The sequence below is a fragment of the Bifidobacterium miconisargentati genome, assembly GCF_019331675.1.
Lineage (GTDB): Bacteria > Actinomycetota > Actinomycetes > Actinomycetales > Bifidobacteriaceae > Bifidobacterium > Bifidobacterium miconisargentati.
Map to the genome: position 1 here is coordinate 1 of NZ_JAHBBJ010000009.1, position 57,671 is coordinate 57,671.

A 57,671-nucleotide genomic window follows, 5' to 3' on the forward strand; every position below is an offset into this window, starting at 1 on the left:
CACACCCCAATTCAACCCCTCCCAGGGAACCCAACCAAAACAAGGCCGGGCTTGAGGCATACTGGCAATCATTGACTATAAAGAAGTAGTACAAACACGCTCTTGAGTTCTCAAACCACCACCACACCAACAGGCGACCAACCAACCAAAGGAAGGAAACCCGCCGTGCCGAGCGGCAACAGGTGAATAACTTACACGCCACAAACCAAACACGCAAATCGAGGCATGACGAAACGAGGGAAAACCGCATCATAGCAAGGCTCCCTCGGCGTGTCGCAAACAGTCTACAACGCTGTTCTACAGACAGAATAAACCTCCTGACCCCGGCCTCGATGCATCAACATTCATTGTTCATCGGCGTGTCGGAAGAATTCGGCCCGTCCTCAACAGGCATTCACCCGTCGGACACCTGCCTCTTCGTCCCATCAAAAAAGCGTGAGGCACGAACGCCGTTGTTCGCGCCTCACGCCATGGGGGGACCCATCGCAAGGAAATCGGCAAGTCCGATCAGGCGGTCAAATCGTGCGCCATCTCCTCGAATGCGGCGAGGTAGGTATCGCAGGCCTTGTCGTCATGTGCCACGGACAGCGTCCACTCCTCCTCGCGGCCCGGAGCCATGTAGATGCCGCGGTTCGCCTCGTAGAGCCAGGCGAGCTGGTTGAGCGCCGCGTTCTGGCCCTTGCGGAAGCTCACATAGTCGGTGATCTTGTGCGGGGAGAACGTCACGCAACCCTTGGCGCCGAAGCCCTGGGCGTAACCGGGGAAGTCGTACTTCTTGATGATCGCGCGGCATCCGTCCATCAGACGCTGGTTCATGTGGTCGAGATGCTCATAGGCCTCGGGCGTGAGCACCTTCTCGAGGCTGGCGCGGGCAGCCGCCATGGACAGCGGGTTGCCGGAGAACGTACCGACCTGATAGACCTCGCCGTCCTCGACCACGTGCATGACCTCATCAGTGCCGCCGATCGCGCCGGAGGGCAGGCCGCCGGCCAGGGACTTGGCGATGGTGACCATGTCCGGGGTCACGCCGAACAGCTTGGTGGCACCGCCGGGGCCCACGGTCAGGCCGGTCTTGACTTCGTCGAAGATGAGCACGATGCCGTGCTTCCTGGTCAGCTCGCGCACGCCTTCCAGATATCCGGGCTCGGGCGGCACGATGGACATGTTCATCAGGCAGGCTTCCATGATGAGGCAGGCGGGCGGGTTGCCTTCCTCCTCCATTTCCTTGACGCGGTGTTCGAGGGCGTCGAGGTCGTTGAACGGCACCGGCACGGTCAGTTCCACGGTGGCCTTCGGGATGCCCGCGCCGTACGGCAGGGACTTCAGATGGTAACGGTCGCCGATGTTGTTGTAATCCTCGGAGATGGAGATCATCACGGCGTCATGGTGGCCGTGGTAGGAGCCGAAGATCTTCATGATGTGATCGCGGTGCGTGTAGGCGCGGGCGATGCGGATGGCGTCCATCGTGGACTCGGAACCGGAGTTGTTGAAGCGCCACTTCGGCAGGCCGAAACGCTCGGCGAGCTCTTCGGCCACCACCACGTCGTCCCAGTCGGGCATGGCGAAGTGCGAGCCCTTGGAGAAGCGGTCGTTGACGGCCTCGGCGATGATCGGATTGGCGTGGCCCTGAAGCATGGCGCCGAAGCCGTTGTTGAAGTCGTAGTATTCGTTGCCGTCCACGTCCCACATCTTGGCGCCCTGGCCGCGGTCCACGTAGATCGGCCACGGATCGCGCAGCTGGTAGGAGGATGCGACGCCGTTGCACAGGTGCTTGCAGGCGCGCTCGTACATTTCGCGGGACTTGCCGAGCTTGGCGTTGAGCTTGTCGCCTTCCTTCGCGGTCAGTTCCTTGATTCTGGTTTCATCGATGGTAGCCGCCATGGTGTCGCTCCTTGGGTTCTTCAATGATTGGTTGGTTTCGATTCAGGATTTCGCATGAACCGTATGTTCAACCTGCGTTTTTCTCGACATCTTTAGGTAATCACCTATTTATTTCGTAGCCATTAACTGAATATGGCACGATTTACAAAGTGGTGTTGCGTGAATGTTGCGAAAACCGTTGGATTGCACGAAAACAGGCATGGGAAAGGCTCCTCTCGGGGGAGAGGAGCCGGGAATGAGGAGAGAGGGATGAAACGAGGACAGCATTCCGCAGACGCCGCTCCCCTCAGGCGGCTTTGCCGCCAGCTCCCCGCAAAGAGGGAAGCCGATGTTTGCGCTAGTTGCGGAAGTCCTCGAACATCATCGTGTAGTTGTCATTGAGTTTGTTCGAGCAACGCTTTTCCAGGATGGCGTGCTTCTCCTCCTCGGCGGAGGGCACCACCACGTTGAATTTGCGCATCGCGGCGGGCAGCAGCTCGTCGCCGCCCTTCAGCACGCTGCCGGCGCCGGCGTTCTGTTCCACCGCGGTCTTGTTGGATGGGTCAAGCATCCAGTTGATGAATGTCTTGGCCTGATCAACGTTCTTGGCGCCGCGCGATATGGCCACGTTGTCCACGAACTTGTTCGCCCCGTCCGAGGGGAACACGAATTTCAGGTCGGGGTTGCTCGCCATGGCCTGATAGGCGTCGTAGCTCCATGCCATGCCGACCTTCTGTTCGCCGGAGGCGAGCCGGTCCGCCACACCTTCCGAGCTCATGACGCCCAGCTTTGACTTGTACTGCTCGAGCAGGTTGGCGGCGTCCTGGTAATCCTGCGGGTCAGTGGCGCATTGGTCGGACCCCACGGCGCGCAGGGCGGCGTTCACCACTTCGATCTGGTCGCCGAGCAGCTGGGTCTTGCCCCACGATGTCTTGGGATGGAAGAAGTCGTTCCAGGATGTGGGCGCGTCCGCCGCGGGGATCGCCTTGGCATCGTAGACGATGCCTGTGTAGCTGACGATGTAGGGTGCCGAATACTCCATCTTTGCGTCGTAATAGGGATCACGGAACTCGCTTTTGATGTTCTTGGCGTTCGGCAGTGTGCTGACGTCGAATTTCATGAGCAGTTTTTCATGGATGAGTTGTTCGACCATGTAGTCGCTGGGCATCACGATGTCGTATCCCTCGCCGCCGGTGGATTGCAGTTTGGCTTCCAGCGCCTCGTTGCTGTCGAAGGTGTCCACGGTCAGGGAGATGCCGGTGTCCTTTTCGAAGGCCTTGATCACGCTGTCCGGCATGTAGCCGGCCCATGTGTAGACGTGCAGTTCGCCGCCGGTGGCCGCGCGGTAGGGGCCGACCGCGCTGACCACCGGGCCGGAGGCCACGTCGCTCACGCCGCCCGAGCAGGCGGCGAGCCCGCACACCATGGCCCCGGCCAGAGCGCAGGCGCAGCCGCGCCGCATCAGAATCCGCATCGCATCATACTGTGGATGTTTCGTATTCGTCATCATGCGCCTCACTTCGATTTGCGGTTCGTCAGCAGCGTGGAGGTGACCGTGACCACGACGGCCAGCAACAGCAGCAGCGAGGCCACCACGTTCACGCTGGGGTTCACGCCCTTGCGAATCAGGGAGAAGATATAGATCGGCAGCGTGGTGGTGCCGGCCGTGGTCAGGAAGTTCGAGATCATGAAGTCGTCCATGGAGACCACGAACGCCATCAGCGCGCCGGATACGATGCCGGGCACCAGCAGCGGCAGCGTCACGCGGAACACGGTGACGGGTCCGGAGGCGCCCAGGTCCTCGGCGGCCTCGAAGCATGCGTGGTCGATGGTCGCCAGTCGCGCGCGGATCGGCATCACCACGAACGGGATGCAGAACGTGGTGTGCGCGAGCACCAGCGGCACGAATCCGGGAGCGAGTCCTATGAGCCTGATGAACGCCATGGTGGCCACGCCGAGCACGATCTCGGGGATGAGCATGGAGGCGTTGATGAGCATGGAGGCGAGCGCCGATCCGGCCCGGGACATGTGGTCCACGGCCAGTACGTAGAGCACGCCCAACGCCGTGGAGAGCACGGTGGCTATCACGGCCACGAGCAGCGAGGTTTCAGTGGCGTTGATGATGGCGCCGTTGGTGAACACCTCGCCATACCAGCGCAGCGAGAACCCCTGCCACAGGAGTGCCTGCTTGCCGCCGTTGAAGGAGAAGAACACCACGATCACCATCGGCACGTAGAGGAACGCGAGCACGGCCACGCTCACGAATCCGACCATCGGGAATCGTTTGAGGGTGTTGCCTTGTTTGCCGGAACGTCGCGTGCTCCACATGCGGTCGGGCTGCTTGCGCTCCAGATCGGCGGGCATGCGCACGCCGGACACGTCCTGCGCTCCCCCGCGTTCCCGCTGGGTCCGGGCCACCAGGGCGCCGAACTCGCCGGCGTTGCCGTAACGGACCTTGTTCGGGTCGGTGTCGTCATGCATCACGGTCATCGTCATTCACCTGCCTTTCGGGAGGCGCGGCCGCCGAGTACGGAGGCGACCAGTGCGCCGAGTAGCGTCACCGCCAGGATCACCGTGGACAGCGCGGCGCCGAACGGCCAGTTGCGGGCCTCCGCGAATTGGGAGGCGATGAGGTTGCCGACCATGAGCACGCGGCCGCCGCCGAGGAGCACCGGCTGCACGTATGATCCGAATGCGGGGATGAAGCACAGAGCGATGCCGCTCATCACGCCGGGCATGGCGGCGCGGAAGATCACGCGGCGCATGACGGTAAGCTTGTGCGCGCCGAGGTCGTAGGCCGCCTCGACCAGCCGGAAGTCGAATCCGGACAGGGCCGAGTACATGGGCAGGATGGCGAACGGCAGGAACGTGTAGATCAGGCCGATCACGGAGGCGAACGAGGTGTACAGCATCTGCTGCGAGCCGATGCCGAGCAGGCGCAGCGCCCAGTTGATGGGGCCGTTCTCGTTGAGGATGAGCATCCATGCGTAGGTGCGCACCAGCAGGTTCGTCCAGAACGGGATGGTGACCAGCAGTACGAGGATCTGCTGGATCTTGGCGCTTTTCATGGACATCCACAGGGCGATCGGGAAGGCGAGCGCCACGCAGATCACGGTGGTGAGCAACGCTTGCCACAGCGACGTGCCGAATACCTGCAGGTAGCGGGCGTCGAAGGAGCGGTTGCCGAAGAAGTCGTGGCGGAACAGCAGCTTTTCGTAGGCGTCGGTGGAGAATCTGAAGACCACGCCGCCGCCCATGTCCGGCCGGCTCATGAAGGAGAACGCGATGATGACGCCGATCGGGCCCAGGGTGAACAGCAGTCCGATGATGATGGACGGCAGGGAGTAAAGGCGGTTCAGCATGCCGGGTTTGACGGCATGGGAGGAACCGAACCAGCGGCTCCATGCGGAGGTCTTTGCGGCGGGGACGTCCGCCGGTTCCCGGCGCGTCCCCGTCTTGCGGTCGGCGGCGCTCATCGTTCCACCACCCTCATGTGCTCGGCCTCGACCTCCACGGACACCGTGGCGCCTTCGTGCAGCACGGCCGTGTCGTACGGGGGCGAGAGCCGGACGAGGAGTTTGGTGCCGTCCGTGAGCCGGACCTCGCAGCGCACGTCGGCGCCCATGAACATGAGCGTTTCGACCGTGCCGGTGAGCGCGGATTCGCGCGGGGCGGTCAGAGCGATGCGTTCGGGACGGATGGCGGCGCTCACTTCGGCGCCCACCGGCAGGCCGGAGATGTCCTGCTTCACGCGGAAGGGCACGCCTTCCACGGTGATTTCACCGTCCGCGCTCTTGACCGCGTCCACGAAGTTGATGTCGCCGATGAAGTCGGCCACGAAGCGGTTGGCGGGTTCGTTGTAGATCTCCTCCGGCGTGCCCACTTGTTCGGGGCGCCCCTTGGAGAAGACGGCGATGTGGTCGCCCATGGAGAGGGCTTCCTCCTGGTCGTGGGTCACGAACACGAAGGTGATGCCGGTTTCACGTTGGATGCGCTTCAGTTCCACCTGCATCTGGCGGCGGAGTTTGAAGTCGAGTGCGGAGAGGGATTCGTCGAGCAGCAGCACCTTGGGGCGTTTGGCGAGCGACCGGGCGAGGGCCACGCGCTGCTGCTGGCCGCCGGAGAGCTGATGGGGCTTGCGGCCGCCGAATTCGCCGAGATGGACGAGGTCGAGCATCTCCTGCACGGTTCTGGCGATCTCGGCCTTCGGCTTCTTCTCCATTTCGAGGCCGAACGCCACGTTCTGCGCCACCGTCAGATGCGGGAACAGGGCGTAGCTTTGGAAGACGGTGTTGACCGGACGGTCGTACGGCGGCAGCTGGTCGATGCGCTGGTCGCCGAGGTAGATCTCGCCGGCGTCGAGGCTTTCGAGGCCGGCGATGGAACGCAATAGCGTGGTCTTGCCGCAGCCGGACGGGCCGAGCAGGATGAAGAACTCGCCTTGCCGGATGGCCAGGCTCACGTCGTTGATGGCCTTGACTTCCTTGCCTTCGGCGGATTGGAACACTTTGAACGCACGGTTGATCGTCAGTCCGGATTCCCTTGATTCGACTTCAGGGTCGCGTGCCACCAATGGTTGGGTCTCGCTCATCGCGTCTCCTTACTCTTCGGCTCGTACCATCACAACTGTCAGTGAAGAAGACCGCGATTTCCATAAAGTAAACAGAACATTGCGATTCTTTTCGCAATGAAAACAGAAGATTATGCGAATAGCGCGTTTAGTACGTTTCTATATAACGAAAATCGCATATTTATGCTGATTTGCCGGCTTTCACCTGAAGGAAGCCATACGACACATCTTCCGTCGAAAATATGTCACATAGTGAACCCCGGTTAATGCGAAAATCGCAGATGCGAGACACGCGAATTAACGATTTCGAATCATTCCGACATCACTGGCAGGCATAATGGGACACACAAGACTGGAATGCATACCGATCAGGACAAGGACGGCGATCATGGCGGCGGCAAAAAGCGGCAAGGACGGCACGGAGGGCACGGCATCGGACACCGCCGCGCAGTCGATGGACGAGACGAACAAGAAGATCGTGACGCTGCTGCAGGAGGATGGCCGCCGGTCGTATGTGTCGATCGGCAAGCAGATCGGCCTGTCCGAGGCGGCGGTGCGGCTGCGCGTGCAGAAGATGCTGGACGACGGCATCATGCAGATCGTGGCCGTGACCAATCCGATGGACATGGGTTTCAAACGTCAGGCGATGGTGGGCATCACCGTCAATGGCGACATCGAATACGTGGCGCGCGAACTCAAGGAGATCCATCAGATCGACTACGTGATCATCACGGCCGGTCGCTTCGACATCCTCGCGGAGATCTTCGCCGAGGACGATGAGAGCATGCTGGAGCTGGTGAACCGTCACATCCGCAAGATCGACGGCATCGACCGCACGGAACTGTTCACCTACATGCGTCTCGAATCCCAGCGCTACGACTGGGGAGTGCGGTAGGAGCCGGATGATTCCGGCGCGCTTGGGCTCCCCTCTTCCGAGGGGAGCTGGCGTCGAAGACGACTGAGGGGAGTCGCAACGGGTTGAACCGCGACTCCCCTCAGTCTCGCTTTGCTCGACAGCTCCCCTCGGAAGAGGGGAGCCCAGGCGTGCCGCTTGCCAGCTTGGATCAAACGGCACGCCTCACGAAATCAGATCACGTGGTACTCCTTGAGCAGCGTGGCGATGTCGGTGCCGTCGAGCTTCTTCAAGACCTTGCCGAGCACGGCCTTCTCCACGAAGTTGAGCTTCATATCGGTGACAGGCGACCCATCGCGTAGTTTGACGGTGGCGTTGAGCAGGTTGCGTACGTCGTACACGCTGCCCCACACCTCAGGCACGCCGCGGTCCACGTCGAGCAGGGTGTACACCGCTTCCATGCCGGTGCGCATCGAATACTCGGTGGTGAAGATCGTGTCGCGCGGGGTTTCGGCGAACTGGCCGAGGAACGCGAAGTTCACGGCGCCGTCCGGCACCACGTCCGGGCGGTCGCCGGCGGCGCGAGGCATGAAGAACGCGGTGATGTACGGCATCATGACCGGCACGGTGTTGGCGTGGTTCTTGGCGAGCGCCTCGATCTTGTCGGTCGGGACTCCCATGTGGTAGAGCCACTCCTCGCAGATCTCCTCGCCGGTGCATTCGGTCATCGGCTTCTTGACGTAGTTGCCGGGCTTGTCCGGGAACAGGCCGTAGACCCACACGCACAGCTGGTCCTTGGGCTGGTCGCGGAACTGCTGCTGGCGGTTGAGGGTCCAGCTCATGAGCCAGTTGGAGTCGGTGACGGTGACGATGCCGCCGGTGACGACGTGGCCGGTGAACGGTTCGCGCTTGCAGATGCGCTGGATGTACGGCGGAATCTCCTTGTCCAGAGTGGTCACGGTGGCGCTCATCCACTTGGTGGCCTGCGGGTCCGAGCAGAACTTGTCCGGGTGACCGAAGCTCGGGTCCTGCTTGGCGATGTTGCGCCACATGTCCCAGCCGCCGCCGGGCTTCAGGTCCGGGTTCCACGGGGCGGGCGCGTGCTGCGAGCCCATGGTGGAGTTCTCCACGCAGCCGCCGTTGGTGATGAACACGAGGTCGTTTTCGGTCAGGTCGATGGAGGACTTCTCGCCTTCGTGATCGATGTCGAGGCGCACGGCGAGCTTCTTGGTGGGGCTGGAGTACGGGTTGCGCTTGAAGACGCCGGAGGTGGCCTGGATCTTGAGAATGGTGTCCTGGCCCACGCCGGTATGCTCACGCTTGGGTCCGTCTCCCCCGCCGATGGCGAATTCGACGTTCTCAACCTTGGTGTTGTAGTGGAACTGGACGCCGAGGCCCTCGAGGTACTTGACCATTGGCAGGATCATGGATTCGTACTGGTTGTAGCGGGTGAAGCGCAGGGCGGAGAAGTCCGGCAGACCACCGATGTGGTGGATGTAGCGCTTGATGTACAGCTTCATCTCGAGTGCGGAGTGCCAGTTCTCGAAGGCGAACATGGTGCGCCAGTACATCCAGAAGTTGGAATTCAGGACCTCGTCGTCGAAGAAGTCGGTGATGGGCTTGTCGTACAGCTCCTCGTCCGGGGTGAAGAAGAGCTTCATGATCTCCTGGGAGGCCTTGTCGGACAGGCCGAACTTGCCGTTGGTGCCGGCGTCCTTGCCGAGATCCTTGGTGGCGCGGCACAGCGAGTAGTTCGGGTCCTCCTTGTTGAGCCAGTAGTACTCGTCCAGCACGGAGACGCCTTCGGTCTCGATGGAGGGGATGGAGCGGAACAGGTCCCACATCACCTCGAAGTGGTTGTCCATTTCGCGTCCGCCACGCATCACGTAGCCGAGGCCGGGGATTTCGGCGCCATCGCAGGCACCGCCCGGCACCGGGTCCTTCTCGAGGATATAGATGTGGTCGACGGGCATCTGACCGTCGCGCACCAGATAGCAGGCCGCGGACAGGGCAGCGAGTCCGGTGCCGATGATGTAGGCCGATTTGCCATCGACGCCGGCCGGCTTCTTCGGACGGGCGAATGCCTCGTAGTTTCCGTTGGAATAGTACATGACACTCCTCCTTTGGAGAATGTGTTGACATTGCGTCAACCTTTTGACAGACATCTTGTCGCATTATGTGTCGGCGCGCCATGGGCAATCGTCGGCGTTGTGTGGGATTTATGAGGGATACGGCGGACTCGCGGCCGCGGTGATGGCGGGGCGGCTCCTCTTCGCATGGGGAGCCGCCCCTCCCAGGGCATCAGATGTTGCCGCGGACGTGCTGGTCGGCCCAGGACTGGGAATGGGTGAACGTGGCCGGATCGGCGCTCACGTTGGCGTGCGGGTCGTCGAGCGCGTCGATGGCGGCGAGTTCGGCGGCCGTCAGGTCGAAGGTCGCGCTGGCGAGGTTCGCCTTCATGCGTTCGACATGCTTGGACTTCGGGATGATGATGCGGCCCTCCTGCGTATGCCAGCGCAGCACGACCTGCGCCGGCGTGACGCCATGGGCTTCGGCGGCCTTGACGACCGGATCGGATTCGATGTCCTTGCCGTGGCCGAGCGGGCTGTAGGCTTCCGCCACGATGCCGCGCGCCTTGCAGAAGGCGAGGTTGCCGGGCTGGTTGTAGCGCGGGTGGACCTCGATCTGGTTGACCGCGGGGGTCTCGCCGGAGTCCTCGATGATGCCGCGCAGGTGCTCGGGCAGGAAGTTGCTGACGCCGGGCACGCGGATGGCGCCTTCGTCGCGCAGCTTGAGCAGCGCCCGCCAGGTCTCCTTGTAGAAGCCGGCGGCGGGGAACGGCCAGTGGATGAGGTACATGTCGACGACATCCACCTTGAGCTTCCTGCGGGACTCCTCGAAGGCCACCATGGCGGAGTCGTAGCCCTGATCGCAGTTGCGCAGCTTGGTGGTCACCCACACCTTGCCGGCCATGCCGGTGGCCTTGAGCGCGTCGCCCACCTGTTCCTCGTTGTAGTAGGCGGCCGCGGTGTCGATGTGGCGGTAGCCGATTTCGAGGGCCTCCTCGACGGCTCGCTGCGTGTCCTCCGGGGGAATCTGGAAGGTGCCGAATCCGATTTGCGGGATGACGGAATGCGCCTTGTCGTTCAACGTCAGTTCGGGGGAAACCAGTTGCTGCTCGCTCATGACGATCCTTTCGTTCATGGAAAACGAATGTTCGCCTTCATGCTACTCCCGGAATACTGGGAGGTCACTGGTTTCAAGAGGGATATCAGCTCTTCACGAACCAACGCGCGGGATGGTTGACAAGGTCCCGTTCGATCCAGGCCATCACGAGGTCCGCAAGACGGTTCACCTCATCATCGGTCAGCTCACGGCCTTTGGGGATGTGATGCCATTTTTCGATGCAGCCACGGCAGCAGGTGGCGGTGGCATGCTGGGCGGTGAAGACCGGATGTCCGCGCCACGGGGTCTGCCGTCCGTCGTTCTTCGGCTCGGCGGCGCCGACCCTGTCGCGCAGCATCTCCCTCGCGTGCCGGTCGATGGTCGCCTTGCCCTTGGCGCGGGCGTATACGCGGTCCTTGTCCGCAAGCTGGAATTTGTCGCGGAATTGCGAATGCGAGAGCCGTTCCAGCGTCTCGGATATCCAACGTTGCTCGTCTTCTACTGAGGTGGTCACGGTTCGACATGGTAGTACCGGAACGGCTCCCCGGTTAGACTCCTCTCGACTGGACTCCCCTCAGTCAGCTTCGCTGACAGCTCCCCTCAGCGAGGGGAGCCGGGACCATCAACAATCTCCGGAAGAAGACGCACGGCTCACTCAGGCGGCGGGCAGGCAGCTGGGGCCGAAGAGGATCTTGATTTCGGCGAACAGGGAGGTGTCGCGCTTGACGCGGAACCGGTCGCCGAAGGTGAGCACCTGGGCGTTGCCCTTCTCGTCCATCACCGCGAGATGCACCTCGCAGTAGCCGGGGTGGTTGGAAAGCACCTGGCCGAGTTCCATCATGCGGCGGCGATCGAGCGCCACCGGCGGCAGCGTGATGACCAACGGCCGCTCGTCCTCGGCCTCCAGCGTGGGCACCTGCATCTCCGTGGCCCTGAGGGAGACGGTCTCGTCGCGCAGCTCCACCTGACCGCGGATCTGCACCACGGAATCAAGTGCGAGTTCGGCGGCCGCGGCCTCGTACACCTTGCCGAAGAACATGCATTGGATGCTGCTTTCCATGTCCTCGATGGTGACGATGGCCCACGGGTTGCCCTTCTTGGAGACGCGCCGGTCCACGCCGGTCACGAGGCCGGCGAGCGTGACCTGCTGGCCTTCGGGCATGGTCTTGGCACGGTCGATCAGATGCGCGATGGACATCTCCCGCAGCGACGCGAGCACGGACTGCATGCCGGAGAGCGGATGGTCGGACACATACAGGCCCAGCATCTCGCGTTCGAAGTTGAGCTTGGTCTTCTTGTCCCATTCCTCGATGTCCGGCACGCTCACGGAGGCGTCGCCCATGGCCTCGGCTCCCCCGTCCTCGTCGTCGGAGAACAGGTCGAACTGGCCTTCGGCCTGCTTGCGCTTGAGGCTCACGACCGAGTCGATGGCGGCCTCGTGCACGGTGAACAGGGCACGCCGGTTCGGGTCGATGGAGTCGAACGCGCCTGCCTTGATCAGGGATTCGACCAGTCGCTTGTTCAAGGCGGTCAAGGGCACGCGGCGGATGAAGTCCATGAAGTTCACGAACTTGCCGCGCGGGCCCTCGCGTTCGGCGATGATGTCGGCCACGGCCTTGGCGCCCACGTTGCGGATCGCGCCCAGGCCGAAGCGCACCACGTCGCCGACGGCGGAGTACTCGTACACCGACTCGTTGACGTCCGGGGAAAGCACCTGAATGCCCATGCGCCGCGCCTCGCCCAGGTAAAGCGCGGTCTTGTCCTTGTTGGTGGCCGCGCCCTGCAGAAGGGCGGCCATGAACTCGACCGGGTAATGGGTCTTGAGGTACGCGGTCCAGTAGGAGATCAGGCCGTAGGCGGCGGAGTGCGCCTTGTTGAAGGCGTAGCCGGAGAACGGGACCAGGATGTCCCACACGGCGGTGGCGGCCTCCTCGGAGTAGCCGTGCTCCTTCATGCCGGCGAAGAACGGCACCTTCTCCTTGGCCAGCACCTCGGGCTTCTTCTTGCCCATGGCACGCCGGAGCACGTCTGCCTTGCCCAGGGAGTAGCCGGCCAGGATACGGGCGGCGGACTGCACCTGCTCCTGGTAGATGATCAGGCCGTAGGTCTCGTCGAGCACCTGCTTCAACGGTTCCTCGAGCTCGGGGTGGATCGGCGTGATCTTCTGCAGGCCGTTCTTGCGCTTGGCGTAGTTGGTGTGCGAGTCCATCGACATCGGGCCCGGACGGTACAGGGCGATCAGTGCGGAGATGTCGTTGAAGTTATCGGGCTTCAACGTCTTGAGCAGCGCGCGCATGCCGTCGGAATCGAGCTGGAACACGCCCAGGGTGTCGCCGCGGGAGAGCAACTCGTACGTGGGCTTGTCGTCCAGGGGGATCTTGGTGTAGTCGATGGCGGGCTTGCCGTTGGCCTCGATGTTCCTGAGCGTGTCGTGGATGGTCGTGAGGTTGGACAGGCCCAGGAAGTCCATCTTCACCAGACCCAACGTTTCGCACGTATGGTACTCGAACGTGGTGGTGATCGTGCCGTCCGTACGTTCCAGCAACGGGGACGTGTCCGTGATGGGGGCGCTACCCATGATGGTGGCGCAGGCGTGCACACCGGTCTGGCGGATCAGGCCCTCGATGCCCTTGGCCTCGTCGGTGATGCGGCGCGCGTCCGGATCGGACTCGTACATCTCACGGAACTCGCGGGCCTCGGCGTAGCGTTTCGCCTGCGGGTCGAAGATGTCGTGCAGGCTGATGTCCTTGCCGCCCGTGGCCGCCGGGGGCAGGGCCTTGGTGACCTTCTCGCCCACGGAGAATTCGTAGCCCATGATGCGTGCGGAGTCCTTCAACGCCTGCTTGGTCTTGATCGTGCCGTAGATCACGCACTGCGCGACCTTGTCCGTGCCGTACTTCTCGCCGCAGTACTCGATCACACGGCCACGGCCCTCCGGATCGAAATCCACATCGATATCCGGCAGACTCACGCGCTCCGGGTTCAGGAAACGTTCGAAGATCAGACCGTGCTTCAACGGGTCCAGTTCCGTGATGCCCATCGCGTAGGCGACCATCGCGCCTGCCGCCGAGCCACGGCCAGGACCCACCATGATCCCATGGTCCTTGGCCCACTGGATGTAGTCGGCGACCACCAGGAAGTAACCGCAGAACTGCATCTGGCAGATCACGCCGCACTCGTAATCCGCCTGCTTCAACACCTCCAACGGCGGGTTGCCCTCGTAGCGCTTCTCCAGGCCCTCCTCGACCTTCTTCAGGAACAGGCTCGTCTCGTCCCAGCCCTCCGGGCAGGGGAACTTCGGCATGAACGCCCCGTCCTCGTGATCGTCGAACATCACATTGCAACGCTCCGCGATCCGCAGCGTATTGTCACAGGCTTCGGGCAGCTCACGGAACAGGTCACGCATCTCATCGGCGGTCTTGATGAAATACCCGGTGCCGTCGAACTTGAACCGGTCCGGATCATCCAAACGGGAGCCCGAGTTGATGCACAGCATCGCGTCCTGCGCGCCCGCGTCCTCCGCATGCACGTAATGCGAATCATTCGTCGCCAACAAGGGCGCGTTGAGCTTTTTCGCGATGTCCAGGAGATCACGGGTCACCTGGGTCTCGATCTTGAGGCCATGGTCCATGAGCTCGATGAAGAAATTATCCCGGCCGAAGATGTCCTGGAACTCGCCAGCAGCACGCAACGCCTCATCGAACTGCCCCAAACGCAAGCGCGTCTGGATGATGCCCGACGGACAACCCGACGACGCGATCACACCCTTCGAATACGTCGACAGGACCTCCTTATCCATACGCGGGTAACGCATGACACGGCCTTCAAGATTGGCCACGGAGGACGCCTTGATGAGATTGACCAGACCCTCGTCGTTCTCGGCCCACATGGTCATGTGGGTGATGAGGCCGCCGCCGGACACGTCGTCGCGGCGCTGTGCCTCGGTGCCCCAGTGCACGCGGGACTTGTCCTGTCGCGCGGTTTCCGGGGTCACGTAGGCCTCGATGCCGATGATGGGCTTGACGCCGTTGGACACGCAGTTGGTGTACATCTCGTACGCGCCGTGCATGTTGCCATGGTCGGTGATGCCGATGGCCGGCATGCCGAGCTCCGCCGCGCGCTTGGCCAGCGCCGGAATCTTCGACGCGCCGTCCAGCAGCGAGTAATGCGTATGGTTGTGCAGATGTACGAAGTTCCCGGTTTCAGCCATGCGTTCCACCATACCTTGTGGCCTTGGCAGCGCTTAGTCGACCAGAATCGTTTCGTCCAAGGCTGAGGCGGATGCGTCGGGCTCGGCAGTGGTGATATCGGTCTCGACATGGCGGGCCCGCATGACGGCAAGCGCCTGGGCGAGGTCGGCCGGGTAATGGGATTCCACGGTGGTCCACACGCGGGTACGGGGATGACGGAATTCGAGTTTCATGGCGTGCAGCCACTGACGGTCGAGGCCGAGTGCCTCGGAGAGCACCGGGTTGGCGCCGTACATCGGGTCGCCGCACAGGGGATGCCCGATGGATGAGAAATGCACGCGGATCTGATGCGTGCGACCGGTCTCCAGGTTCACGGAGACGAGCGTGGCCTCATGGCCGAACCGCTCCAGAACATCCCAATGGGTCACGGCGGGTTTGCCGGCCGGGGTCACGCAGAATCGGAAATCGGAGACCTTGGCGCGGCCGATGGGTGCCTCGATGGTGGCCTTGTCCTGCTTCAACGAGCCCTGCACGAGCGCATGGTAGGTCTTCCTGACCTCGTGTTCGGCGAACTGACGGCGCATCTCGGTGTATGCCAGATCGGATTTGCACACGAGCATGAGACCGGACGTGCCCACGTCCAAACGGGAGACGATGCCCTCGCGGCCGGCAGCGCCGTAGGAGGTGATGTGTACGCCGCGGTCACGCAGCGAGCCCAGGACGGTGGGGCCGGTCCAGCCGACGGATGCGTGGGCGGCCACACCGACCGGCTTGTCCACGACGACGATGTCGTCGTCCTCGTAGACCACGGCCATGTCGTTGGCGATGGGTTCGGGTTCGGCGTGTTCCTCGACAAGATCGAATTCGACGGTCTCCCCCGCCCCCAGGGTGCTGGATCGGGCGACATCGCGGCCCAATACGCGCGCCTGACCGGAATCAATGAGGTCGGCGGCCTTGGACCGGGAAATGCCGAGCATCTTGGCCACGGCAACATCGAAACGTTTGCCTACGAGGGCGTCGGGAGCGGGAACCATGCGACTCATTGCTTGGCGTCCGCCTCCGGGGTGGCATCGGTCGTTTCCAGATCCTTGGCGCTGAACGGCTCGCCCTTCAGGATGAGCAACACCAGCACCACGCCGGCGACCACGAGGTAGATATCCGCCACGTTGCCCACGGACCAGCCGTAGTTGAGGAAGTCCACCACCTTGCCGTTGAGGAATCCGTCCGCGTACATCACGCGGTCGATGAGGTTGCCGAACGCCCCGGCGAACGCGAAGGACAGCGTGACCGTCCATTTCATGGATACGGTACGCACACCGAACACCACCAGCGCCACGCATGCCACGACGGCCAGCAGACTGATCACCCATGTGGCGCCGGAACCCATGCCGAGCGAGGCACCGGGATTGCGCACGAGCGTGAGCGACAGCAGTCCGGGGATGATACGGATGGTCTGGCCGGCGGACAGCGCCGCCATGGCCCAGGCCTTGGTGAGCTGGTCGATGATCAGCGCGACCGCGGCCACACATGCAAAGACGGCCGCGCGGGTGCGCAGCCGTCCCTGTTGGTTCGTCATACGACTTGACCCTGCCTATGCCTTAGTTGTTCGAGGTCTGGTCTTCGTAGTTGTTGGACTCGGAGACCTGCGAAACCAGCTGGCCGAGGAACTCGGTGAGGCGGGCGCGGTACTCGGTCTCGAACTGCTTGAGGCTCTGGATGTTGCCCTCGATGACCTTGGACTGGGCCTGCAGGTTGTCGCGCACCTGCTCGGCGTAGGTGTCCGCGGCGGAACGGGTCTTCTTGTCGTACTCGGCGGCGCGGCGCTGGACTTCGGCCTCGTAGTTGTCGGCGTCGGTGTGCTGCGTCTTGGAGTAGTTGTCCGCATCCTGACGGGTCTTGACGGAGTAGGCGTCGGCCTCGGAGTGCACGTTCTTGGCGTAGTTCTCGGCGTCCGCGTGCGTCTTGTCGCGGTAGGCGTCGGCCTCGGAGTGCGTGCGGTCGGAGTAGGTGTCCGCCTCGGAACGGGTGCGGGCGGAGTAGTCGTCGGCCTCGGCGCGGGTGCGATCGGAGTAGTTGTTGGCCTTGGTGACCAGGTCCTCGTACTTGTTCTGGGCGGCCTCGCCGATCTCGCGGGCCTTGTTCTTGCCCTTCTCGACGTACTGGTCGTGCAGCTGCATGGCCAGGGTGAGCATGGCGGTGGCGCGCTCGGGCTCGGTGCCCGGCATGGAGGCGGCGCCTGCGATCTTCTGCAGGGAACCGGTCTCGGTGCTCGGCTCGACCTTGGAGACCTGGCTGCGCAGCTGGTTCTCACGCTGCTTGGCCTCTTCGAGCTGACGGGAGAGATCCTGGATCTGGGCGGCCTGCTGCTGGGCCACGGCACCCTGCTGCTGGGCGGCGGCGAGCTTGCGGGACAGCTCCTCGGCGGAGGCGCGGAACTTGTCGCGCTCCTGCTGGATGGCGGCGATCTGCTGGCCGACGGCTTCCTGGTTGCCGGAGGCCTGGGCGGCCTGGGCGGTCAGCTGGTCGATCTGGGCGTTGAGCTGGTCGACCTGACCCTTGAGCTGTTCGTTCTGGGAGGCCAGCGCACGGTTGGATTCCTCGGCCTCGCTGAGCTTGGTGGCGGCCACCTGGGCGGCCTGATCGCCGCGGGATTCGGCAGCCTGCTGGACCTCGGCGGCGGACTTCTTCAGGTTCTCGTTCTCGGCCTGAAGCTGCTGCACCTGACCGGACAGCTCGGAAATCTTGTTGTTGAGGCTGGTCACGTCCGGACCCAGAGCCTGGGTGGACTGGCCGCCGGCTACCGCCTGACGTCCCAGAGCTTCGACCGTTTCCGTGACCTGATCGAGGAAGTCGTCAACCTCATCGACGTCATAGCCTTCCTTGAATCGAACGGTCTGGAAGGTATGCTCCCTAATATCCTTCGGCGTCAACAGAGCCATAAATCTTGCACCTCGCTTTGGGGCAGTGCCCTCGCTTACGTTGGTATCATCACGATGCTATCACGACCCCATCGTTTCATGGCAAGTAACGCGGTTTTATGGCGGATAAAGTTCGCGAAAACCGTGTTGCCGCGCCGGCGGCCGCAAGGTCAGAAGATGATCATGATCACCGATTCGAGGGCGACGAGCAGGAAGTACAGGACGATGAAGCTGATGTCCAGGTACATGCCGCCGAGCGGCAGCGGGCGGATGTACTGGCGCAGCCACCTGAGCGGCGGTTCGGTGACGGTATAGACGGCGTTGATGAGCTGGGCCACCACGCCGCGCGGATACCAGTTGCGGGCGAGCAGGGAGACCCAGTCGAGGATCATGCGGATGAAGAGGACGGTGATGTAGGCGTTGATCAGCCATGCAAGGATGCGGCCGATCATGGCGAAAGTCAGGGATAACATGCTGCCAGCCTAACAAGCGGCGGTGAAATGTTCGCTGGTGGCCGGATATGCGAAAGCCGACTCCTTGCTGGGAGTCGGCTGGAAAGACGATGGGAGACGATCGTCCGATTATCGGCAAACACTGTTCGGATACGCTCCCCTCAGTCAGCTGCGCTGACAGCTCCCCTCAGGGAGGGGAGCCAAGGATGGGACTAGTCCGCGAAGAGGTCGTGGGCGGATGCGGGGGCGGTGGGCTCCTCGACCTTGATGTTCACCTGGGCGGGGCTCAGGAGGAACACACGCGGGGTGACGCGCTCGAGGGAGCCGCGCACGCCGAACACCACGCCTGCGGAGAAGTCCACGATGCGGTATGCCACGGCCTCGGACACGCCGGTCAGGTTGAGCACCACCGGCACGCCGTCGCGCAGGGCGCGGCCCACGAGCTGGGCGTCCTCATAGGACTTCGGGTGGATGGTGGTGATGCGGTTGACGCGACCGACCGGGAACTGCTTGGTCGAGGACGGCGTGCTGGTGGTGGCCGCCGGCATCGGGGTCACCGTGTGGTCGGAGTCGAACGTGGGCTTGGGGGCCGGCTGGACCGGTTCCTCCTCCTCGATGTAGTCGTCATCGTCGTCCACCACGTCGCTCATGCCGAGGTAGGACATAGCGTTCTTCATGAACCCTGCCATGGTTCGATCCTTTCAGCGGTCAGCTTCAGCGCAGGAAGTCGGGAATGTCGAGATCGCCCATCGGGTCGCTCGGGGCGACGGCCGGACGTTCGGTGGTCGGGTCGTCAAACGGCAGCGAGGCCGGGGTGCTGGGCGCGTACGTCGGCTGGGTCGTGGCCGGACGCGGCTGGGACACCGCGGGCTGCTGCACGGCCGGCTGGGGCTGGGCGGCGGCAGTGGTCTGCGGCGCGGTGGCCTGGCGGACCGGCGGATGGCTCAGCGCGCTGGTGGGCACCACGGGGCTCACCGGCTTCTGCTGCTGGGCGGCTTCCTGGGCGGAGACCGGGTCGAAACCGGCGGCGATGACCGTGACGCGCACCTCGTCGCCGTAGGCGTCGTCCAGCGCGAGACCCCAGATGATCTGGGCTTCGGGGTGGATGGCCTTGCGGACCAGCTCGGTGGCGGCGGAGGCCTCCTGCAGCTTCAGGTCGGTGGGGCCGGCGATGTTGATGAGCGCACCGTGGGCGCCCTCGATGCTTTCCTCAAGCAGCGGGGAGCTGATGGCGATTTCGGCGGCCTGGGTGGCGCGATCCTCGCCCCGCGCCGAACCGATGCCGAACAGTGCGGTGCCGGCGCCGCGCAGGATGGAGTTCACGTCGTTGAAGTCGACGTGGATGTACGAATTCGCGGAAATCAAGTCGGTGATGCCCTGCACGCCGGCCAGCAGTGCGGTGTCGGCGGTCTTGAAGGCCTCGATGATGCCGATGGAACGATCGGAAAGCTCCAGCAATCGGTCGTTCGGGATGACGATGAGGGCGTCGACCTCCTTGCGCAGGTTGTCGATGCCGTAGTCGGCGGAGGCGGCGCGCTGCGGGCCCTCGAAGCTGAACGGACGGGTGACCACGGCGATGGTCAGGGCGCCTTGCTGGTGGGCCGCACGGGCCACGATCGGGCTGGCGCCGGTACCGGTACCGCCGCCCTCGCCGCAGGTGACGAAGACCATGTCGGAGCCCTTCAGGGCCTCCTCGATGTCGGACTGGTGATCCTGGGCGGCCTTGGCGCCCTTCTCCGGGTCGGCTCCGGCGCCGAGCCCGCGGCTGGTCTGGTCGGACAGGGAGATCTTCACGTCCGCGTCGGAGCGGAGGAGATCCTTCGCGTCGGTGTTTACCGCTACAAACTCGACGTTCTGCAAGCCTTCGGCGATCATGCGGTTAACGGCGTTTCCGCCGGCACCACCGACGCCGACGACCTTGATGTTGGTCTTGTCGTTGAACTCTGTCTGCGCGATCTCGCTCACGTTTGGCTCCTGTCACTTCACGGTTACACCCAAGAGTAGCGCACCTAGGCTACTGCCTGGGGGAAATTCACACGCCCAACCGCGCGTGTTGTGTGGATATTTTCGTCTTTTTGCGTACGTTTGCCGTTTTTCCGGTCCGGGGCGTCCTCCGGACCGGTTCCGCACGGCGTGCGGTCAGTAGCTGGCGTCCATCGGGTCGTCGCCGAAGAGGGCCTCACGCTCCTCATGGGTGGTGGTGCGCGAATCAAGCCAGCCGTAGGGCAGGTGGACCTTCTTGGCGAACCGCACGCGGCCGCGCGGCTTGTCCACCACGCGCGGCGGGTATTCGATGGTCGGGTCCAGGCGGCCGATCTCGCGGTCCACGTCCGCCAGGCTCTCGCATTCCATGAAGGCCTTGCGCGTGGAGCCGCCCACCGGGAATCCCTTGAGATACCAAGCGATGTGCTTGCGCAGGTCATGCACGGCCATCATCTCGTCGCCCTCGTAGAACTCGGTGAGCAGTTCGGCGTGACGGTGGATCACCCGGCAGACCTCGCCGAGATTCGGGTTGAGTCGTTCGGGGTTGCCGGCGAAGGCGTTCTTGATGTTGGCGAACAGCCACGGGCGTCCCTGGCAGCCTCGGCCGATGGCCACGCCGTCGCAACCGGTCTCGCGCACCATTTCAAGCGCGTCCTCGGCGCCCCAGATGTCGCCGTTGCCGAACACAGGGATGTCAAGGCTGCTCTTGAGCTCGCCGATGCGGGACCAGTCGGAGTGGCCACCATAGTATTCGGCGGTGGTGCGGGCATGCAGGGTCACCGCGCGGCAGCCTTCCTCCTGGGCGATGTGCCCGGCTTCCAGGAAGGTCTCGTGCTCGTGGTCGATGCCCACGCGGATCTTGGCCGTGACGGGGATGCCGGCGGGCTCGCACACGGCGACCACGCGCTGGATGAGCTCGGTGAAGATGTCCGTCTTCCAAGGCAGCGCCGAACCGCCGCCGCGACGGGTGACCTTGGGCACCGGGCAGCCGAAGTTGAGATCCACATGGTCGGCCATGCCCTCGTCCACCACGATTTTCGCCGCCTGTTCGGTGATGGAGGGGTTCACACCGTACAGCTGGAGCGAGCGGATCTTCTCGCTGGGCGCGAAGTGGCACAGACGCAGGGCCTTGGGGTTGCGCGCCACCAGTGCGCGCGCGGTGATCATCTCAGCCACATAGAGGCCGTCGGGGCCGTACTCCTCGCAGATCACGCGGAACGGCCAGTTGGTCACGCCCGCCATGGGCGAGAGCACGACCGGTGTGGGCACGGTGATATCGCCGAGCCTGACGGGGGCGATATGCACGGGTTCGGACGCACGGGCCGGCGCATCCGTGCGCGGGTCGAGGTTGTCGGTCTCGTGCGGTGCTGCGATGACGGTTTCGGGGTTGTCTGTCACGTTGTTCCTACATAGTTCGACTCCCCGCGCTGAGGGGAGCTGCCTTGCTTTGCAAGACTGAGGGGAGGATTCCATAGCGGAATGCGCTCCCCTCAGTCACCTACGGTGACAGCTCCCCTCAGCGAGGGGAGCCAGAATCGATATCTCTTCCGTGCCGGCCGATCAGTACAGGCCGCCGGCTTCCTGGATGCCGGAGGCAGGCCAGGGCTCGCCGCCCATCTCGACGGGCTTCAGCGGCACGCGGGTGCGCTTCTCGCCGATGCGGGCGGAGACGTAGTCGGCCACCTTGTCCAGGGAGACGCGCTCCTGGGCCATGGTGTCGCGCTCGCGGATGGTCACGGCGTGGTCGTCGAGGGTGTCGAAGTCCACGGTGATGCACAGCGGGGTGCCGATCTCGTCCTGGCGACGGTAGCGGCGGCCGATGGCGCCGGACTCGTCATAGTCGATCATCCACTCGTTGAAGCGCAGGTCGGCGGCGAGGTTCTGGGCCACCTCCTGCAGCTCCGGCTTCTTGGACAGCGGCAGTACGGCGGCCTTGATGGGGGCCAGGCGCGGGTCGAGGCGCAGCACGGTGCGCTTGTCCACGCCGCCCTTGGTGTTCGGGGCCTCGTCCACGTCGTAGGCGTCCACCAGGAAGCACATGAGGGAGCGGGTCAGGCCGGCGGCCGGCTCGATGACGTACGGCACGTACTTCTCGCCGGTGGCCTGGTTGAAGTAGCTCAGATCCTCGCCGGAGTGCTTGGCGTGCGCGGACAGGTCGAAGTCGGTGCGGTTGGCCACGCCCTCGAGCTCGCCCCAGTCGGAGCCCTGGAAACCGAACTTGTATTCGATGTCCACGGTGCGCTTGGAGTAGTGGGCCAGCTTCTCCTTCGGGTGCTCGTAGTGGCGCAGGTTCTCCGGCTTGACGCCGAGGTCCAGGTACCACTGGGTACGGGCGTCGATCCAGTACTGGTGCCATTCCTCATCCGTGCCGGGGGCCACGAAGAACTCCATCTCCATCTGCTCGAACTCGCGGGTGCGGAAGATGAAGTTGCCGGGCGTGATCTCGTTACGGAAGGACTTGCCCATGTTGGCGATGCCGAACGGCGGCTTGGAACGGGAGGAGGTCATCACGTTCTTGAAGTCCACGAAGATGCCCTGGGCGGTCTCCGGGCGCAGGTAGTGCAGGCTGTTCTCGTCCTCGACCGGACCCAGGTGGGTGCGCAGCATCATGTTGAAGTCGCGCGGTTCGGTCCACTCGCCGCGGGTGCCGCAGTTCGGGCAGACGATGTCCTTCATGCCGTTCTCGGGCATCTTGTCGCCGTGCTTCTCGGCGTAGGACTCCTCGAGCTTGTCCGCGCGGTTGCGCTTGTGGCAGTTGAGGCACTCGACGAGCGGATCGTTGAAGACGCTCACGTGGCCGGAAGCGACCCACACCTCGGGCGGCAGGATGATGGAGGTGTCGACGCCCACCACGTCGGGGCGGGTGACGACCATGGAACGCCACCATTCGCGCTTGATGTTGTCCTTCAGCGCGACGCCGAGAGGACCGTAATCCCAAGCGGAACGGGTGCCGCCGTAGATCTCGCCGGCGGGGAACACGAAGCCGCGACGCTTCGCAAGGGATACGACTTCATCGAGTTTGGATTGAGCCACAATGCACCTTCTGGTTTGAACGGTTTGGGGACTTGGTTACAACCGCTTCAGGATAGCGGCACTCCCCTACATCCCTTCCATACCCTGGGAATTGCGAAAATCAGCGGCAGGGGCGGGTGAGGGGCTGCCAGGGGTCAAGCTCGACCGGTTCGGCCTGGGCGAGCTTGAGCGTCGCCTCGTCGAGCATGTCCTTGCGGATGATGATTTCGGTGACGAACTGGTCGAACCAGGCGTCGGAGGCCACATAGTAGCCGTCCTTGCCGTTGTCCTTGCCCCAGCTGTTCTCGATCTTCCAGCGATTCGGCTTGCCGTTGTCATCCAGGTTCACGCCGGTGAGGGTCATCGCGTGGTTGCTGGGGCGGTCGCCGTATTCGAGGCCGTCCGCCTTGTCGAACGTGAATTCGGTGCCGAAGAGCTGGTCCACGCGCACGGTGTCGCGGTCGAAGACGCCTTCGCCGCGCAGCGCGAACTGCATGCAGTCGCAGGCGAACCAGATCGGGTGGCCGGCCCTGAGCTGGTCCACGGCGGCCTTCTTGAACACATCAAGCGGCACGTTGACGAATTCCATGTCGCCTGCCTCGATGACGTTCGCGGTGTAGCGGATGCGGTAGCGCGTGTTGAACGGGGTGCGCTTCATCGGGGCGTTGGAGATGGTCACGAAGTCGTTGACGTCCACCGGCACGTACTTGCGGTAGAACTCCATCGGGGTGATGCCGGTTTCGCGGATCTGCCTGCGCTCGTCCATGCCGGATTCCTGCTTGGACTGTTCGGCCTTGCCGGCCTTGTCCGACTCGCCGTCCTTGTCGTCATCGTCGTCCTTGACGCGGGCCAGGAAGTCGAACGCCGCCGGCGGCTCGCCGAGCGCGATCGCGCAGATGCGGTAGACGGTGGCCATGTCCTCACGCTTGGCCTCACGCAGGGCGTCCAGCGCCTCGCCGGCCTCGTGACGGCGGCGCAGATCGGCGGCGAACTCGCGCAACTTGGTGTTGAGGTACTGCTTGAAGGAGTCGGAATCGCGGGAGTTCGCGGATTCGGGGTAGGCGGACTTGGGCACGAGGCCGTACTTGTTCACCAGCGCGGCGAACATCTGCCACCAGCCGCCGTCGTCGGACGGGCCGTCATTGATGACTTCGAAGATGCGGGAGTCGGTGGGCTCGTCCAGGGTTTCCAGCACATGCTCGAGATAGGTGTTGGACTTCTCGATGGCATCCCAGAAGAAAAGGTAGGTTTCGGAGAACTCGAAGTCCTCGAGGTTCCAGCGGTGCATGAGCTCGTAGCGCAGGGTGTTCAGGGACGCGAACATCCAGCAACGGCCGGAACGTTCCTGGTTGGTGATCGAACCCTGCTTGAGCTCGACGGAGAAGTCGCGCGGCAGGGCGCGCAGGCCCTGGTAATCGGTGGCGGCGGCGAGCACGCCGGTGGAGACGGCGGCGTTGGCGGCCACGAGATTGGCGCGGTCGGCGTTGAACGCGCGCGAATAGTCCCTGATCTGTTCGATATCGACGGCGGATTGATCGGTCATGGTTCCTCCCCTGTGGATGGGCTCACGCAAACGGTTTCATCCTACACGGGCCGGGGCGGGATGAGCGGCTGCAGGAGAGACCTGACACCATATGATTGCCGAAAGCCATCCGGCCGGTCTCCCCTCGGTCCGCTTCGCGGCCAGCTCCCCTCATCGAGGTGAGCCAAAATCCTGAGTGCCGCCCCAATACCACAGCGGCGGGCGACGCGCCAGAGGCAATGGCCGCAAATCAACGATTCCGTGCGATTTTGTGACGAAATTGTCTGGATTCGGGCATACGTTGGGCTGCGTAATGCAGGGGGACCCGCGTCAACGGCGGGTTGAGAATGGCTTCGCGCCTGACCCTTTGAACCTGTTGGTTAAGACCATCGTAGGGAGCAGTGATATGAGCGATGATTCGCACGTACATTGTGGTACATCCAATCAACTGAACGACGACGCGCATGCGGACGGGCAGGCCGATCTGACTGCTTTGCGGGCCTCCATCGCGCAGGCGGTGCGCGATGTCAAGGCCAGGACGCCGTTGGCACAGTCGTTCACCAACTTCGTGACCATCAACCTGGTGGCCAACGCGCAGCTCGCGGCCGGCGGCACGGCAGCCATGAGCTTCCTGCCGGACGACGTGATCGACACGGCCTCCATTTCCGGCGCGGACTATATCAACGTGGGCACGCTGCTGCCGTTCTATGCGGAGGCGCTGCCGCAGATCGCACGCGCGTTCCATAAGAGCGGGCACAAGTGGGTGCTCGACCCGGTGGCGGCCGGCATCGGCAAGACCCGCACCGAGATCCTGCGCGCGTTCCGCGCCGCTCCCCCGACCATCGTGCGCGGCAATGCCTCGGAGATCATCGCCCTGACCGCCATGTGGGGGCTTGCCACCGAGGATGACGGGACGAGCCGGCCGGCCGGCGTGGAGTCGGTGGATGAGGTGGACGCCGCCGTGGAGCCGGCGAAGCGTCTGGCACGCTTCCTTGCGGATTCGGCGCCTGCGGGCAAAGCCGCCGTGGCCGTATCCGGTGCCGTGGACCTCGTGACCGACGGCGAGCGGGTGTACCGGCTGCCGGGCGGCAGCGCGCTGATGGCCAAGATCACCGGTGCGGGGTGCTCGCTGGGCGGCGTGACCGCCACGTATCTGGCCGTGGCCGAGCCGCTGACGGCCGCCCTGGCCACCTCCCTGCTGTACAACCGCGCGGCCGAAGCGGCCGAGGCCAAGGCCGAGGGGCCGGGCTCGTTCCAGGTGCATCTGCTCGATGCGCTGTGGAACCTCACACCCGAACAGGTGGCCGATTCGGAGATTCTGGCGTACTGATCGCGCGAATTCAAGTAGTCGATATTCCGGCTTCATCACCTTACAAAGCACCATCGCCGTAGGCGATTGAGGAGAGAACGGCTAGGACTTCATGAGCTCCCCTCAGTCCGCTTCGCGGCCAGCTCCCCTCAAAGAGGGGAGCCAAGATTTCAATCAATCAAAGGAACAACCAATGAGCAACGAATACCCGTACGCATCCATGCGCGACTCGTTCGACCTGTCCGCGTACTTCGTGGTGGGCCCCGAGGACTGCAAGGGCCGCCCGCTGACCGACGTGGTGGACCAGGCACTGCGCGGCGGCGCGACCTTCCTGCAGCTGCGCGCCAAGCACGCGGATGCCTCCGAACTGACCGCGATGGCCCAGGACATCGCCCAGATCATCGAGGACAACGACAAGTCCGACTCCGTGGCCTTCGTGATCGACGACCGCGCGGACGTGGTCTGGCAGGCTCGTCGCAAGGGCATCAAGGTGGACGGCGTGCACATCGGCCAGACCGACATGGAGCCGCGCGAAGCCCGCGCATTGCTCGGCGACGACGCCATCGTGGGCCTGTCCGCCGAGACCGAGGCGCTGGTCAAGCTCATCAACGAACTACCGGACGGCTGCATCGACTACATCGGCGCCGGCCCGCTGCACGTCTCCGCCACCAAGCCGGAGGCCTCCGTGGGCGGCAACGACGGTTCCGGCAAGACGCTGGACGCCAAGCAGATCGACACCATCTGCGCCGCCTGCGACTTCCCGGTGGTGGTGGGCGGCGGTGTGACCGCGGCCGACATGGACATGCTGGCGCACACCAAGGCGGCAGGCTGGTTCGCGGTCTCTGCCATCGCCGGCGCCGACGATCCCGAGGCGACCACCCGCGCGATGGTCGAGGGCTGGAAGGCCGTGCGCGGCGAAGCGAAGCACGGCTATGCCAAGCGCATCGTGACCCACTCCCCCGCGGCGGACACGCAGGCCGCCCAGGAGGGCACCGCACCCGCCGGTAGCGAGGCCGCCGACAAGCAGTTCACCAACGCCAAGGAAGCCAAGGCCGCGCAGAAACTCGCCAAGCAGCAGCGCGTGGACATCGCCGCCCGCGGCTCGGCCCAGCGCGACAAAGCGCACATCCGCAAGACCAAGCCCGTGCATTTCGAGAACCAGTTCGGCTCCTACGAGCTTGAGGTGCCGTACACCGAGATCAAGCTCTCGGACACGCCCGGTGTGGGACCGAACCCGCCGTTCATTGACTACAACACCGAAGGCCCCAAGTGCGATCCGAAGGAGGGCCTGAAGCCCCTGCGCCTCGACTGGATCAAGGATCGCGGCGACGTCGAGGAGTACGAGGGCCGCGCCCGCAATCTGGAGGACGACGGCAAGCGCGCCATCAAGCGCGGCCGCGCCACCAAGGAATGGCGTGGCCGCACGCACCAGCCGATGCGCGCCAAGGACCACCCGGTGACCCAGATGTGGTACGCCCGCCACGGCATCGTGACCCCCGAGATGAAGTACGTGGCCGAACGCGAGAACTGCGACGTGGAACTCGTTCGTTCGGAGCTCGCCGCCGGCCGCGCGGTGATGCCGTGCAACATCAACCATCCGGAAGCCGAGCCGATGATCATCGGATCCGCGTTCCTGACCAAGCTCAACGCCAACATGGGCAACTCGGCCGTGACCTCCTCCATCGACGAGGAGGTGGAGAAGCTGACCTGGGCCACCAAGTGGGGCGCCGACACGGTCATGGACCTCTCGACCGGCAACGACATCCACACCACGCGCGAGTGGATCCTCAGGAACTCCCCCGTGCCGATCGGCACCGTGCCGATGTACCAGGCGCTCGAGAAGGTCGAGGACGACGCCTCCAAGCTCAGTTGGGAGCTGTTCCGCGACACCGTGATCGAACAGTGCGAGCAGGGCGTGGACTACATGACCATCCACGCCGGCGTGCTGCTGCGCTTCGTGCCGCTGACCGCCAACCGCGTGACCGGCATCGTCTCCCGCGGCGGTTCGATCATGGCCGAATGGTGCCTGCAGCACCATCAGGAGAGCTTCCTGTACACCCACTTCGACGAGCTGTGCGACATCTTCGCCAAGTACGACGTGGCGTTCTCGCTGGGCGACGGCCTGCGCCCCGGCTCCCTCGCGGACGCCAACGACGCGGCGCAGCTCGCCGAGCTCATGACCCTGGGCGAGCTCACCCAGCGCGCGTGGGCCAAGGACGTGCAGGTGATGATCGAGGGCCCGGGCCACATCCCGTTCGACACCGTGCGCATGAACATCGAGATGGAGAAGGCGATCTGCAAGGACGCCCCGTTCTACACGCTCGGCCCGCTGACCACGGACACCGCGCCCGGCTACGACCACATCACCTCCGCCATCGGCGGCGTGGAGATCGCCCGCTACGGCACCGCCATGCTGTGCTACGTGACCCCGAAGGAGCACCTCGGTCTGCCGAACAAGGACGATGTCAAGCAGGGCGTGATCGCCTACAAGATCGCCTGCCACGCGGCGGACATCGCCAAGCACCACCCGCACGCGCAGGACCGCGACCTGGCCATCTCCAAGGCCCGCTTCGAATTCCGTTGGCTCGACCAGTTCAACCTCTCCTACGATCCGGACACCGCCATCGCCTTCCATGACGAGACGCTGCCCGCCGAACCGGCCAAGATGGCGCACTTCTGCTCGATGTGCGGCCCGAAGTTCTGCTCGATGGCCATCTCGCAGAACATCCGCAAGCAGTTCGGCGGCGCGGCGGCCCAGGAGCAGCTCGTGGCCGACACGCTCGCCGGAAAGATTCCCTCCGCGCAGGAGGCCCGCGGCGCGATGAGCACCCCGGCTTCCGCCGGCGCTACCGCCACCGCCGAGGACATCCAAGCCGGCATGGCCGAGATGAGCCGCAGGTTCCAGGAGGGCGGCTCCAAGCTGTACCAGAGCGCGCAGTAACATAAAGCCGACTTCACACGGAAGAAAGGAAGAACCATGTCCACGTTGCCGCCCGTACTCGCCATCTCCGGATCGGATTCCTCCGGTGGCGCCGGCATGCAGGCCGATCTCAAAACCATGATGGCCTGCGGCGTGTTCGGCATGAGCGCCATCACAGCGCTCACCGCGCAGAACACCACCGGCGTGCGTTCCATCCAGGACACCAAGCCGGAGATCCTGGCCGACCAGATCGACATGGTCTTCGAGGACATCCCACCGCTGGCCGTGAAGATCGGCATGGTCTCCGCGACCGACATCATCGACACCATCGCCGACCGTCTGACCGCCCACCACGCCACGAACATCGTGCTCGACCCGGTGATGGTGGCCACTTCGGGAGCCAAGCTCATCAGCGACGACGCCATCGCCGCGCTGACCGGCCGTCTGTTCCCGATGGCCACGGTGGTCACGCCGAACATCCCCGAGGCCGAGGTGCTCACGGACACGCTGATCCACGACCAGGAGGACATGGAGGCCGCGGCCCGCCGCATCGTGGACAAGTTCGGCTGCGCGGCGCTCGTCAAGGGCGGCCACGGCACCGAGGACGCCAACGACGTGCTGGTGGAGACCGACGGCACCGTGACCTGGTTCGACGGCGAACGCATCGACAACCCGAACACCCACGGCACCGGCTGCACGCTGAGCTCCGCCATCGCAGCCTACCTGGCGCAGGGCGACTCGCTGCCCAAGGCCATCAAGCACGCCAAGAAGTACCTGACCGGCGCGCTCAAGGCCATGCTGGACCTGGGCCAGGGCTCCGGTCCGATGGATCACTTCTGGAAGTATCGCTGACGCATCGGTAATCGGTGGCTCCCTTCGCTTTGCCGAGGGGAGCCACCCACGTATAGGAAGGAATACCCCATGGTTCTTGACCGCAACGCCGTCAGGCAGGAAGTGCCGGTCGATCCGGTCACCGGCAAGCCGTACCTCAACACCGTGGCCGCCATCCAGGTGTCTGCCGCAGGCGTGGGTTCGGAGGTCTCGCCGTACGTGTCGCAGGCCATCGAGGTGATCCGCGAATCGGGCCTGCCGCAGGAGACCAACGCGCTGTTCACCAACGTGGAGGGCGATCTGGACGACGTGCTCAAGGTGGCCGGCGAGGCCGCCAAGAAGCTCGCGGAGCAGGGCTACCGCACGTCGCTGGTACTGCACATGGACATCCGTCCCGGCTTCACCGGGCAGCTCACGGAGAAACCGAAGCTGGTGGACGAGATTCTGGCGGCGAAGCAGCAGGCGCGGCAGTAGTCCGCGGTTACCGTGACGTCATGATTTCAGGGCGACCCTTATCGGGCCGCCCTTTTGCGTTGTTTCCTCTGACGGTTACCGTTCACAATGTGGCCGTCGCCGAGCAGCCTGCGGGAGCGCACCTATAGTTCTTTCCTGACGTACGTGGGCAATCTCACAACGATTGCCCACCGTAGGTGAATTCAAGACGCCGCCCGCATCCGACGCCCATCCCACACAATGGGAGGGAGAACGGGATCACGGGCGAAGTCAAGAGTTCGTCCGCCGGCAATATACCGTTGAGCGGTTGCCGTCGGGCAGGATGTAGAAGAGGCGCTCATTATGACTGCTGCAGAACAGCAGATTTCCCGCAATTCCACGGCCATGAATTCCACGCAGGCGCGTGAGGCCGCCGCGAATCGCGCTCAGGTAGAAGAAATCATCTCGCGCGTGGATCGCGCGCATGAAACCCCGATGTTCCATCGCATCGTCGCCTTGGTGGCGGCCGGCATGCTGATGGACAGCATCGACGTATACATCGGCAGCGCCGTGGCTTCCAGCGCGCTGTCCACCCACTGGTCCACCGTGGCCCAGAACTCCACGTTCATGTCCGCGGGCTTCCTTGGCCTGTTGGTCGGCTCCCTGCTGGCCGGCTTCGTGGGCGATCTGAAGGGCCGCCGCGTGGCCTACCAGATCAACCTGCTGCTCTTCGGCGGCTTCACCTTCCTTGGCGCGTTCGCACCAAACATGGCCATTCTCTCCCTATGCCGCCTCGGCGCGGGCCTCGGCCTCGGCGCCGAGATCGTGACCGGCTTCGCCATGGTCAACGAGTTCGCCCCGATGAACCGCCGCGGCCACTGGTGCGCGATCGTCTCGCTCGTGGCCAACTGCGGCGTGCCGATCGCCATGCTGCTGTGCGCGTTCATCATCCCCCGCTGGAGCTGGCGTCCGCTGTTCGTGGGCATCGGCCTGGTGGCTGCCGTGATCTGGTGGCTGCGCCGCGACATCCCCGAATCCCCGCGTTGGCTCGCGGTGCATGGCCGTTACGATGAGGCCGACGCCATCGTCAAGCAGCTTGAAGCCAATGGTTCCGAACCGGCCGAATCCGTGGCGACGTCCAAGACGGATTCCACCCGCAACGCAGGCGGCCGTTCGCTCGGTATCTGCCTGCTCGTGGCCATCGTGGCAGTGAGCGCCACCAACGTGTGCTCCTACGCCTTCACCTCCTGGGTGCCGACCATCCTGGTCAAGCGCGGCATCAACCTTTCCGCCTCGTTGACCACCTCCACGATGATGATGCTCGGCGCCCCGGTGGGCTGCCTCATCGGCTCCCTGCTCATCGACCGCATCGGCCGCAAGCGCACCATCGTGCCGGCCTTCCTGTTCACCGGCGTGTTCGGCATGCTCTACGCCTTCCAGACCTCCACCACCGGCGCCATCATCGTGGGCTTCCTGCTCATGATGTGCCTCTACGTGCTCATGGCCTCCGTGGTGGCCGTGTACGCCCCCGAGCTGTTCGCCACCAAGGTTCGTTTCCGCTGCGTGGGCGTGGCCAACGCCATCGCCAAGCTGCTCAACGTGCTCATGCCTATGGTGGTGGGCTGGATGCTCGTCTCGCTGGGTGCCACGTCCATCTTCGTGTCCATCTCCGTGATCGCCATCGCCTCGATGCTCATCGTCGGCTTCTTCGGTGTGGAGACCGCCCAGAAGTCCGTCGGCTGATCGGGTTCGTTAATCTCAATGTGTTGTCAGCGGTATGACGGCTGACAACGTCCATTCGGCGTCCTGCATTTCGATATGCAGGACGCCGTTTTGTTGTTCCAGCAACCTGCGGTACCGGTTCAGGCCGGTGCCCGACGACAGGGCAGCATCATCCATATCCCCCGCCGTCCCCATGGCCTTCGGCGTATCGGTGCAGACGACGCGCACGGCGTCCGTTCCGATGCCCACCGTCATCACATACCCCTGTGCCGGGTCGGCGTGTTTGGCCACGTTGCCGTACAGTTCCTCCAACAGTCCGGCGACGAGTACGCTGCAATCCGCAGTGGTCCCGGCATCGGTAATAATCGTCTGTCCTTCGAACCCCAGTTCCCGGAGCCTCCGGTCGCCTGTCGCCGCGATGCTCCGCACCTGCTCGGCCAAGGGACAATCAGCTTGTTTCCTGACTCCGACCTGTGACAAGCCCGCATTCCGCATCCCGACAGCACTTTCGCAACTCGATTGCGCGGCGTCTCGTCCTTCGATGACGCTGATGACCTGATGTGTGCGCTCCAGTGCCTCAGCGGCGACCCGACACAATTCGCGCAGTTCCTCCGTGGAGGGCGCGTTACCGTCGGCGATATCCTTGTCGAACCGCAGGATCAGATATGCCAGATCGTTGGACACGTAGTCATGGATGTCCCGCGCCGCACGCTCCTGCCTTTTCCTGTGGTCCAGCTCCGCCTGCGCCATGCTCCGTTCATGATTCCATCGGGCCGCCACGCCGCCCAGGAGGAATCCGAGGAATAAGACGATCACCGGCATGACGCCGCGTATGGCGATGGTACCGAACAGCAGTCGCGTGCCGGAGAGGTTCGCATTCCCCACGAACCATGCCAGCATGGCGACGGCGGTGATCGCGAGCGCCAACCGCCTGTCAGCATATCCGGCGATGCCCACCGCCAGCAGCACGGACAACAACGTGGCCGAAGGCATCTGAGCCGCCGCAAGGCAGAGGACCGTCCATGCCATGCCGGTCAATACACATCCAGTGACCGGGCGGAACGCCATGAGGATGACGGCCACGACGAACACGAACGAGGTGATGGCATCCGTAATCGTCATGTCGCCGTTCAATATGCCGCCCAAGGTCTCGGCGGAACAGACCAGGGCCGTGACCAGCACGGCCACGAGCAGCCATGCGTTGCGCACGCGATCGTCGATGGCGTCGATGCTGTGCCTGAGCTCGTACATCCGCCTCATGACGTGTCTCCTTATCCGCCGGACCTGGCATATGGACGATTGCCCTGTTGACGGCGGCACCCCTATATTTCGTGGCGCCGTATGCAGATGGAAATGGCGTGGGCCCGACTGCGGGCACCGAGTTTGACGAGCGCCCGCCGTTCGAATGTGGCGACGGTGGCGCCGCTGATACCGAGATGCCCGGCGATCTCCTTGGTGGTCAGGCCTTCGGCGTAGAGGCGCAGCGTGTCGCGTTCCTTGGCGGACAGCGCCCCTCTGACGGCGTAGGCGGAATCCTCCAGCAGCGTATGCGCGCTGGCGGCGTCCAGGAACGGCGGCCTGCCGTCGGCGGTGTCGGTATCGGTTTCGGCGCCGTCTTCCCCACCATCGGCATCGAAACCGGTGGCGCGGGAATCGGTGGGCAATCCCCGCGCGGCGTTGCGGATGGCGAGCGCCATGCCGGGCAGATCGGTTTTGCCGACCAATGCCTGCGCGCCGCACCGGGCCGCCTCGTCCCTGAAGGACGCGAGATCGTATGAGGTGACTCCCACCAATCCCACGGCGGGTGTCTTGAGTCGGATGGCACGGCAGACCTCGGTGCCGGGCACGTCTCCCATGGACATGTCGGTCAGGAGCACGTCCGGACGTTTGGCAGGGTTCAGGCAACGGCTGATGGCCACGGCCCCCAATGTGGCGGTCCAGGCCAGCGTGAATCCCGCGTCCAGACGTTCGATCACGTCACTCAATGCCGAGAGGGCATACGGATCGTTGTCCACGATGCCGATGCGTATCATGCGATGCCTCCTCGTCCCGACTGCTTCCATGTGGCGTGACACGGACGCCATCAATGCCGTGCATCAATCCCAGTGTGCCACGTGCGGACACGCCGTATCCCGCGTTGTCACAACGGTTATGACAACCATCATCGCACCGGCCGCCACCGTTCTACGATGGAATCACCAGACATGCCGATGGACATCGCGGTTCATCGGCCGGATGCCGGTACGCCGGCAGGAAAGGAGGCCGTCATGACCTCTGCACCATCGACTTCCCGCTCCCCGCGCCCATCGAATTTCCCCGTTGACGGCGCACGGCGCACAGCCTTGCCTCGGTTCACATGGAATCGCGCGCACGGCATCGGCATCGCCGCGCTGGGCATGTTGCTGATACTGCTCGTCTGGGCATCGGGACTGTTCGTCATCGACCCGGCACTCACCTCGGAAACCACCAGGACCATGCTGCCGGGGTTCGCCTGGCAGACCAGCATGATCGGGCTGTGGCCGGTGGGATTGGGACTCGCCAATCTGATACTCGGTTCGATCCGTTCCGGGAGCCTGTCATTCCCGTTGGCGAGCACGTTGCTCGGCCCGGTCGGCTTCGGCTGGGCAAGCCTTCGGCTCATGCCCGGCGGCCGAGCCGACTGGCGGTATCTGCCGTTCGCGGATTGGCTGGCGCTGATGCGTACCGAGGGACTCCGGCTTGCGGCGACCACGTTGGGAGGCTGTCTGATACTGCTGGCCGCCTATGCGGCGATCGCGTTCGTCTGTTTCGCCATCGGCCGGTATGGGCTGCGTGAACTGTTCGTGGACCCGCCGCCGGCGAGCGCGAGCGGCCGTCTGCTGGCATGGATCCGACTGGATACGGTGCGGTTCGGCTGCTGGCTGACGGTCGTCTTGATCTACGGCACGTTGTTGGGCTGCGCGATCGCCGGCGGCGGAGCGGCGATGGTCGGTGCGTTGCTCATCAATTTCGTGATTCCGCCGGTCCTGTTGGTGACGTGCGGCGCATACGCCTCGCGCGAGGAGTCGCTGGACCATCCGTGGCGGGCGCTGCTGTTCCCTTTGGTCTGCACGTTGGCGGCCGTGCCGTTGCTCGTGGTGTTGATCCATCCGTTCGACGATGTCTGCGTGCTCGCCATCATGTGCGAGCCAGCGGCTGAAGGCGGTTCCTTCGACTGGTCGTCGATGTCGGACGTATGGCATTTCACCGTGGTGTTCGCAGTGTTCTCCTTCCTCGGGTTCGGCGCGGTGTGGCTCATCCGGCGGATCGCCGCGACGGTCCGGACACACGGAGCACGGCCGTAGGATGCGGAAATCGCGGGGATGAATCCCGCTCGTCCCGCTTGTGTAAGAGGCGCTTTCCGTACAATGGAGATAGGTTCCCGCGCGATGTGGCACGGAACCGATGTGGCGGAAGGAGCCCATCATGAGCACGACGACTTTCGAGTATTACCGCGCACGCCAGCATAGGCGGAAGCGTCTCATCCGCATCGCCGCGGGCATCATCGCGGCGGCCCTGCTCATCATCGCGGGCGGCGTGTGGTGGACGGCCGGCGATGGACGGCTCATCGGCATGAACCTGTTCAAGCCGGCCGCACGACCAGCGACGACGGCCACCGTCGAGGGCGTCTCCGAATTCACGTACCGGTCCTCGCCGGAATTCCTCACGATGGAGTCCGCCCAGGATTCGAACGGCAACGTGAACTACTCCCCCGCCTCGATGTGGCTGGCGTTGGCGATCGCCGCGCAGGGCGCCGACGGCACGACCCGCTCGCAGATGAACGATCTGCTGGGCACGGGGTCATTGGATGCGGACGATTACCGGTCGTTGCTGCGTTCCATCAACGGTCGGTACGACGGCTCGCAATCCGAGATGAATGCGGCCAACTCGCTGTGGATTGACAGCCGGTACACGTTGGACGGCGATTTCAAGGCGACCGTCAAGGACTCCTTCGAGGCGGACGTGGAGTCGCTGACGTTCAACGACGCCGCAGCAAAACGCATGAGTCGCTGGATCGCCGACCATACCCAGAACGCGCTGAAACCGGACATCACCCTGCGCGACGGGGAGGTCATCTCCATCATCAACACCGTGTACGCGGACGGACGTTGGAAGGACCCGTTCGAGCCCGAGGCGACCACCACCGAGACGTTCCACGGCGAGGACGGCGATGCCGAGGTGCCGATGATGCAACGGCTCTTCGAGGGTATGGCCTGGGCGCGCGACAACGACAACGACACCTGGCAGCGGGTTTCGATCCCGTTCGACAACGGCGGCTCGCTGACCATCCTGCTGCCGGCGGCCGGACATTTCGACGAGATCGCCTCGGACACGCAGAAGCTGCGCTGGGCGCTGGGCACGTGTCTCGGCGAGGAGTACGGCTGTGCGGTCGATGCCTCCGCCGGATGGGGCGTGTCCTCCAATCCCACTTCGGTCAACGTCCGGCTTCCGAAATTCACCATCGACAGCACGTTCGCTTCCGGCGAAACCATCGAGGCGTTGAAAAAGTTGGGCGTCACCGACGCCTTCACACCCGGAACCGCCGACCTGAGCAAAATGACGACCTCGTCCTCCGACGAGTTGTTCATCGGCTCGATCATCCAGGGCACGCGCATCGAGGTGAACGAGAACGGCGCCAAGGCGGCGGCGTTCACCAAGGTGGACGCGAAATCCGGGTCGGCACCGGAGCAGCCGCAGTACGTGGAGTTCACCGTGAACCGCCCGTTCATCTACGCCTTGACCACGCCGGATGACGTGCCGTTGTTCGTCGGGGCGGTGCGGAACCTGTAGCCGTGGGATTCGGTCTCGTACGCGCCCGATCCATGCCTTTCTTTACATCCCGGCCCTGATCGTCAAAGACACCGAAACGTATGGGTGTATCGTTTGACGCTATGGTTACGATGAAGGAAATCGCCAAGCAGGCGGGAGTGTCGGTCTCGACGGTGTCGCTGGTGCTCAACAACCGCGACGAGGGGCGCGTGAAGACCGAAATCGCCGCCAACGTGCGGGATATCGCCGCCGAGCTCGGATACAAATCGAACCCGTTGGCCAGTTCGCTGCGCACCGGGCGCACGCATATCCTCGGTTTCATCAGCGAGGACGTGGCCACCACCCCGTACGCGGGCGGCATCATCCTCGGCGCGCAACGCGCGGCCCAGCAACTCGGCTACATGCTCATCGTGGTCAGCACGGACGGCAGGGACAGCGAGGCCAAGGAGATCGCCGCGTTGCAGCGGTACGGTACGGACGGTTTCCTGTATGCCAAGATGTCGAACCGGCTGACCGACGTTCCCGCATCGCTCAAGGACACGCCGCTGGTGCTGGTGGACGCCACCGATGAGGCGGGCGCCGTGCCCAGCGTGGAGCCGGATGAGTTCCACATCGGCTATGATGCCGCCAAGCGGCTCATCGACGCGGGCTGCCGACGCATCGCCTATGTCGGGGCCGCAGACCCGATCATCGCCGAACAGGGGCGTCTGGACGGCTACCGTGCCGCGCTGGAGGAGGCCGGGCGTGACTTCGACGAGCGACTGGTGATCCACGTGCCGAACAACAAGCCGGCGTTGGACGCGGTCTCGGAACTGTTCGACGGCGAACGGCCGGACGGTTTCTTCTGCTTCAACGACGCACGCGCCTGGTACGTCTACGAATGCGCCGCGCGCCGGGGACTGACGGTGGGACGCGACATCTCCGTGGTGGGCGTGGACAACCACCGCGTCTTCGCGGAGACACTGAGTCCGCAGCTGACCACCGTGGAGCTGCCGCATTTCGAGATGGGCTACTGGTCCGTGGCCAAGCTGGTCTCGATGATCGAGGACCGTCCGCTGGACGACGCGGACTGGCCGGAGACCACCGCTCCCCTGCCACCGCTCGACGGGCCCGTACCGGCGAAGATCCGCTGCACGCTGATCGAAAAGGAGTCGGTGCGGCGGTAAGGCAGGCTTGTCCCGGCTCCGCCCCGGACGAGTTTCGCAGAGCATGCTTCGGCCGCGCCCCGCGCAGCATTCCCATGCCATCCGTATGTCATTTCCACGCCCTTCGCTACGACACGCCACGTACGTCAATCGATTGACGTCAATCGATTGACGTCGCATAATGACAAGTGAAACAACCACACCATCGCAACGGCGCCATCACCGTGGAACGCAACATATCAGTCACCCCATCAAGGCAAAGGACAGCCATGACCGATTTCACCCCGGCAACCCCCGTGTTCAATCCCATCCTCGATCATCAGGCCGAGCTGGCCAAGGCGGAGGAGGGAGTGGCCGCACTCGCCGCCAAGCGCGTCGACCGCTGGTACCCGAAGTACCACATCGCCTCAAACGGCGGTTGGATCAACGACCCGAACGGCCTGTGCTACTACCATGGCCGCTGGCACGTCTTCTACCAGCTGCACCCGTACAGCTCCCACTGGGGCCCGATGCACTGGGGCCACGTCTCCTCAACCGACATGATCCACTGGAAGCGCGAGCCGATCATGTTCGCCCCCTCCCTGGAGGAGGACAAGCACGGCGTGTTCTCCGGTTCCGCCGTCATCGGTGACGACGGCAAGTTGCGCTTCTACTACACCGGCCACCGCTGGCGCAGCCCGGAGGACCGCACCGACGACTGGCAGGTGCAGCTGCTCGCCACCCCGGACAACGACGAGCTCACCTCCGCCACCAAGCAGGGCATGATCATCGACTGCCCGACCGATCGCGTCTTCCATAACTTCCGCGATCCGAAGGTGTGGAAGACCGGCGACACCTGGTACATGACCTTCGGCGTCTCCTCCGCCGAAAAGCGCGGCCAGATGTGGCTGTTCACCTCCGAGGACATGGTGTCCTGGAAGTACGAGCGCGTGCTGTTCGAGCACCCGGATCCGAACGTGTTCATGCTCGAATGCCCCGACTTCTTCCCGCTGAAGGACAAGGACGGCAACGAGAAGTGGGTCATCGGCTTCTCCGCGATGGGCTCCAAGCCGAACGGTTTCACCAACCGCAACGAGGTCAACGCCGGATACATGATCGGCACGTGGGAACCGGGCGGCGCATTCCAGCCGGAGACCGAATTCCGCCCGTGGGATTGCGGCCACAACTACTACGCGCCGCAGTCGTTCAACGCCGGTGGCGCGGACGGCCGTCAGATCATCTACGGCTGGATGGCCCCGTTCATGGACCCCGCACCTTCCATGGAGGACGGCTGGTGCGGCCAGCTCACCCTGCCGCGTGAGATCACGCTCGGCGCGGACGGCGATGTGGTGACCGCGCCGGTCGCCGAGATGGAGGGCCTGCGCGAGGATACGTACGATCATGGCGCGATCGTGCTTGACGGCGACGGCGAGAAGATCGTCTCCGACGACGCCGAGGCCGTCGAAATCGAAATGACCATCGACCTCGACCATTCCACCGCCGAGCGCGCGGGGCTCAAGATCCACGCCACCGAGGACGGCGCGTACACGTATGTGGCGTACGACGACCAGCTCGGCCGCGTGGTGCTGGACCGCCAGACCATGAAGCACGGCGATCGCGGTTACCGCACCGCTCCCCTGACCGAGGCCGAGCTCGCCGCCGGCACGCTGGATTTGCGTGTGTTCGTGGACCGAGGCTCCGTGGAGGTGTACGTCAACGGCGGCCATCAGGTGCTGAGTTCCTATTCCTACGCCTCCGAAGGCCCGCGTGCCATCAGGCTTGCGGCCGAATCCGGCTCGCTGACCGTCAGCTCGCTGAAGCTGCATCACCTGAAGTCCATCGGACTGGAGTAATAAGCCGACCGCCCGGTCGGCCGGGCGCGGACGTTTGGTCAGTCAATCCCCAAAAAGCCTCGCTGAGCCCATACTGCGCGAGGCTTTTCCGTATCCGCATACCCGTTTTACCGCGCTGGCGTATCCTCAGTGGGGTCCAACAGGGTGGTATTCCCCATTCCGCCCCGGTAAGCGCATGCCATCGGGGCGGAACAGATACCAGATGGCAGATACTCCACGCCATGACCCGGCTCGCAGAGGCAATATGGATGCCAGCTCCCCACTTAGCCCCACTCATCACGTCACGGCAGCGCTATCCCTGGCACGGTGCACCGGCGAAGTCCCATCCGAACGGTTGGCATCATCGCGGTTATACTGGGAGCCGTTCGCGCGGTTGGTGGCAGCAGCCGTGCCCACATCATAAGGAATCACGCCCCCGCATACGCGACAAGGGGCGTTGGTCTGATGTCTCGCGCGGGCTCCTCACCTTCCCGTCTGCCGAGAGTCGGACTGTAGCGCACTATGCGCGGAAGGCAAGGTGACATTGAGATGAAGATTGAAGTCAAGAAGGGTCTGACCAAGCTGGCGGCCGTGTTCGGAGCCGCCGCACTCGGCCTGTCCGTGGCGGCCTGCGGATCCACCAACACCGCCGATTCCGGCGATTCGGCCAAGGATTCGAGCACCCCCACCGTCTCGTTCATGCTGGACTGGACGCCGAACACCAACCACATCGGTCTGTACGTGGCCCAGAAGCTCGGCTATTACAAGGACGCCGGCGTCAACGTGAAGATCCTGCCCACCGCGCAGGCCGGCGCGGAAACCAGCGTCGAGAACGGCGTGGCCAACGTGGGCTTCACCACGCTGAGCAACGTGGCCGCCTTCAACTCGCAGGGCGCCGATCTGAAGTTCGTGTTCGACCTGACCCAGAAGCCGGTGGCCCGCTGGTGCGCGCTGGCCTCCCGCACGGACATCAAGACCCCGAAGGACCTGTCCGGCAAGACCTTCGTGAGCTTCGGCTCGGCCGAGCAGACCGCCGTGGTGCAGCAGATGATCAAGTACGCGGGCGGCACCGGCGAGATCAAGACCGCCACCGCCGGCACCAATACCTTCGAGACGCTGACCAGCGGCAAGGGTGATTTCGGCGGCTTCTACGTGACCTGGGAGGGCGTGGAGAGCGAGCTCAACGGCCCGGCCCTCAACTGCTTCGTGGCCTCCGACTGGGGCGTGCCGGGCAACCCGGACCAGCTCGGCTTCGCCGTGAACTCCTCCTGGCTCAAGGATTCCGCGAACGCCGACGCGCTCAAGAAGTTCATCGAGGCCACCAAGAAGGGCTACGACTACGCGCTGGCCAACCCGGACAAGGCCGCCGATCTGCTGGTCGAGCAGGCCAAGGAGGCCCAGCTCGATTCCAAGCTGACCCGCACCTCCATGGAGGAGATCGCCAAGAACGGCTACTGGACCACGGATGACGCGAAGTCCCTGCCCGGCACCGTGAACTTCGACGACGCCCAGCCGTATCTGGACTTCCAGTACAAGGCCGGCACGTACAAGGACAAGGACGGCAAGAACCCGGCCGAAGCCCCGCAGGCCAAAGAACTCGCCACGAACGATTACGTGGCCTGACGCCGATAACCGATAACCATGGCCTCCTCCTCGCGAGGGGGCCAATTCATCGGGTAAAGACTGTTATGAAGCAATTGCAATCTTGGCTCGCGCGCATCGCCCCGCCCGCACTGACCATCGGCGGCCTGCTGGTGGTCTGGGAGGCGGCGGTCCGGGCCGGACATATTTCGGAGCGTGTGCTGGCCGCCCCCACCCAGATCGTGGCCTCGATGGTCGATACCTGGCCCGACCTCATGACGGCCGCCTCCATCACCGCGTATGAAGGCATCACGGGCTTCGCCATCGCGATCGTGACGGGCATCGCCATCGGCATCGGACTGTATGCGTCCAAGACCATGTACCGGGCGTTCTACCCGCTGCTGGCGGCCGCGCAGACCATCCCGCTCATCACGGTGGCACCGTTGTTCATGATCTGGTTCGGCTTCGAACCGTTGGGCAAGATCGTGATCGTGGCCGTGTTCGGCGTGTTCCCCATCGCCGTGCAGACCGCGCGCGGACTCAACGCCGTGCCGCAGTTCTATGAGGATGTGGCGCTGACCTGCGGCGCCACGCGATTCTGGACGCTCACGCATGTCAAGCTCAGGGTGGCGGCCCGCCAGATCTTCGGTGGTCTGCGCATCGCCGCCGCGTACGTCTTCGGCACGGCGGCCACCGCCGAATATCTGGGCGCGATGAACGGCCTGGGCATCTGGCTGCAGGCCGCGTTCAACTCGTTCCGCACGCCGCTGATCTTCTCCGCCACCGTGGTGGTGATCGCCCAGACGGCGATACTGCTGGGCGTCATCTCGCTGGTGGAGTGGCTCGCGCTCGGCAATGGCAAGGACGAGGATCTCGACCAGTAGAAACCTAGCCTAAGGAAGAGGCGGCTGGTGGGATGCGTGTTGTTCGGACCGTAAGCAGCGGAGGCGCATGCTATGCTCTGCGAGCATGCGCCGGAGCGAGGCCGAACGGCCTTGAGTGTGTCGGAACAACACGCATCCCACCAGCCGCCGGACACCCTATTGGAAGGGTCAACTACCCCGGCTTGGGTTCGGTGAGGCTCTCCTCAGCGAGGGGAGCCAGTTTTACTTGGCATTGCCGAATCGACGGTCACGGTGGATGTAGTGGTCGATGGAGCGCCAGAGGACCTCACGGCCGCAGTCGGGGAAGAGTTCGGGCACGAAGTCGAGTTCAGCGTAGGCGGCCTCCCACGGCAGGAAGTTCGACGTGCGCTGCTCGCCGGACGTACGAATCACCAGATCGCAGTCGGGAATATCCGGGTTGTACAGGTGGTCGGCGATCATCTTCTCGGTGACGCGGTCGCCGGAAATCCTGCCGTCACGCACCTCGCGGGCGATAGCGGCGCAGGCGTCGGCGATTTCGGCGCGCCCGCCGTAGTTGATGCAGAACACCACATCGATGACCTTGTTGTTCTTCGTGCGCTCCTGTGCGATCTCCAGCTCGTCGATCACCGACTTCCACAGCTTCGGACGGCGGCCGGACCAGCGCACGCGCACGCCCCACTCGTCCATCTGCGCCACGCGGCGGTGGATGATCTCACGCGAGAACCCCATGAGGAAGCGCACTTCCTGCGGCGAGCGCTTCCAGTTCTCGGTGGAGAACGTGTAGAGCGACAGGTAGCGCACGCCCGCCTCGATGGCGCCGGCGATGGTGTCGAACACCACTGGTTCGGCGGCCTGATGACCGTTGGTGCGGATCATGCCGCGCTGCTTGGCCCAGCGGCCGTTGCCGTCCATGATGACGCCCACATGACGGGGCACCTTGTCCTTGGGGAAATCGGGGATGCGGGCGGGGTCGGAAAACGGTGCCGCCGGAATGCTCAACGAAGTGTAGTCGACGTTCTCAAAAGCCATACTCACGAATCTATCAAGCGCAGCGAACGAATCGGCCGCTCCAGGTAATACTCCCCCCAATCTTCAACCAACTGTTCGGCGACGGTGTCGAGCGGCTCGGCGTCGAGCACCGTCCAGTCGCCGTCCACGAGCGCCGCGAACTGGCGCAGGGCGAGCGGTGGGATGCGGCGGGCGTCCGTGGTGTGGTCGGCCTCGCACATCACGCCTCCGGCCGCGATGGACAGGTAGGCGCCTTCGCGTTGGCCGCACACCACGCAGGTGGTGAGTCGCGGCGTCCAGCCGGCCAGGGCAAGCGCGCGCATCACGTAGGAGTCGCCGATGGCCCGCGGCGCGTGAGCGTGTTTGGCGAGCGCGTTCAAGGCGCCGATGACGAGCCGGTACTGCCGCACGGTCTGCTCGTGTTCGGTGTTCACCAGTTTGTCCGCGGTCTCCACGATGACGTTGGCGGCCTCGTACGCCGCGTAATCGGTGGCGATGGCGGCTCCGTACGCGGCCACGGATTCGGCTTGGGAGACCACGTCCAGCGAACGGCCCTCGGCGATGAGCACATCCACGCGCATGAACGGTTCGAGCCGGGCGCCGAACCGCGATTTGATGCGTCGCACGCCTTTGGCCACCGCACGTATCTTGCCGTGCCCGCGGGTCAGCAGGGTGATGATGCGGTCCGCCTCACCGAGTTTGGCGGTCCTCAGGACCACGGCCTCGTCACGGTAGAGCGACATTGGTTTTCTCTCCTCGTTTCCCGTTTCCGGTAATGGTTCGGAACGCGGTCAGTAGATGAACAGCCCCCAGAAGGCGAAGAACAGCAGCACGTTGAGCATGGTGAAGGTAACGAGCCAGAACAGCACGCGGCCGAGCCTGGTGGAGGCGAGCACCGGTTCGGTTCCAGTGACGATGCCGTGGACGGCCCCCTTGCGCGGCGGCCATTGGATGAGCCCGCGAGCGGAGGCGACTTCGATGAGCCGCATGAACACGCGCGACCATGCCCAGACCACCAGCACGGAGACCACCTGGATCACCGGCCAGCTCCAGTACATCACGCCCGGCGTTTCGGTGGGGGCGCCGCCCCACGCCAGTCGGACCACGCCCATGACCACCTGGCCGAGGCCCGCGGCGAAGATGAGCAGCGTGGCCAGCGTGGTGAAGGTCAGGGTCAGGAGGGCGCCGCCGAAGCCGTGCGAGAAACCGAGCACGACCGGTTTGGCGGGCAACGGCACGGTTGTCGCCGTTCCGTCCGGCCTGTCCTGCCCGCGGCCTTTCAGCGCCTGCCTGCGTGCGCGCCGCCAGCGCGAGCGGACCACGATGACGCGGACCAGCGCCACGAGCGCGAGCGTCGCAGAGGCGATCAGCAGCAGGATCAGCGTGGCGTGCAGGATCAGGCCGTAGATGGTGCCGGCGCGACGCGCCTTCAGCGCGCCCGGCAGGCCGATGGACTGGTACAGGTCGGTGCCGGCCACCCGTTCGCTGGTCTGTTTGAGGCCCGCGGCGGTGCCGACGGCCCAGTCGATGAGGTCGTCCACGTAGGCATCGGCGAACGGCGTTCCGGCTTCGGATTCGTCGCCCAGGCGCAGCACATGGTTGGCCACCGGATAGCTGCGGACCGTCACATCCCAGTTGCCGGCGCGGTGCGCCTCGTACAGGATCGCTCGCACGCCGTCCACCTGCGCGGTCATCACGTCCTTGGACCCGTACGCCACGTAGGTGGGAATGTCGTACGCACCGGGACCGAGGGTACGGATGTCGAAGTTCGTCAGTCCCACCACGGTGCCGTCCGCGCTGAACAGTCGCTGCACGATGGATTGGTAGCCGTCGTTCGCGCCAGCCAGCGTGAAGTCCTGGGTCACGAAGAAGCCGAGGGATTGGCGGGGGCTGAAGACCATCGGACTTAACAGGATCTGGAAAGCGATGTCCGGGTCGTCCTCGAGCAGGTACGAGGAGATCCATGTGGATTCGGAGGTGGCGTAGATGCCGACCTTTGAGGCGTCCACGTTGTTCTGGTCACGCAGGTAGGCGATGACCTGGTCGTAGGCCTTGGCGGAGGCCGGGTAGTCGCGGTTGATGTCGGTGGTGTTCCAGACGGGCTTGTCCAGCACGGCGGTCACGAAGCCGGCGGAGGCCATGTCCGCGGCCACGTCGCCGAAGGAGTTGTCGCAGGTGCCGTAGCCCGCGCCGTGCATGAAGACGACGGCCGGGCGCTTGCCGGAGGCGCCTTCGGGCTCGCGGATGAGTACCTTGATGGCCTGCACGCCCTGTTCATTGGCCTTGTTCCGTACGCCCGCCTGCGTGGTCAGGGATCCGTCGCGCGCGATGTTGAGGGTGACGTACCGCTCGGTGACGGTGTACGAACCTTTGTCCGGCAGACCGGAACCGGTGGCGGTGTCGAAGGTGACCGCCGTGTCGTCGCTGAGGGTGGCCATCGATTGGCCTGTGGGTTCGATGTTCCACGGCACGATGGTGATGTTGGAGACGGCCGCGAGGATGCCGAACAGCATGATGAAGATGGGCAGGCTGACCATCAGCCGATGGCCGCGGGTCCATGGCCGGGTTTCGCTCTGCTGTTCCTGATTCGACACGCAGACCATTGTGGCACCGGGCCTGCCCTGTTATGTCGGCGGCGAACAACGAAAACGCCACCGGCCCGGTAAGGGCCGATGGCGGAATACAGCAATGGGATATGTCAGCGGTTCGGATGCTGGATCGGCACGACGACCGGGCCGGTGGAGCCGGCGGGCACCTGGCCGTCCGCCTCCATCTGGGCGGCGATCTCCTGCGCCTTGGTGAGCAACGTCTCCACGATCTGGTCCTCGGGCACGGTTTCGATGACCTTGCCCTTGATGAAGATCTGGCCCTTGCCGTTGCCGGAGGCCACGCCGAGGTCGGCCTCACGCGCTTCGCCGGGGCCGTTGACGATGCAGCCCATCACGGCCACGCGGATCGGCGCGGTCACGTCCTTGAGGCCTTCGGTCACGGCGGAGGCAAGCTGGATCACGTCCACCTGGGCACGGCCGCAGCTCGGGCAGGAGATGATGTCGAACTTGCGGGGGCGCAGTCCCATGTATTCCAGGAGCTTGCAGCCCACCTTGACCTCTTCGACCGGTGGGGCGGAGAGGGACACGCGGATCGTGTCGCCGATGCCCTCGGCCAGCAGGGCGCCGAACGCGAGGCAGGACTTGATGGTGCCCTGCCATGCGGGGCCGGCCTCGGTGACGCCGAGATGCAGCGGCCAGTCGCCCTTGGATGCGAGCAGTCGGTACGTTTCGACCATGGTGATCACGTCGTGGTGCTTGACGGAGATCTTGAAGTCATGGAAGCCCACGTCCTCGAACATGTGCGCTTCCTTGAGGGCGGAAGCCACGAGCGCCTCGGGGGTGGGGCCGCCGTACTTGGCGTAGAGCTCCTTGTCCAGCGAGCCGGCGTTCACGCCGATGCGCAGGGAAATGCCCGCGTCCGTGGCGGCCTTGCAGATGTCCGGGCCGACCTGATCGAACTTGCGGATGTTTCCGGGGTTCACGCGCACGGCCGCGCAGCCGGCGTCGATGGCCTGGAACACGTACTTGGACTGGAAGTGGATGTCCGCGATGACCGGGATCGGCGACTTGCGGCAGATCTCGGGCAGGGCGTCGGCGTCGTCCTGGCTGGGCACGGCCACGCGCACGATGTCGCAGCCGGCGGCGGTCAGCTCGGCGATCTGCTGGAGCGTGGCCGGCACGTTCGCCGTAAGCGTGTTGGTCATGGACTGCACGGAGATGGGGGCTCCCCCACCCACCGGCACCGGTCCGACCATGATGCGGCGGGACTTGCGGCGCGGATGCAGCGGCGATTCGCTGGTCAGCTCCGCCGGGTCCCCGGTCTTGCGGAACGGCTTGTTGACAGGTAGTTCGGTGCTCAACGTATTCATCACTGCTTGTTTATCAGGTCATCGGCGCGACGGCGGGCCTCGTGCTCAACCTGACTCATTTCCTCCACGTCGGCGAACAGCGGGTTGCCGCGCAGTTCGGCGTCCATCTCGTCAAGTACCTCCTTGACCGTGTCGACGATGCCGAGGTAGGGCAGGCGGTGGTCGAGGAAGGCATGCACGGCCTGCTCGTTGGCCGCGTTCAGCACGGCCGTATGCTTCTCGGACGCGGACAGGCAGTGACGCGCCAGCGAGACGGCGGGGAACGCCTCGTCGTCCAACGGTTCGAAGGTCCACGTGGCGGCCTTGGTCCAGTCGCAGGCCGCGGCCACGTCGCCCATGCGGTCGGGCGCGGACAGGCCCAGCGCGATGGGCAGGCGCATGTCCGGCGGCGAGGCCTGGCAGATGGTGGCGCCGTCCACGAACTCGACCATGGAATGGACGATGGACTGCGGGTGCACGGTCACGTCGATGCGTTCGGGCGGCACGTCGAACAGTCGGGACGCCTCGATGACCTCAAGGCCCTTGTTCATCAGGGTCGAGGAGTTGATGGTGACCACCGGGCCCATGTTCCAGGTGGGGTGGTGCAGCGCCTGCTCGGGTGTGATGTTCGCCATGTCCGCGCGCTTCCAGCCGCGGAACGGGCCGCCCGAGGCAGTGACCACGAGCTTGGCCACTTCGGCGTGGGTACCGCTTCTCAACGACTGCCAGATGGCGGAATGCTCGGAGTCCACGGGGTTGATCTGCTGTTCGCGTACCTGGGCGCCGAAGAGCAGATGGCCGCCGGCCACCACCGATTCCTTGTTTGCCAGCGCGAGCTGCGAACCTGCCTGAAGCGCCGCGATCGACGGTTCGAGGCCAATGGATCCGGTGATGCCGTTGAGCACCACGTTCGCGCCGGAGCCCGCCATGGCGAGGACCGCTTCCGGACCTCCGCTGACGCGCACCGAGGAACGGGCACCGGCCTGTTCGAGCGCCTCACGCAGGGCCGGGACCTTGGATTGGTCGTACACGGCGATTTCCGGCACGCGGAACCGGATCGCCTGCTGGGCGAGCAATTCCACATGTCCACCGCCCGCGGCCAATCCGGTGACGGTGAAGCGCTCGGGATGACGTGCGATGACGTCAAGTCCCTGGGTGCCGATGGATCCGGTGGATCCGAGGATGACGACGCTGGAGTTGGAGACTATGCTCACTGTTCCTTCTTCGGTTCATGGTCGTTCAGGGTCGGGAAGGACAGATCCGGGATGTCCGTGTCGAATCCGTTCTCCAACGGGAAGAACGACGGGAAAAGATCGTCGGTGTGATGCTGCGCCGGGGACAGCGATGCCGGTGCCGCGGGCGGCTGCGTCGAATGATGCTCGTCCGACGGCGTGCCCGACTGCACGCCGGAGTCGTCGGATGGCGTCCCGCTGGTGCCGGCATGTCCGACGGACGACGGCATGACGGGCTCGGGCAGGTCGTTGAGCTTGAGGACGCTTGGCGTGTCGAGGCTCGGCATCTTGGGCTCGAAGGCCTGCGTGCGGATGGCCGGCATCTCCTGGGAGATCTCCACCATGTGGGCCAAGGCGGCCAGGGAGGAGTCGTCGCGCGAGGTGTCGATGACCGGCTCGGTGCTCTCCGGCGCATGCCGGGCGGCGGCATCGCGGGTGTGCAGGGGTGCGAACGATGGCGCGGCGGGCGGTTCCGGAGCCGGCTGCGCCGCGGTCTGCACCGGGGCGGCATAGTCGGACGCGGCGGATGCGGCGGCATGGGAATCGGCCGGAGACTGCGCGGCAGGTTCGGCGGCAGTGGCCTGGCCGGCAGAGGTCTGACCGGCCTTGGTGCCGAACGGATCGTCGGGAATCGGGGAAAGCACCACGGTTTCGGACTGGGCCACGGCGGGAGCGGCGGTGGCAGGCGTGGGCGTCACCGGTTCGGCGTGCCGGTGCTCCGGCATGACGGACGGAGCGTATGAGACGGGCTGCGGCGCGGACGGGCCCGAAGGCGCGGATGCGGAGAACGCGGGCGCGTACGAAACCGGCTTCTCCTGCGCGGCAGGAGCGGCGAACAGGTCGCGCTCGGCCTGATGAAGCGCGTCGAACGACTCGTGGTAGACCGGGGAGGCCGCCATCTGGGGCTGCGCCTGCACGGCGGGTTCGGGGGCCGGAGCCTGCGGGGCGGCGGAGGCAAACAGGGAGGAGACGTCCGCGGCGTGTGCCGGGGACGCGGCCTCGGCCGCGGCCACAGCCGAGGAATCGCCCACGAAATCAGCCACGCGGGCATAGGATTCGAGGCGGCTCAGCAGCTGGACGCAAGTGTTGAGGAAATAGTCCACCTGCCGTTCGTCATAGCCCTTCTTGCCCTTGCGCTGGGTGAAGACCACGTTGTTGACCGCATTGGCGTTGAGGTCCGCGAGCTTGCGCACGTCCTCCGGGTTGACGCCGTCCACGCCCAGGGAGGCGGCGGCCTTGTCCACGATCTGGTCGACGAGGCGATCCACCTGCTTCTTGTCATAGGAAGGCTGCTTGGCATTGCCGGAGCGGAAACGTTCGCGTTCGGCGCGTTCGGCGTGCTTGGCGATCTCCTGGTAGAGCTTCTCGGTCTGCGCCTTCCATGCCACGCGGCCATGCTGGGAGATCTCCCAAGTGGTCTGCTTGTCCACCACGGCGCGTTCGAGACGGCTCAGCGCGGCGTCCACCTGGCTGATGACATAGCCGTTCTTGGCCACGTCGAAGGAGACGTCCTGGATGTCGCGCTGGGTGAGCTTGGCGCCCTCGCTGTCATACAGCGCGTGGGCTCGTTCCAGGAAGCCATCGACCTGAGCCGGATCGTACCCCCACTTGCGCTTGCCTGCACGGGCGATGCCCGACTTGCTTTCCCCTTCACGAAGTTTCTGCGCCATCGGCTGTCCGACCTCCTGCTGAATGAAACACTCCGAACACAACTTTACGTGACTGTTGCGACGCCCGCCGTCAGCGCCTTCCCGGTTTCCTTCCCGTTCTCACTGCGCCGGGAAGGCCGGGAAGGTCACTCGTTACCGGCAGCCGGGCCGTCGGAATCGCCCGGAGCGTCCGGGTCGTGGGAACCGCCCTCATCACCGTCCTCGCCGAGGAGCTTGGACAGTTCGGCGTCCCAGTCGATGTCGCTTGACTTGCCGTCCGCCGCCGGATGCGTGGCGCCGATGCCGGAGGCACCGGAGCCGGAAGCGGAACCGGCACCGGCCGTACCGGATGCGCCGGAATCGTCCGATCCGGACCGGTCGCCGGGCAGGACGGGCAGCAGATCAGGGTGGGACCACTTCGCGTCTCGGCCTTCGGAGCCTTCGGCGGCGGTGATCATCTCCCACAGGCCGGCCGCCTCGCGCATGCGCTTGGGGCGCAGCTGCAGGCCGAGCAGGCTTTCGAAGGTGCGTTCGGCGGGGCCTCCCATCGCGCGTTCGCGGCGGGTCATCTCGCGCAGCTGCTCGATGTGCGGCAGGTGTGCCATGCCCGCGCGCCACACCACGCAATCGACCCAGCCTTCGACCATGGCCAGCAGCGATTCGAGCGAAGCGAGCGCCTCACGCTGTTCGGGCGTGTCCGGAATGCCGACCTTGGTGAGGTTGACCGCATCGGAGATGGACTCGGGGTCCATGGACGTGGCGTCGCGCAGTTGCTCCTCCATCGCGTCCAGGTCGATGGAGATGCCACGCGCGTACTTGCCGATGAGCGCCTCGAAGCGGGGCATCAGCCACGGCACGGAGGCGTACAGGCGGGCATGGGCCATCTCCTGCAATGCCAGATAGGACAGGACCTCGGATTCGGGGATCTTCTCGGTGGCGTTGAACCCGGCGAAGGCGGCCTCGAACGCGGCCTGGTCGGCGGCGGACTCGGACGAATCGGCTTGCGCGGACCCGGCCGGATCGGTGCCGGCATCGGCCTTGCGGGCGGATGTGAAGCCGATCGGGTTGCCGGAAGCATCGCCGTCGGCCGCACCGGAGACACCGCTCCCCTGCGTGCCGTCGGTCGTCGTCTCGCCGTTGAGCGCCTTGGCGTATTCGGTGGCGTTCTGTGCGATCAACGCGCCGGCGGGGTTCTTGGTGAGCGCGATGCCCTGGTCGAAGCTGCCGTGCACCTCGTGACTCAGGTTGCCGGCCGCATGCCCCAGCTGCATGGCGAAGGACGTGTTGCCGAGCAGTTTGATGAGCTGGGCCGGATCCTTCATGCCGTCCGGGATCGGAATCGGCACCGGGCCGGCGAACATGCCGGCGATCTCGCCGTCGCCCAGCATGCCGCCGAGTCGTTCGGAGATCACGGAGGCGAGCGCGTCGTTCATCGATTCGGCCACGGGCGCGGCGAACTTGGCCCACTGGTCGATGGTGCCTTCCACCCATCCGGCGCGGGTGAGCACGTCCGGCTCGCCGGGCGCGGGGTTGAACTCGCAGGCGGTGTCCAGCCAGAGGTTGGCCTCGCTCATCGCGCGGCGCGCGGCCTCGCCCTCGATGGCGGTCACGCTGGAGGCCGAGCCGGCCGCGTTGGCCTGCTGCAGGGCGATGGATTTGGCGAGTTTGACGTTGATGGGCCCCTCCTCCACCGTGCGCTGCATGTCGCCCATGGTGTTGAGTCCGCCGGCCGTGAACGCGGCCATCATCTGCTGGACTTCGGACGGATCGGGCAGTCTGCCGGGATCCTGGCTCATGAGCTGCTCGCGGATCTCGGCGGGCAGCTGGTTGATCTGCTGCCAGGCCATCTCCCCCTGCACGGGGCCGAAGCACTTGATGAGCCATTCGTGAATCGCGTTGTCGTCCATGCGTATCCTTCTTTGCCGCGGTGTGTTACCCCAAGGTCTGTTACCCCAAGTGTAGGGTCTTCCCGCGCCCGTTCGCCTGCGGCCGAGGTTTTTTTCGCGCCGCGCGTCCTGACGGGTCCCGCGCGCGGCTCGTGCAGGACCGTTGCATACACTGTTGGATATGTTTGCACGTCACAGGAATGAACAGTCCGAACAGCCTTCCCGGAGTGGACGGGCCGGAGAAGCCGCGGCCGACGGTCTCGGCGCGCGGGTGGCGCGTTTCCTTGCCGGGTACTGGCGGGATGTGCGCCGGTACGTCACGAGCCGTTCGCCCCGGTATTGCGTCGGCGCGCTGGCCGTGATCCTGGGTACGGCGATCCTGCTGCTGCCGAGCCCGTACGTCATCGAGATGCCCGGCCCCACCCAGGACGTGCTCGGCAAGGTCAAGGAGGGGCAGGTGATCGCCGTGTCCGGCAGCGGCGTCGAGACGCATCGTGATTCCGGCAAGCTGCTGCTGGTGACGGTGAGCGCGTCGGGCGTGCCCGGCTACCCGATCATCAACGCGCAGGCCGTATGGGGGTGGGCCAACCCGCATGTGGAGGTCATGCCGCGCGAGGCCGTGGTGCCGGTGGGCCAGACCGCCGACGAGTACCAGAAGAAGGTCGATTCGGACATGACCGGCTCCCAGGATTCGGCGGCCAAGGCCGGGCTCGCGTATATGAAAGCGCATGCGGACGAGCTCGGCATCAGCAAGGCCACGCTGAAGAACCTCAAGGTGACGATGCATGTGGACAGCATCGGTGGCCCGTCCGCCGGCATGATGTACACGCTGGGTCTCATCGACAAGCTCACCCCCGCCGAGGAGACCGGCGGCGAGACCATCGCCGGCACCGGCACCATCGATGCGAAGGGCAAGGTGGGCAAGATCGGCGGCATCCGGTTGAAGATGCTCGGCGCCAAGCGCGACGGGGCCACATGGTTCCTGGCACCGGAGTCGAACTGCGCGGATGTGGTGGGGCATGTGCCGGACGGGCTGCGGGACGTGAAGGTCTCCACGCTGGACGAGGCGTATCAGGCGCTCGTCGCCATCGGCAGGGGGCAGGCGGACGACCTGCCGCACTGCACCGCGTGAGTCGCACGGATCGCCGCGGCATCGTGACGTAGATCGCCGCGAGCTAGTTGCGAACGGCCGCGGACGAAGCTGTCACCCGATCGGCCCGACGCACGGCCGTCGGTCTTCCGTCCCTTCCCCGAACGTCCGGTGTCCACAATCCGAAGGTTTTTTCGGTGCCGTTAACGCGATTGTTCGCAGTGGCTTGCTAATGTATCCCCTGTGAATCAAACGGCATCACAGAACGCGGAAGAATTCGGTTTCAAGCCTGGAGACATCATCCAGGAATGGCTCTGGGACGACGACGTGGACGATTCCATCCGCGCCGAGATCGAGAAGCTCACCGGCGAGGAGCTCGTGGACGAGGACTATGACTCCGCGGTGGATGGCGTCATTCTGTGGTGGCGCGACGGCGACGACGAGGACGAACTGTCCGACACCATCGTCGATGCGTACGCGGTGCTCGGCGACGACGGCCCGCTGTGGGTGCTGACTCCGAAGCCCGGTCGTCCGGGTGCGGCCAGCTCCTCCACCGTGCAGTCCGCCGCGAAGACCGCCGGCATGAACGCGGCCACCCCGCTGACCGTGGGCCCGGACTGGAACGGCATCCGTCTGCGCGCCTTCGGCAAGGGCCGCTGACTGGTTTTCGCGACCATTTCGCATTATTCGACGTCAAGTGTCGCGTCGGGTCCGCCCATGCGCTATTCTTGACATCCGCGGGCAATTAGCTCAGTTGGTTAGAGCGCCACCTTTACACGGTGGATGTCGGGGGTTCGAGTCCCTCATTGCCCACCTTTCCAGACCGTTGGAATACCAACGGAATCAAGCCATTCCGGCAGGTACAAGTTCCTTTTTGCCCACATTTTGCCCACATTCCAATTCGACCGCCGCACCCACCATGCGCGACACGTCCATCAGATCGGAGTCGAACAGGTCGGCATACACATCCAGCGTCATGGCCGCCGACTTATGCCCCAGCATCCTTTGCAACGCCTTGACGTTCGCCCCGGCATGCACGGCAATGCTCGCCGCCGTGTGACGAAGGTCATGCGGACTGGGCCAATCATCATGCTCCCACCCCAATCGTTTCAAAGCGCTGGGCCACCAGGTGCGATTGCCTCGCACGGCACTCACCGACTGCATGCGAATCGGCCCTCCCCCGGTATCGGAGAACACGCGGTCACCGGCGTGTCGCTCGGCCAATAGAGGACGAAGCGCATCGCTTACGATGACAGGCATGGGCACATTGCGCATCTCATAGGACTTTGGCGTTCCCTCGACCGGACGCCCCCTCACCCACACGATATTGTGCCGGACCGTCAACAAGCCGCGTTCGAGATCCACATCCTCGCGCCGCAACCCTGCGGCCTCGCCCCATCTCAACCCGCAAAACCCGAGCAGCAGGACGAGAGCCCGTCGTTCAGCGCCAAGATTCATGGCCTTCCCGCATTCTTCGGCGAAACGCACCAGCCGGGGTATGGGCAGGTACACCCGACGTTCCTTCCGCACGGGTTTCCTTGGCAGATCAAGCCCTTTACACGGGTTCTCGGCTATGAGACGATCCTCCACCGCACGGTCGAGCACAGCGGAGACTATGCCCTTGGCTCGGAGGACCACGCTTGCGGAACGGTCCAGGGCGAGCGTGCCGACCCATTCCTGAAGCTCGGCGTTGGTGATGTCGCCTATGCGCCGGCCACCCCATTTCGGACCGACGTGGGTACGGTATGAAGTCTCCGTGGTTTCCAGTTGGCTTGGTTTCCAGAACGGCTTTTTCATGGACAACCACGATTCATACATGTCGCGAAACAATCGGTTGCCGGCCTGTGGGTCGATGAACGTGCCGGTGGCCTTGGCGATGGTGACGTGTTCTGCGGCCCAGTTCTCGGCGTCCTTCTTGCGTTTGAACCCGCGTTTGTCGGTCTGCGTGCCGTCCGGTTTCCGGTAGCGGACCCTGTACCGCACTTCGCCTTTGCTGGTGGTGTATTTCACGATGTTCGCCATGGGATGGCCTTTCTCCGTGTCCTGTTAAGGTTGTCCGGTTATGATTGGCGCACACGTAGTGTGGTGTGGGAGGACTGATGAGCCATGAACATGGTCAAGGCGATGTCGAGAGGCGTGAGACGCGGGCTGGCAATCGCGTCGAGCCCGGACACAAGGAACGACTTCCGCAAGATTCGGGAGAACATTCTGACGGCGAACGTGCAGAGGTCGTCGGCGGAACTGGTCAAGAAGGCGATGGCAGATTCGACCAGACGGCTGATCCGCGGTCTCTGATTGCCAGCGCATCCTACTGGGCTGGCTCCGTGCCTGCTCCGGAAGATATGGCCGCGTTCAAAAAGGTCGACGCCACATTCCCCGAACGTATCCTCCATATGACCGAGCAGACCGTCGAAACGCAGAACAAGGCGCTTCTGTCCGCGTCCAGGCTGGAGGCCTGGTCCGTGGCGATTACTTCCGTGGGATACACCGTTCTTCCATGGGCCGCGGCGCTCGTGTTCGGATTCACCGGGCATGATATTCCCGCCGCCATCGCCGCTGTTGCTGGTCTTGCGGAAACCGGCCCGAAAATCATCAAGGCCATCAAGGGTGATAAATCTTCGGGAGACGAGCCTTCGCAGGGAGACAAGGCTTAGCATTTTCGGGTGTGCTTCGCCCGGCCCGTCGGCTAGGATGGGTGGGTGAAGCATCCTCCTTTCTTATTTCCTTGTTGGATTCTTCAACCGCCGGAACCGGAGTGTTGGTAGCACTCCCCCGGCTAGTGCCCCGTTCGGCGTTGGTGCGCCGGCGGGGCCTTTTTCGTATTTTCAGGCGTCTTGGAGGGCGCTGACTCGTTGGGGGCTGACGCCGGTGACGGTGGCCACGTCGCGGACGGTGAGTCCTTCCCTGCGGAGGGTGGCGACGGTGGTGCGGGCGAGTTTTGATGCTTCGTCCTGGGCCCTGCGGGCGGCGTCACGTTTGACGAACAGTTCCTCGACCATGCGGCTCGTGGCCGCGTCGAGTTTCGGGTCGAGGGTGACGGAGCCGACCCGCACGTCGAGCATTTCGGCGGCGTCGCGCACCTGGTCGGCGACCTGGTCGAGGCGGCGGGCCTGGGTGAACAGGCCGGGGATTTCGGGCACTTCGACGGCCCACCAGCCGTCCGCGCGTTGGCAGACGGCGGTGACGTCCTTGTTTTCGCTCATTTCATGTTCCTTTCGATGTATTTCAGGATGCCTTTGGCGGTGAGTTCGTTGATCTCGCCGTGGCGTGGGACGGTGGTCTGGGCGTTGCCGACGGTGACTTTGCTGTGGTTGCCGCCTTCGTCCCAGATGTCCGTCAGCCCGTTGTCCTTGGCGAGCCGGTGGATTCGTTTTTCGAGGTCTTTTCTCTTCATAGTTATAGTCTATACCTATTTACTAATTCAAGTCAAGGGGTATTTACTAACGTGAGTCGTGGAGCCATTCCCGGTAGTCGTCGATGATCTCGGGAGTGACGTTCAGCTCGTCGGCCATGAGCCACTTGTCACCCTCGTACATGCGTTCCGCCAGGGCGTATTCGGCCGGGTTGATGAGCTCGCGGGCGGCGGTCATCCTGCATCGGTGTTCGCGCGTGTGGTCGTCGTCGCCGTACATGCGGTGGACGAGCTCATGGACGAGCGTGCAACGTTTGCGCGTGTAGGTCATGCGACGGTCGATGAGGATGGTGTCGTCGTCACGGTCGTACATGCCGTTCGTGTCGTCGTCGAACAGGCTGCTGGCGACGGTCAGGCCGGGCGCGACCCTGTACAGGAGCATGCGCATGGGACCGTAGTTCGCATGCGCGTCGACGGGGATGGCGGTCATTTCGGGTCACTCCCAGTGCAGCGGGGACCTCCGAAAATGAGAGAACCTCCCGGGTTGCGCACTGTGAGTAGGCGTGGGAGGCTTCTGTTGTCGTTCATGGTAGCATCCATTTCTGTTTTGTGCGTGTTGTCAAACGCCGACCATTTTCCCGAGGCCGGGAAAATGGTCTGAAGGCAGTGTTTCCAATGGTTTTGAACTTGTAAGAAATGCTTGCAAGTTGAACTGGCGAAGAATAATCGACGGTTCGGTTCGAGTCATTCGGAAATTCCGGACGGCTTATGCGATGTCTGGGTCTGGGTCGTATTTGTGGCTGTCGTGGTAGGCGGCGTAACCCTTGCCGCTGCGGTATTTCCTCATCGCACGCTCCTTCGCGGCCTGTTCACGCGCCGCGGTCTCCTCCAAGGACTCGCCGTCCGCACCCGTATAGTCGGCGGCTTGGATGGTTGGGGTTTCGGTTGGTTGGGTAGCTTGCTGTTGGATGCGTTCGGCTTCGGCGATGATGCGGCGGAGGGTTTGGACGGGATCCGCATTGCAGGCTTCGCAGATCGCCAGGAACTCAGACAAACGAACCGGAGCCTTCGCTCCATTATGGATATCACCCACACGGACATGGCTGATAACGCCTCCCATGCGATCGGCCATCGCTCTTAACGAAAGCCCCGATCGATCGATGATCTGGGCTAGTTCATTTTTCGCCGCATGATCGATTGCGGTCCATTCAACTCTAGAAGCCATGACTAAAGGCTACATGTAAGCATGTGAAGACACGCAGACACTTGACTTTATGTAAGCGTGTGCTTACGTTAATGGTGTTGTCAGCAAGAGCTTACGGAAAGGATCGAGGAAATGAAGAACGAGGACTGGAACCACCTGGCCGAGACCGAGACCAAGGCCACGGTCACCCGCGAGGGATGGAACAAGACGCTGACCTTCGAATGGGAGAACGGCCGGACCCTGACCATCCACCGGACACCGGAAGGCCTGGCCAGCTTCGAGACCCACGGTGACGGCACGTTCTACCTCACGTCCGCGGCGGCGGACGAGATCCGCCGATTCCTGTTCTAACCCCCGGCCGGGGATCCCGGCCTCCACCTTTCGGAAGGAGAAACCCCTGATGCTCACCCAAGCCCAGCGTG

At 64.3% G+C, this 57,671-nt stretch carries 49 protein-coding genes, 1 tRNA gene and 1 riboswitch (1 of these 51 running past the window's edge); of the genes, 18 read left to right on the forward strand and 32 right to left on the reverse strand.

The window, feature by feature from the left end; genetic code table 11:
* Window positions 1-507 precede the first annotated feature (507 nt).
* From KIH81_RS06625 to KIH81_RS06645, 5 genes are all read right to left on the reverse strand, one after another.
* On the reverse strand, window positions 508-1,881 hold the full coding sequence (locus KIH81_RS06625; protein ID WP_214304636.1) for an aspartate aminotransferase family protein: 1,374 nt from the start codon (window positions 1,879-1,881) through the stop codon (window positions 508-510).
* 337 nt (window positions 1,882-2,218) lie between these two features.
* Complete coding sequence (locus tag KIH81_RS06630; protein WP_214304637.1) at window positions 2,219-3,334, reverse strand: ABC transporter substrate-binding protein; 1,116 nt, start codon at window positions 3,332-3,334, stop codon at window positions 2,219-2,221.
* A 41-nt stretch (window positions 3,335-3,375) separates the two neighbouring features.
* Window positions 3,376-4,356, reverse strand: coding sequence for an ABC transporter permease (locus KIH81_RS06635; protein WP_214304638.1), 981 nt, complete (start codon window positions 4,354-4,356; stop codon window positions 3,376-3,378).
* The gene (locus tag KIH81_RS06640; RefSeq protein WP_214304639.1) at window positions 4,353-5,336 is read right to left on the reverse strand and encodes an ABC transporter permease; all 984 of its coding nucleotides are present in this window, start codon (window positions 5,334-5,336) and stop codon (window positions 4,353-4,355) included. Before KIH81_RS06640 ends, KIH81_RS06635 begins: the two co-directional genes overlap by 4 nt.
* Window positions 5,333-6,451, reverse strand: coding sequence for an ABC transporter ATP-binding protein (locus KIH81_RS06645; protein ID WP_214304640.1), 1,119 nt, complete (start codon window positions 6,449-6,451; stop codon window positions 5,333-5,335). Before KIH81_RS06645 ends, KIH81_RS06640 begins: the two co-directional genes overlap by 4 nt.
* A 367-nt stretch (window positions 6,452-6,818) precedes the next feature.
* Between KIH81_RS06645 and KIH81_RS06650 the strand changes: the two genes are divergently transcribed.
* Window positions 6,819-7,325, forward strand: coding sequence for an Lrp/AsnC family transcriptional regulator (locus tag KIH81_RS06650; protein ID WP_214304641.1), 507 nt, complete (start codon window positions 6,819-6,821; stop codon window positions 7,323-7,325).
* Window positions 7,326-7,516: 191 nt separating this feature from the next.
* Here KIH81_RS06650 and KIH81_RS06655 read toward each other — a convergent pair whose 3' ends face one another.
* The 13 genes from KIH81_RS06655 to KIH81_RS06715 all read right to left on the reverse strand — a co-directional run bounded on the left by KIH81_RS06655 (window position 7,517) and on the right by KIH81_RS06715 (window position 24,546).
* The gene (locus KIH81_RS06655) at window positions 7,517-9,394 is read right to left on the reverse strand and encodes an oleate hydratase (RefSeq protein ID WP_214304642.1); all 1,878 of its coding nucleotides are present in this window, start codon (window positions 9,392-9,394) and stop codon (window positions 7,517-7,519) included.
* A gap of 190 nt (window positions 9,395-9,584) precedes the next feature.
* Window positions 9,585-10,469 (reverse strand): aldo/keto reductase, encoded by an 885-nt coding sequence (locus tag KIH81_RS06660; RefSeq protein WP_236029380.1) that lies wholly within the window; start codon window positions 10,467-10,469, stop codon window positions 9,585-9,587.
* An 85-nt stretch (window positions 10,470-10,554) separates the two neighbouring features.
* Window positions 10,555-10,962: a DUF4186 domain-containing protein gene (locus KIH81_RS06665; RefSeq protein WP_214304644.1), complete on the reverse strand. Its 408-nt coding sequence runs from the start codon at window positions 10,960-10,962 to the stop codon at window positions 10,555-10,557.
* Between the two features lie 141 nt (window positions 10,963-11,103).
* Window positions 11,104-14,658, reverse strand: coding sequence for a DNA polymerase III subunit alpha (gene dnaE, locus KIH81_RS06670; RefSeq protein ID WP_214304645.1), 3,555 nt, complete (start codon window positions 14,656-14,658; stop codon window positions 11,104-11,106).
* A 33-nt stretch (window positions 14,659-14,691) separates the two neighbouring features.
* Entirely contained in the window at window positions 14,692-15,681 is a 990-nt protein-coding gene (locus KIH81_RS06675) for an RluA family pseudouridine synthase (RefSeq protein WP_214304646.1), read from the reverse strand.
* Window positions 15,678-16,214 (reverse strand): signal peptidase II, encoded by a 537-nt coding sequence (lspA, locus tag KIH81_RS06680; protein WP_214304647.1) that lies wholly within the window; start codon window positions 16,212-16,214, stop codon window positions 15,678-15,680. The genes KIH81_RS06675 and lspA overlap by 4 nt, the downstream gene beginning before the upstream one ends.
* A gap of 22 nt (window positions 16,215-16,236) precedes the next feature.
* Window positions 16,237-17,577: a DivIVA domain-containing protein gene (locus KIH81_RS06685; protein WP_214304648.1), complete on the reverse strand. Its 1,341-nt coding sequence runs from the start codon at window positions 17,575-17,577 to the stop codon at window positions 16,237-16,239.
* Between the two features lie 149 nt (window positions 17,578-17,726).
* Window positions 17,727-18,029 (reverse strand): YggT family protein, encoded by a 303-nt coding sequence (locus KIH81_RS06690; RefSeq protein WP_109057548.1) that lies wholly within the window; start codon window positions 18,027-18,029, stop codon window positions 17,727-17,729.
* A gap of 191 nt (window positions 18,030-18,220) precedes the next feature.
* Window positions 18,221-18,697 (reverse strand): cell division protein SepF, encoded by a 477-nt coding sequence (locus tag KIH81_RS06695; protein WP_214304649.1) that lies wholly within the window; start codon window positions 18,695-18,697, stop codon window positions 18,221-18,223.
* A gap of 25 nt (window positions 18,698-18,722) precedes the next feature.
* Window positions 18,723-19,973, reverse strand: a complete 1,251-nt coding sequence (ftsZ, locus tag KIH81_RS06700; RefSeq protein WP_214304650.1) for a cell division protein FtsZ — start codon at window positions 19,971-19,973, stop codon at window positions 18,723-18,725.
* 174 nt (window positions 19,974-20,147) lie between these two features.
* Window positions 20,148-21,389 carry a tRNA dihydrouridine synthase DusB gene (gene dusB / locus KIH81_RS06705; RefSeq protein WP_214304651.1) on the reverse strand — a complete coding sequence of 414 codons (1,242 nt, stop codon included), beginning with the start codon at window positions 21,387-21,389 and terminating at the stop codon, window positions 20,148-20,150.
* A gap of 162 nt (window positions 21,390-21,551) precedes the next feature.
* The gene (locus KIH81_RS06710) at window positions 21,552-23,024 is read right to left on the reverse strand and encodes a glycine--tRNA ligase (protein WP_214304652.1); all 1,473 of its coding nucleotides are present in this window, start codon (window positions 23,022-23,024) and stop codon (window positions 21,552-21,554) included.
* Window positions 23,025-23,124: 100 nt separating this feature from the next.
* Window positions 23,125-24,546 carry a C1 family peptidase gene (locus KIH81_RS06715; RefSeq protein ID WP_214304653.1) on the reverse strand — a complete coding sequence of 474 codons (1,422 nt, stop codon included), beginning with the start codon at window positions 24,544-24,546 and terminating at the stop codon, window positions 23,125-23,127.
* Between the two features lie 286 nt (window positions 24,547-24,832).
* Window positions 24,833-24,940: riboswitch (TPP riboswitch) on the forward strand.
* On the opposite strand from KIH81_RS06715, the gene thiM reads away from it, so the two are divergent.
* The 5 genes from thiM (at window position 24,932) to KIH81_RS06740 (ending at window position 31,760) form a co-directional block, all read left to right on the forward strand.
* Window positions 24,932-25,855: a hydroxyethylthiazole kinase gene (gene thiM / locus KIH81_RS06720; RefSeq protein ID WP_214304654.1), complete on the forward strand. Its 924-nt coding sequence runs from the start codon at window positions 24,932-24,934 to the stop codon at window positions 25,853-25,855. Its footprint overlaps the riboswitch before it by 9 nt.
* Window positions 25,856-26,027: 172 nt before the next feature.
* The gene (gene thiC, locus KIH81_RS06725; RefSeq protein ID WP_214304655.1) at window positions 26,028-28,775 is read left to right on the forward strand and encodes a phosphomethylpyrimidine synthase ThiC; all 2,748 of its coding nucleotides are present in this window, start codon (window positions 26,028-26,030) and stop codon (window positions 28,773-28,775) included.
* Window positions 28,776-28,811: 36 nt separating this feature from the next.
* Complete coding sequence (gene thiD / locus KIH81_RS06730; protein ID WP_214304656.1) at window positions 28,812-29,606, forward strand: bifunctional hydroxymethylpyrimidine kinase/phosphomethylpyrimidine kinase; 795 nt, start codon at window positions 28,812-28,814, stop codon at window positions 29,604-29,606.
* Between the two features lie 69 nt (window positions 29,607-29,675).
* Entirely contained in the window at window positions 29,676-30,059 is a 384-nt protein-coding gene (locus KIH81_RS06735) for a thiamine-binding protein (protein WP_214304657.1), read from the forward strand.
* 321 nt (window positions 30,060-30,380) lie between these two features.
* Window positions 30,381-31,760, forward strand: coding sequence for an MFS transporter (locus tag KIH81_RS06740; protein ID WP_214304658.1), 1,380 nt, complete (start codon window positions 30,381-30,383; stop codon window positions 31,758-31,760).
* Window positions 31,761-31,775: 15 nt separating this feature from the next.
* Here KIH81_RS06740 and KIH81_RS06745 read toward each other — a convergent pair whose 3' ends face one another.
* Together KIH81_RS06745 and KIH81_RS06750 are read right to left on the reverse strand one after the other, a co-directional pair.
* Window positions 31,776-32,990, reverse strand: a complete 1,215-nt coding sequence (locus tag KIH81_RS06745; RefSeq protein WP_214304659.1) for a sensor histidine kinase — start codon at window positions 32,988-32,990, stop codon at window positions 31,776-31,778.
* Window positions 32,991-33,061: 71 nt separating this feature from the next.
* Window positions 33,062-33,772 carry a response regulator transcription factor gene (locus KIH81_RS06750; protein WP_236029385.1) on the reverse strand — a complete coding sequence of 237 codons (711 nt, stop codon included), beginning with the start codon at window positions 33,770-33,772 and terminating at the stop codon, window positions 33,062-33,064.
* A 171-nt stretch (window positions 33,773-33,943) separates the two neighbouring features.
* Here KIH81_RS06750 and KIH81_RS06755 point away from each other — a divergent pair, with 171 nt between their 5' ends.
* The 6 genes from KIH81_RS06755 (at window position 33,944) to KIH81_RS06780 (ending at window position 41,948) form a co-directional block, all read left to right on the forward strand.
* Window positions 33,944-35,062, forward strand: coding sequence for a hypothetical protein (locus tag KIH81_RS06755; RefSeq protein ID WP_214304661.1), 1,119 nt, complete (start codon window positions 33,944-33,946; stop codon window positions 35,060-35,062).
* Window positions 35,063-35,183: 121 nt separating this feature from the next.
* Window positions 35,184-36,548, forward strand: a complete 1,365-nt coding sequence (locus KIH81_RS06760) for a serpin family protein (RefSeq protein ID WP_214304662.1) — start codon at window positions 35,184-35,186, stop codon at window positions 36,546-36,548.
* Window positions 36,549-36,649: 101 nt separating this feature from the next.
* The gene (locus KIH81_RS06765; protein ID WP_214304663.1) at window positions 36,650-37,693 is read left to right on the forward strand and encodes a LacI family DNA-binding transcriptional regulator; all 1,044 of its coding nucleotides are present in this window, start codon (window positions 36,650-36,652) and stop codon (window positions 37,691-37,693) included.
* A 248-nt stretch (window positions 37,694-37,941) separates the two neighbouring features.
* A complete protein-coding gene (locus tag KIH81_RS06770; protein ID WP_214304664.1) occupies window positions 37,942-39,504 on the forward strand; it encodes a glycoside hydrolase family 32 protein in 1,563 nt (520 codons plus the stop codon).
* 528 nt (window positions 39,505-40,032) lie between these two features.
* Window positions 40,033-41,106: an ABC transporter substrate-binding protein gene (locus KIH81_RS06775; protein ID WP_217624885.1), complete on the forward strand. Its 1,074-nt coding sequence runs from the start codon at window positions 40,033-40,035 to the stop codon at window positions 41,104-41,106.
* Window positions 41,107-41,171: 65 nt separating this feature from the next.
* Window positions 41,172-41,948 carry an ABC transporter permease gene (locus tag KIH81_RS06780; RefSeq protein WP_214304665.1) on the forward strand — a complete coding sequence of 259 codons (777 nt, stop codon included), beginning with the start codon at window positions 41,172-41,174 and terminating at the stop codon, window positions 41,946-41,948.
* 222 nt (window positions 41,949-42,170) lie between these two features.
* Here the strand turns inward: KIH81_RS06780 and KIH81_RS06785 are convergent, their stop codons facing one another.
* The 7 genes from KIH81_RS06785 to KIH81_RS06815 form a co-directional block, all read right to left on the reverse strand.
* On the reverse strand, window positions 42,171-42,959 hold the full coding sequence (locus KIH81_RS06785; protein WP_214304666.1) for an isoprenyl transferase: 789 nt from the start codon (window positions 42,957-42,959) through the stop codon (window positions 42,171-42,173).
* 2 nt (window positions 42,960-42,961) lie between these two features.
* The gene (recO, locus tag KIH81_RS06790; protein ID WP_214304667.1) at window positions 42,962-43,681 is read right to left on the reverse strand and encodes a DNA repair protein RecO; all 720 of its coding nucleotides are present in this window, start codon (window positions 43,679-43,681) and stop codon (window positions 42,962-42,964) included.
* 48 nt (window positions 43,682-43,729) lie between these two features.
* The gene (locus KIH81_RS06795; protein ID WP_214304743.1) at window positions 43,730-45,475 is read right to left on the reverse strand and encodes an alpha/beta hydrolase family protein; all 1,746 of its coding nucleotides are present in this window, start codon (window positions 45,473-45,475) and stop codon (window positions 43,730-43,732) included.
* Window positions 45,476-45,636: 161 nt separating this feature from the next.
* Window positions 45,637-46,857, reverse strand: coding sequence for a flavodoxin-dependent (E)-4-hydroxy-3-methylbut-2-enyl-diphosphate synthase (gene ispG / locus KIH81_RS06800; RefSeq protein WP_214304668.1), 1,221 nt, complete (start codon window positions 46,855-46,857; stop codon window positions 45,637-45,639).
* Window positions 46,857-48,050 (reverse strand): 1-deoxy-D-xylulose-5-phosphate reductoisomerase, encoded by a 1,194-nt coding sequence (dxr, locus tag KIH81_RS06805; protein ID WP_214304669.1) that lies wholly within the window; start codon window positions 48,048-48,050, stop codon window positions 46,857-46,859. Before dxr ends, ispG begins: the two co-directional genes overlap by 1 nt.
* Window positions 48,047-49,738, reverse strand: a complete 1,692-nt coding sequence (locus KIH81_RS06810) for a DivIVA domain-containing protein (RefSeq protein ID WP_214304670.1) — start codon at window positions 49,736-49,738, stop codon at window positions 48,047-48,049. The genes dxr and KIH81_RS06810 overlap by 4 nt, the downstream gene beginning before the upstream one ends.
* Window positions 49,739-49,863: 125 nt before the next feature.
* The gene (locus KIH81_RS06815; protein WP_214304671.1) at window positions 49,864-51,624 is read right to left on the reverse strand and encodes a zinc-dependent metalloprotease; all 1,761 of its coding nucleotides are present in this window, start codon (window positions 51,622-51,624) and stop codon (window positions 49,864-49,866) included.
* 250 nt (window positions 51,625-51,874) lie between these two features.
* Here KIH81_RS06815 and KIH81_RS06820 point away from each other — a divergent pair, with 250 nt between their 5' ends.
* From KIH81_RS06820 to KIH81_RS06830, 3 genes are all read left to right on the forward strand, one after another.
* Window positions 51,875-52,735: a YlbL family protein gene (locus KIH81_RS06820; RefSeq protein ID WP_338024745.1), complete on the forward strand. Its 861-nt coding sequence runs from the start codon at window positions 51,875-51,877 to the stop codon at window positions 52,733-52,735.
* Window positions 52,736-52,936: 201 nt separating this feature from the next.
* Window positions 52,937-53,353: a DUF3052 domain-containing protein gene (locus tag KIH81_RS06825; protein ID WP_109057571.1), complete on the forward strand. Its 417-nt coding sequence runs from the start codon at window positions 52,937-52,939 to the stop codon at window positions 53,351-53,353.
* Between the two features lie 79 nt (window positions 53,354-53,432).
* Window positions 53,433-53,506 (forward strand) — tRNA-Val (locus tag KIH81_RS06830).
* A 30-nt stretch (window positions 53,507-53,536) separates the two neighbouring features.
* On the opposite strand, the gene KIH81_RS06835 is transcribed toward KIH81_RS06830, so the two are convergent.
* The gene (locus KIH81_RS06835) at window positions 53,537-54,715 is read right to left on the reverse strand and encodes a tyrosine-type recombinase/integrase (RefSeq protein WP_214304672.1); all 1,179 of its coding nucleotides are present in this window, start codon (window positions 54,713-54,715) and stop codon (window positions 53,537-53,539) included.
* Window positions 54,716-54,792: 77 nt separating this feature from the next.
* Here KIH81_RS06835 and KIH81_RS06840 point away from each other — a divergent pair, with 77 nt between their 5' ends.
* The gene (locus KIH81_RS06840) at window positions 54,793-55,347 is read left to right on the forward strand and encodes a hypothetical protein (RefSeq protein ID WP_214304673.1); all 555 of its coding nucleotides are present in this window, start codon (window positions 54,793-54,795) and stop codon (window positions 55,345-55,347) included.
* A gap of 171 nt (window positions 55,348-55,518) precedes the next feature.
* Here KIH81_RS06840 and KIH81_RS06845 read toward each other — a convergent pair whose 3' ends face one another.
* The 4 genes from KIH81_RS06845 to KIH81_RS06860 all read right to left on the reverse strand — a co-directional run bounded on the left by KIH81_RS06845 (window position 55,519) and on the right by KIH81_RS06860 (window position 57,270).
* The gene (locus KIH81_RS06845; protein WP_214304674.1) at window positions 55,519-55,896 is read right to left on the reverse strand and encodes a type II toxin-antitoxin system HicB family antitoxin; all 378 of its coding nucleotides are present in this window, start codon (window positions 55,894-55,896) and stop codon (window positions 55,519-55,521) included.
* Window positions 55,893-56,087, reverse strand: coding sequence for a hypothetical protein (locus tag KIH81_RS06850; RefSeq protein WP_214304675.1), 195 nt, complete (start codon window positions 56,085-56,087; stop codon window positions 55,893-55,895). Before KIH81_RS06850 ends, KIH81_RS06845 begins: the two co-directional genes overlap by 4 nt.
* Before the next feature lie 46 nt (window positions 56,088-56,133).
* A complete protein-coding gene (locus KIH81_RS06855) occupies window positions 56,134-56,535 on the reverse strand; it encodes an ImmA/IrrE family metallo-endopeptidase (RefSeq protein ID WP_214304676.1) in 402 nt (133 codons plus the stop codon).
* Between the two features lie 276 nt (window positions 56,536-56,811).
* Complete coding sequence (locus tag KIH81_RS06860) at window positions 56,812-57,270, reverse strand: helix-turn-helix domain-containing protein (RefSeq protein ID WP_214304677.1); 459 nt, start codon at window positions 57,268-57,270, stop codon at window positions 56,812-56,814.
* A gap of 111 nt (window positions 57,271-57,381) precedes the next feature.
* On the opposite strand from KIH81_RS06860, the gene KIH81_RS06865 reads away from it, so the two are divergent.
* Together KIH81_RS06865 and KIH81_RS06870 are read left to right on the forward strand one after the other, a co-directional pair.
* Complete coding sequence (locus KIH81_RS06865; RefSeq protein ID WP_214304678.1) at window positions 57,382-57,600, forward strand: hypothetical protein; 219 nt, start codon at window positions 57,382-57,384, stop codon at window positions 57,598-57,600.
* Window positions 57,601-57,649: 49 nt separating this feature from the next.
* A protein-coding gene (locus KIH81_RS06870) for a hypothetical protein (protein ID WP_214304679.1) crosses the window boundary here: on the forward strand, window positions 57,650-57,671 show its start. 230 nt of this gene lie beyond the right edge of the window; the window shows 22 of its 252 coding nt (coding positions 1-22); its start codon is at window positions 57,650-57,652; its stop codon lies off the right edge, out of view.

Bases quoted from the DNA above. Each gene is read 5' to 3' on its own strand.
- KIH81_RS06625 (WP_214304636.1), bottom strand. From the start codon at position 1,881: ATGGCGGCTACCATCGATGAAACCAGAATCAAGGAACTGACCGCGAAG.
- KIH81_RS06630 (WP_214304637.1), bottom strand. From the start codon at position 3,334: ATGCGGATTCTGATGCGGCGCGGCTGCGCCTGCGCTCTGGCCGGGGCC.
- KIH81_RS06635 (WP_214304638.1), bottom strand. From the start codon at position 4,356: ATGACGATGACCGTGATGCATGACGACACCGACCCGAACAAGGTCCGT.
- KIH81_RS06640 (WP_214304639.1), bottom strand. From the start codon at position 5,336: ATGAGCGCCGCCGACCGCAAGACGGGGACGCGCCGGGAACCGGCGGAC.
- KIH81_RS06645 (WP_214304640.1), bottom strand. From the start codon at position 6,451: ATGAGCGAGACCCAACCATTGGTGGCACGCGACCCTGAAGTCGAATCA.
- KIH81_RS06650 (WP_214304641.1), top strand. From the start codon at position 6,819: ATGGCGGCGGCAAAAAGCGGCAAGGACGGCACGGAGGGCACGGCATCG.
- KIH81_RS06655 (WP_214304642.1), bottom strand. From the start codon at position 9,394: ATGTACTATTCCAACGGAAACTACGAGGCATTCGCCCGTCCGAAGAAG.
- KIH81_RS06660 (WP_236029380.1), bottom strand. From the start codon at position 10,469: ATGAGCGAGCAGCAACTGGTTTCCCCCGAACTGACGTTGAACGACAAG.
- dnaE (WP_214304645.1), bottom strand. From the start codon at position 14,658: ATGGCTGAAACCGGGAACTTCGTACATCTGCACAACCATACGCATTAC.
- KIH81_RS06675 (WP_214304646.1), bottom strand. From the start codon at position 15,681: ATGAGTCGCATGGTTCCCGCTCCCGACGCCCTCGTAGGCAAACGTTTC.
- lspA (WP_214304647.1), bottom strand. From the start codon at position 16,214: ATGACGAACCAACAGGGACGGCTGCGCACCCGCGCGGCCGTCTTTGCA.
- KIH81_RS06685 (WP_214304648.1), bottom strand. From the start codon at position 17,577: ATGGCTCTGTTGACGCCGAAGGATATTAGGGAGCATACCTTCCAGACC.
- KIH81_RS06690 (WP_109057548.1), bottom strand. From the start codon at position 18,029: ATGTTATCCCTGACTTTCGCCATGATCGGCCGCATCCTTGCATGGCTG.
- KIH81_RS06695 (WP_214304649.1), bottom strand. From the start codon at position 18,697: ATGGCAGGGTTCATGAAGAACGCTATGTCCTACCTCGGCATGAGCGAC.
- KIH81_RS06715 (WP_214304653.1), bottom strand. From the start codon at position 24,546: ATGACCGATCAATCCGCCGTCGATATCGAACAGATCAGGGACTATTCG.
- thiM (WP_214304654.1), top strand. From the start codon at position 24,932: ATGAGCGATGATTCGCACGTACATTGTGGTACATCCAATCAACTGAAC.
- thiC (WP_214304655.1), top strand. From the start codon at position 26,028: ATGAGCAACGAATACCCGTACGCATCCATGCGCGACTCGTTCGACCTG.
- thiD (WP_214304656.1), top strand. From the start codon at position 28,812: ATGTCCACGTTGCCGCCCGTACTCGCCATCTCCGGATCGGATTCCTCC.
- KIH81_RS06735 (WP_214304657.1), top strand. From the start codon at position 29,676: ATGGTTCTTGACCGCAACGCCGTCAGGCAGGAAGTGCCGGTCGATCCG.
- KIH81_RS06740 (WP_214304658.1), top strand. From the start codon at position 30,381: ATGACTGCTGCAGAACAGCAGATTTCCCGCAATTCCACGGCCATGAAT.
- KIH81_RS06745 (WP_214304659.1), bottom strand. From the start codon at position 32,990: ATGTACGAGCTCAGGCACAGCATCGACGCCATCGACGATCGCGTGCGC.
- KIH81_RS06750 (WP_236029385.1), bottom strand. From the start codon at position 33,772: ATGATACGCATCGGCATCGTGGACAACGATCCGTATGCCCTCTCGGCA.
- KIH81_RS06755 (WP_214304661.1), top strand. From the start codon at position 33,944: ATGCCGATGGACATCGCGGTTCATCGGCCGGATGCCGGTACGCCGGCA.
- KIH81_RS06760 (WP_214304662.1), top strand. From the start codon at position 35,184: ATGAGCACGACGACTTTCGAGTATTACCGCGCACGCCAGCATAGGCGG.
- KIH81_RS06765 (WP_214304663.1), top strand. From the start codon at position 36,650: ATGGTTACGATGAAGGAAATCGCCAAGCAGGCGGGAGTGTCGGTCTCG.
- KIH81_RS06770 (WP_214304664.1), top strand. From the start codon at position 37,942: ATGACCGATTTCACCCCGGCAACCCCCGTGTTCAATCCCATCCTCGAT.
- KIH81_RS06775 (WP_217624885.1), top strand. From the start codon at position 40,033: ATGAAGATTGAAGTCAAGAAGGGTCTGACCAAGCTGGCGGCCGTGTTC.
- KIH81_RS06780 (WP_214304665.1), top strand. From the start codon at position 41,172: ATGAAGCAATTGCAATCTTGGCTCGCGCGCATCGCCCCGCCCGCACTG.
- KIH81_RS06785 (WP_214304666.1), bottom strand. From the start codon at position 42,959: ATGGCTTTTGAGAACGTCGACTACACTTCGTTGAGCATTCCGGCGGCA.
- recO (WP_214304667.1), bottom strand. From the start codon at position 43,681: ATGTCGCTCTACCGTGACGAGGCCGTGGTCCTGAGGACCGCCAAACTC.
- KIH81_RS06795 (WP_214304743.1), bottom strand. From the start codon at position 45,475: ATGGTCAGCCTGCCCATCTTCATCATGCTGTTCGGCATCCTCGCGGCC.
- ispG (WP_214304668.1), bottom strand. From the start codon at position 46,857: ATGAATACGTTGAGCACCGAACTACCTGTCAACAAGCCGTTCCGCAAG.
- KIH81_RS06810 (WP_214304670.1), bottom strand. From the start codon at position 49,738: ATGGCGCAGAAACTTCGTGAAGGGGAAAGCAAGTCGGGCATCGCCCGT.
- KIH81_RS06815 (WP_214304671.1), bottom strand. From the start codon at position 51,624: ATGGACGACAACGCGATTCACGAATGGCTCATCAAGTGCTTCGGCCCC.
- KIH81_RS06835 (WP_214304672.1), bottom strand. From the start codon at position 54,715: ATGGCGAACATCGTGAAATACACCACCAGCAAAGGCGAAGTGCGGTAC.
- KIH81_RS06840 (WP_214304673.1), top strand. From the start codon at position 54,793: ATGAGCCATGAACATGGTCAAGGCGATGTCGAGAGGCGTGAGACGCGG.
- KIH81_RS06845 (WP_214304674.1), bottom strand. From the start codon at position 55,896: ATGAGCGAAAACAAGGACGTCACCGCCGTCTGCCAACGCGCGGACGGC.
- KIH81_RS06850 (WP_214304675.1), bottom strand. From the start codon at position 56,087: ATGAAGAGAAAAGACCTCGAAAAACGAATCCACCGGCTCGCCAAGGAC.
- KIH81_RS06855 (WP_214304676.1), bottom strand. From the start codon at position 56,535: ATGACCGCCATCCCCGTCGACGCGCATGCGAACTACGGTCCCATGCGC.
- KIH81_RS06860 (WP_214304677.1), bottom strand. From the start codon at position 57,270: ATGGCTTCTAGAGTTGAATGGACCGCAATCGATCATGCGGCGAAAAAT.
- KIH81_RS06865 (WP_214304678.1), top strand. From the start codon at position 57,382: ATGAAGAACGAGGACTGGAACCACCTGGCCGAGACCGAGACCAAGGCC.